This window comes from Aquimarina mycalae (assembly GCF_029906345.1).
Taxonomy (GTDB): domain Bacteria; phylum Bacteroidota; class Bacteroidia; order Flavobacteriales; family Flavobacteriaceae; genus Aquimarina.
Genome location: NZ_JARYGY010000006.1, coordinates 173,014 through 230,684, shown reverse-complemented (window position 1 = coordinate 230,684; position 57,671 = coordinate 173,014). Strand labels below are relative to the sequence as shown.

The following is a 57,671-nucleotide window of genomic DNA, read 5'->3' as shown; positions in this document are numbered from 1 at the left end:
GAGGATGAACCAAAACCATCTTATCAAAGAGCTCAAAAATCAAAACAATTATTCAGAGATTTATCTAAAGGATACATAGCTGGTGTAAGTTCGGGATTAGGTCATTATCTAGGAGTAGATCCTATCTGGTTAAGAATTGCATGGGTTCTTCTTACTGTATTCTCTAGCGGTGCTTTTGTTCTCATCTATATTGCATTTTGGATTTTTGTACCAGAAGCAAGGAGTACAGCTGATTTTCTTGCTATGAAAGGAGAGGCTGTCAATATTAGTAACATCGAAAAAAAAATCAAAGAAGGGTTTAACGATGTTGCGGATAAAGTAAAAGATGTAGATTACCAGAAATACAGTAATAAAGTAAAAAGCGGTTCTACAAGTTTTTTCGATGCATTAGGTGACGTATTATTAGTCGTACTGAAAGTTTTCGTAAAGTTCATTGGAGTACTATTAATTATTGTATCAGGAATCACATTAATCAGTCTGTTTATTAGCTTATTTACAGTAGGTACTTTCGGATTTATCGAGACACCTTTTACAGAATATATTGATGTAGTTAATCATCCTAATATACCATTATGGTTAGTTTCACTACTTACATTATTTGCTGTGGGTATTCCATTCTTCTTCTTATTCATTTTAGGATTAAAGATTGTAATCAATAACCTAAAATCAATAGGTACTCCAGCTAAACTAGCCTTACTAGCAGTATGGATTCTATCGGTTGTAGGACTTGCTATAGTAGGAATTCGTCAAGCTACGCAAGAAGCTTACGATGCAGAAGTTATAGAGGATGCAAGAAGTCTATACATTGATTCTAGTGATACGCTTAGCATAAAAATGGTAGGAAACAATAGATATATACGCAACTTATATCATAGGAATGATTTTAAAATAAAAAGAGATCAAAATGATAATAAGGTAATCGTAATTCAGGATATTGAAATATTCATTAAAGAGAATAGAGAAGATTCAATTCCTAAAATTACAATTAGAAAAAATGCAGAAGGTAGCAGTTATGATAATGCTAAAGAAAGAGCCGCAGCAATACAATATAATTATGATGTAAAAGGCAACTCTTTATTATTAGATGGATATGCAATCACTGATTATGTAAACAAATACAATGATCAGGAAATCGAAATCATAATTTCTATACCAGAAGGTATGACCGTTTTAGCCGATGATAATACATCAGGATATAACAACTCATGGAAATATGATGATTACCTTACCATTGATGGAAAAGAAGGAAAATATCTAAAATTAATAGATGGCAAACTTACTTGTGTCGATTGTCCAAAAGAAGAATGGCAACATAACGAATGGGAAAACGATGATGACAAAGACAAAGAAGGTTTAAAGATTAATATAAATGCTGATGATGAAGATGCTAATCTTAAAATTGATGAAGATGGAGTACAAATAAAAAGTGAAGAAGTAGATATAAAAATAGACGAGAACGGAATAAAAATCAAAACCGAAAATTAATTACAATCAACAAAACGAACAGTTTAATAAATTAAAACACTCATAATCATGACCACACTAGCTAAAATATTAGTAACATTATGCCTTTCTGCCTTATGTTGTTCTTGCAACATAGCCTTTGACGGAATCCGAGGAGAAGGAGAAGTAATCCGAAAAGAAAAAACTATTAACGAAAACTTCGAGACTATCAAATCAAGTCGAGGATTAGATGTAGTATTGACAAATAAAAAAGATAGAAAAGTAATTATTGAAGCAAATGAGAATCTGCATCAGCATATAGAAGTATATGTAGAAGGAGAAACACTCTATATTACTTCTGATAAAAACATTTATCAAGCTGATGAAAAAACAGTATATGTATCTTACGATAAATTAGGAAAAATATCAGCAACCAGCGGTGCCAGAGTTACATCTCAGGGAGCTGTAGTTCAGAAAGATCTTGCAATTAGCGCTACAAGTGGAGCAGATATAGAGCTTAAAGTAAAAGCTCAAACACTAACCACTTCAGTGACAAGCGGAGCTATTATGGATCTAACTGGAAAAGTTGATAATCATAGTGCGAGTGCAACTAGCGGAGCAAATATACGAGCAGACGATCTATTAAGTTTAGTCTCCAGCGCAAAAGCTACCAGTGGAGCATCTATTAGAATTCATGCTAAAGATCAATTTACTGGAAAAGCAACCAGTGGCGCGGATGTAGTATATTACGGAAATCCAGAAACTGTTTCTGAAACAGATAATTCTGGAGGAAACGTAAGAAGAAATTAATTTAAAAATACCCTAACCAATAAATTCAACCAACACCAACCACACCAACCAAAAAAAGAACCACCAGAAAAGCACCCATTGTTGACAGACAAGTTATTTAGATATTTATGCTTTTCAGGTGGTTTTCTTTATACTCACTTTTAAGATTATAGAAAAATGTTTACGCAAAAAATCTTAGACAACAAACTTCCTTTTATTGTTATTGTGACTTCTTTAGTTGGGCTTCACGTATTATGGGAATATTTTAATGGCGGAGTAACTACTCATCATCTATTAGCAAGAGAAGATTTACCAGGAATATCTAACCTGTGGGGACTACTCACTATTCCTTTGTTAAGTTGGATTTTAATTTCATTAAGCAGTTGGATACACAACAAAAACAAAGTTACTTATAGTATATCAAAAATTACTTATGGCTTTATAGGAAGCTTAATTTTTGGTATCCTAATGTCCCTGTTATGGGAGTTCGATTTAGAAAACATGCTGCAATATGCAATTTGGTTGCCTATACCGATTTCTCTGCTCTTACGTGTATACCTTCCTGGTAACCTGTTAGGCTTTATTTTAGGTCTTACTTATACTTTTGGAGGCGTTTTGCCAATAGGCATAGGTATTGTTCTAACTATATCATCATTATTAGTTTGGACTATTTTTAGACAAGGGATACCATTTATATTTCAAAAGATCATTCAAAAAAAATAATCAACCTGCTCATCTCAGGTAAATCAAAAAACGAAAATTATGTTAAAAACAATGCTAACCAAAGCCTTACTTCTTTTTATAATATTATTTCCTTCTGTAATACTAGCACAAACAGACTCTTCTCTTGAAAAAACAATTCTGGAATTAGACACCAAATTCTGGAAATCCTATAACACATGTGATATCAGTACGTTCAAAACGTTTTTTGTAGAAGATTTTGAATTTTATCACGATAAAGGAGGTCTAACTGCTGGACTTTCTAATATGATGTCTAGTGTAGAAAATGGGTTGTGCAAACCAGAAAATCCAAGAGTACGCCGAGAAGTTGTAACGGGCAGTGTCGAGGTATTCCCGCTTCATAATTATGGAGCTATCATTACTGGAGAGCACGTTTTTTATGTTACGGAAAAAGGCACAAAAGAAAGACTGGCTGAAATTGCGAAATTCACTCATGTCTGGCAACATAAAAATGAGCAATGGAAAATGACCAGAGTACTAAGCTACGATCATCAACCTGCTCCACAGCATACGGATAAAAAAGAAATCTCATTATCTCATAAGATTCTGGATCAATATACAGGAACGTATCAAGCACCACAAACAGGAACCGTTATTATTACCAAAAAAAACAAATCTTTAGAAATCAAAGCTGGTAAGATGCAAGCGATTGTATATCCGCAAACAGAAACCTTATTTTTTCACAAACAAAGCCCGCTTACATTTGAGTTTGTAAGAGATAATAATGAAATTATTTCTAAAATGATCGTTCGTGAAAACGGAAAGATTGCAGAAGAAGCAAAAAAAGTGAACTAAAAAATCACTGCTAAAAGAAATAAACTTCTAAAAATTAATCTATTAGTAGTAACAAGACACCATTTTTTACTTAACCGCCCTTTGCTTATGGTGAATAAGATAGCCTCTTTTTTAAGAGGCTATTCTTTTTTGGTATAACTTTTGAAAAAGTGAGTTTGTAACGATATTTCCAAAAACTAGTCTATTTATAGATAAATTTTATACTCAGATATACTTAAACCTAAAAAACATTGTTTAAAAAATAAAACCACACACAACATGAGAACACTTCTTATATTTCTATGTTCAACTTTTGTCTTAGGAAGCATATATGCTCAGAAAGAGAAAGTAAAAGGAAATAAAATTGTAATGACTGAAGAAAAAATCGTTGATGCGTTTCACACTATAGAATTATACGACAACTTCGAAGTTGCCATAGATGAGGATAGTGACCATATTATAAAAATCGAAGCAGATAGTAATCTCCAAAAGTTTATCGAAGTAGAAATACAGGATAGCATCCTAAAAATAAAAGCAACTAGGTTTTTTAGACGTGCTAAAGCATTAAATATAACTATCTCTTTCGCTTCAGAATTAAAAAAAATCGCTGCATATGATAAGATACAAGTTAAGTCTTTATCTCCAATTAAATCATCAGAATTAAGCATTGAGGCTAATGATAACTCAGAGGTGTTTTTATCTGTAGATACAGGTAAGACAACAGGTGTAGCTAACGGAAAAGCTACTCTTGAATTACATACTAACTCAGAAGAAGTTTTCTATCAGGTAAACGAAAGTTCAGAACTCAAAGGAATCATAACAGCCGATAGTTTAAAAATAGATTTATATCAGAAAGGATATGCAAAATTAGAAGGAGAAGTAAAATCAATGTTAGTTAGAGCAGATAGTGATACAGATTTTTACGGTGAAAAATTAGCTTCAAATATAACATCAATTATTGCTGAAGGCGCTAGTGATTGTTATATACTATCGAATGAAGAAGTTACTATTGAAGCTTCTGATAGAACCGAAATCTATATTCTAGGAGAACCCACCATTAATATGACAAAGTTTTCTAATGAAGCTACTCTATACAAGAAAAAAATAGATTATAGTCCTAGCAGGCTTAAATTGAATTAAAAACATAACAAGCATTTAAAATATTAGACCCGATGAGTTTTTGAAAACTCATCGGGTCTAAAAAATTTATTCCTATTTGCTATTATTTAAGCAGAAACTTCTTCACCAGTTTCTACAGTAGCAAGATATCTTTCTGCATCTAATGCCGCCATACAACCTGTTCCTGCAGCAGTTACAGCTTGTCTATATTCTTTATCCTGTACATCTCCTGATGCAAACACACCTGGAATATTGGTCTTAGTAGATTTACCTTCAGTAACAATATATCCAGTATCATCCATATCTATCTGACCTTTAAAAATATCTGTATTAGGCTTATGTCCTATTGCAATAAACAACCCCGTTATGGAGATTTCTGACTTCTCTTCAGTTTGATTATTTACCATACGTAGCCCTTCTACTACTTGATCTCCCAAAACCTCATCGACTTCAGTATTATATAATACTTTAAGATTAGGAGTATTATTTACACGATGTTGCATCGCTTTAGAAGCTCTCATATAATCTTTACGTACTAACATTGTTACACTCGAACAAATATTAGCTAAATAAGTAGCTTCTTCTGCTGCAGTATCTCCAGCACCAACAATCGCTACATCTTGACCTTTATAAAAGAATCCGTCACAAACTGCACAGGCAGAAACTCCACCTCCACGTAATTTTTGTTCACTAGGTAATCCTAAATATTTAGCAGTAGCTCCTGTAGAAATAATAACAGATTCTGCTTCAATTTGTTTAGAATTATCTACAGTAACCTTATGAATCCCTCCTACTTCTTTACTAAACTCTACAGAAGTAACCATTCCTATTCGAACTTCTGTCCCAAAACGTTCTGCTTGCTGTTGTAATTGTACCATCATTGTTGGACCATCTATTCCCTCAGGATATCCTGGAAAATTATCTACCTCAGTAGTAGTAGTCAACTGTCCTCCTGGTTCCATACCAGTGTACATAATCGGTTTAAGATCAGCTCTCGCTGCATATATCGCCGCAGTATATCCTGCAGGTCCCGAACCTATAATAAGGCATTTTATTCTTTCTATAGTATCTGACATAATCTTTTTCGTTATTAACTGATGTAAAAGTAGCAATTTGATGATAAACCTTACATTAAAGTTATTAAGAATTGTTATAGACTTATAGATATCCTAAATAAATGTTAGCATAGAATGAAAAAACACTAAATTTTGATCCAAGAATTATAATTTGGATTAGATACCCTACATTTATTCCAAAATTGAGAAAATGACACTTTTCGATACTTTAGACATTTTGGGGACCATTGCCTTTGCCATTTCTGGAGCATTGAGCGCAATGAATAGAAAATTTGATCTTTTTGGAATTTTTATAATTGCCTTTGTAACTTCAATTGGTGGCGGAACACTAAGAGATATTCTTATTGGTGCAACACCTGTTTCCTGGATGCAGAATACCTTAAATATGTATCTTATTGGAGGTGTTACTTGTCTATCAATTATCTTTAGAAATAAACTAGATTATCTAAAAAAGTCGGTTTTCTTATTTGATACTATAGGACTAGGAATTTTCACAATTATAGGAGTAGAAGCTGGAATACAAACAAAACTTGATCCTATTGTATCCATAGCATTAGGTACAATGACTGGGTGTTTTGGAGGAGTAATTCGTGATATCTTATGTAATGAGATTCCAGTAATTTTCAGGAAAGAAATATATGCTACAGCTTCAATTGCTGGCGGAATATGTTTTATGATCATGTATTCACTAAAAACACCAATAAATATTACTTATATTGTAACTACCTTGTTGATTATTATCATTAGATTATTAGTAGTAAAGTATAGAATCTCTTTACCATTATTTACCTTAAAAAACTAAGCAAATAATACCACCAACAATCCTTAAATTATTGTTTTTAAAATCTATTAACGCAACTCAAAACTATGAATACACATAACGATTTTAATGATCTAGAGTTCGAAAAACGATTTAAAGATTGTAGCCTTAATCCCTCTTTATTTACTCATGAAGCACACCTCCGATTAGCATGGATTTATATTACTAGTTATGATCTTGAAGTAGCCTGTGATATGATTACAAATCAGATTTTGGCATATGTGGTGTCGCTAGGAGAAACAGATAAATTTAATAAGACACTAACTGTTGCCGCAATCAAAATAGTAAATCATTTTATACAAAAATCAACATCAACCTCTTTTCAAAATTTTATAATCGAATTTCCAGAATTGAATTATAACTTCAAGCAATTAATAAATAGTCATTACAGCTTTGATATTTTTAATTCTGAAAAAGCTAAAAAAACATTCTTAGAACCTGATTTGTTGGTGTTTTCTTAGTCACATATCTACACTCTGATTCCATTTTTAAGAACTCCTGTAGCATATTCTTCATCATATTTTGAATTAAAACCTGCACTTCCTACTTTAATTAATTTTGAACGAGATGGATGTCCTAACCAACTTCTATGATTGCTAGAAGAACACTCAAAAAACAATGCATCATCTGCTTTAGAATCATAATGCCCTTGTCTAAATTCTTCCTTAAATTTTTCTTTTGCTTCTCTATCTCCAGGGTTTCTTTCTCCTCTAATAGAAGTATAATACTCATGTTTTTCTTTGGAAATATTTCCCCCATAATGATAATAATCGTTAAGATGCCAACCAATATTATTAATATGTTTATGACTTTGGGTATATCGCCCATTTGTGAAATATAAGGTAGGTTTATCAAAATTATCCCAACTCATAGTGTATCCGATATAGCTCCCTGCTTCTGTTTTACTAATTCCCATGGCTTTAAGGTTTTACAATTAATTTAAGACGTAATTTTCACAATACATGTGATCGTTTTAGAAAGAAATATCTAATCTCTAAAACCAATTAACACGAATAGAGAGCTTATAGACAAGGAGTTTTCTAATTTACTAAAAATCAATTAACTAAACCACATATGTTTAAAACATTATTCTTGAATTTTAATTCCTAAGTATTGATGATCAAAAAATAACTAATAAGCCGTTAATTTCTTTGGATATAGATACTTTTTAGGCTATGTTCGTATACTCAGAAAAAGAAGTTTACACAATGATTATAGAACCTAGAACTCGCGGCTTTATTTGCCTTACTGCTCATCCTAAAGGTTGTGAGCAAAATATACTAAATCAAATAGATTATGTAAAATCAAAAGGGGCTATTGATGGTCCTAAAAAAGTACTAGTTATTGGAGCTTCTACTGGCTTTGGTTTAGCATCAAGAATCACAAGTGCTTTTGGTGCAAATGCTTCTACCATTGGTGTATTTTTAGAAAAACCTCCTAAACCAAATAGACCTGCTTCTCCTGGTTGGTACAATAGTGCCGCTTTTGAAACCCAGGCGCATCAAGCTGGGTTATATGCCAAAAGTATTAATGGAGACGCTTTTTCTAAGGAAATTAAACAACAAACTATAGCACTGATCAAAAAAGATCTTGGACAAGTAGATTTAGTTATTTATAGTCTGGCATCTCCTGTTAGGGTACATCCAGAAACAGGAGTAAAACATAAATCTGTTTTAAAACCTATAGGGAATTCTTTTAGTAATAAAACAGTTGACTTTCATACAGGAAACATCTCTCAAGTATCTATTGAACCTGCTACAGAAGAAGATATAGAAAACACTGTAACTGTTATGGGTGGAGAAGATTGGAAATTCTGGATTGATGCTTTACAAAAAGAAGATTTACTAGCTCCTGAAGCTAAAACTGTAGCCTATTCTTATATTGGCCCTAAACTAACTGAACCTGTATACAGAAAAGGAACCATTGGTCGTGCCAAAGATCATTTAGAAGCTACGGCATTTAGTATTACTGATGCTCTTAAAAATATAAACGGAAAAGCCTATGTTTCTGTAAACAAAGCATTGGTTACTCAAGCTAGCTCTGCAATTCCTGTTATACCGCTATATATTTCTCTTTTATATAAAATAATGAAGGAAAATAATGTACACGAAGGTTGTATAGAACAAATGCAACGATTATTTGCCGATAGATTATATAGTAACGAAAAACTTGCAACCGATGATCAAGGTAGAATACGGGTTGATGATTGGGAAATGCGTGAAGATATTCAGGCTAAAATAAAGGAACTATGGGATAATGCCACTACAGAAACCTTAGGTACTATTGGTGATCTGGAAGGATATAGCAATGATTTCTTTAATTTATTTGGATTTAAAGTAGCTGGTGTAGATTATGATCAGGATGTAAATGAAGTGGTAGAGATTCCTGGATTGCAATCATTGTAGTATACAATCTGAAATTCTTAAATATAGAAAAATGAATTAAGAATTCGTTTTTCTATATTTAAGAGTTATCAAATTAATATATTAGTTCTGTATAGATAATAGTTAAGATGATAGTCCTAAACAAAGGTGAATATACTGGAGATATTATGCATAGTTCTTACGTGGATGGAAGTACTATAACCAATACCCTCTATGCAATTAACAAAAATAATCCTGAGTGGCACTATCATGAGAATCTTCATATCTGTTTTGTATTCGAAGGAGGAAAGGCAGAGACAAGACATCAAACTTCATATAGTAAAAAAGAAGGAAGTATTTTTTTTTATCATTCTGAAGAGAAACATCGATGGATTTCTCCTTTACCCATCTCAAAAAGTGCTAATATCGAAATTGAACGTTCTTTTCTTAAACAATACGATCTTACAGAAAAAGATATCAAAAAATCAATATTGACTAATGTGAATGCCAAAGCATTGATTCTAAAAATGCAAAAAGAATTACTACATAAAGATCAATTTAATTATTTACATCTTCAAACGTTGTTACTCGAATTGGTTTCATATCAAAAAGAAAAAGATTATTCTTACCATCCCAAATGGGTAATACAACTTAATCAATTACTTCATGATAACTGGAATGAGAACATATCTTTAAACGAAATTGGAATTCAGGTGGGAGCTCATCCTGTAACCATTTCAAAAAACTTCAGAAAGTACTTTTATTGCAATTTAGGAGAATACAGACGTAAGTTAAAAATTGAAAAAAGTATTGATTTAATTAAAAACACTGTACTTTCTCTTTCTGAGATTGCATTTTATTGCGGTTTTACAGATCAAAGTCATTTCATAAGAACCTTCAAACTACATACAGGTTTTTTACCTAAAGAGTATAGGAATTTTTAAGAAAGAGGCTAATTTCATTCTATTTTTGATGCTTGAGTACTACTATTTTTACGCCATCAAAACATGAGTTTTATGAAAATCAATCCTAAAAACGTAGCTACTAAATTTTTATTTACATTTCTTATAACGACCATAGTTTCTACAGTACCCAAAGAAGTATATGGCCAGCAAAACCCAGTAAAACCTGTACTCGCTTATGAACTAAATACTATTATAGATTCAATATCGAAAATAGTACCTAGGTATTATATTAAACCAGAAATAGCAAACCAAATTGTAACCCACATTCGTAACAAAAATAAAGAGGGTCATTATGCAACTATTACCAATCCACAAATTCTTTCAGATTCACTAAGTCAAGATCTAAGAGCGATTAATGGTGATTTACATATGAATATGATTTATAGATCTCCAAGAGAACTTACTACTAGTGATTCTCCTCCAATACAAGTAAATAAAACAGGGATTTGGACGAATTATGGTTTAAACGAAATGAAGGTTTTAGATGGTAATATTGGATACCTTAAAATTAAGCACTTTACACAGCATCAACATTTAGATAGCATAAGACCAGTAGTTACGAATGCTATAGAGTTTTTAAAAAACACAGATGCCATTATCATTGATGTCAGAAATAACGGAGGCGGTTTTGAGGATATGGTAGCATATTATATTAGTTATTTTTTTGACACTAAAGAACCGATACACCTTTCGGATTATAGATGTACATTACACAATCATACTTACGGAATTTCTACTGATCCAAACATTACAGGAACTAAACTACCTAACACCCAATTATACATACTGGTAAATGCTAATACTGGATCAGCTGCAGAGTCTTTTGCTTATATGCTTAAGCATTTGGATAGAGCCACAATAATCGGAGAAACAACTGCTGGAGCTGGTAATGGTGCATCACATCATGAAATAAATGATCGCTTTACCATACAAGTATCTAGCGAAGAAACGATTAACGCTATAACCAAAACTAGTTTTGAAAAAACAGGAGTTATCCCGCATATTTCAGCTACAAGTATAGAAGCTTTTTCTAAAGCATATAAATTGGCTTTAGAATATGCTAAAAAGAATAATAAAAGAAAAATACATCCTTCTAACTACGACCATTTAATCTCTTTTATATCCACTCCTAAAAGCAACAAAACCATTGATACTAGTGTGTATTCTAAATATCTTGGCATCTATAAAGCAGGTAATATACATATAACTATCACGATGGAAAATAATCTTTTATATGGGCAAATGAAATCAAAAGGAGGTAAAATGGAGTTAACGCTGCTTGAAAATCACACCTTTAAAGTTGGTGATATTAAGGAACGGATTCGTTTTGTTTTGGACAAGAATGAAAATGTAATACAACTTATAGGAATTGATTCTCCTATGAAACTTATAAAAGTTTCTAAATGATCAAAAAAAGAACAATAGAATATTATAATTTACTTGTTAAAAATTAATAATATTGTTGGTATATCTCTAATTTGAATTCAAATTTATATGCCTAGGTTTATTATAAGAAAACTAAACATCATTTTAATAACACTCTTAGTATTAAATTCCTGTGCTAGCAACAAATACCCAAGTAGTAAAATCATTGCGGTAACTTTCGATATAGAGTCTAAGGATGAATCAATGTGTGATCTGATTTTTCCAAACCCTGAAACCAATAAAGAGTTATTGGAATTAAAAAAAACGTACAAACTTAAAGAGTTAATCAGTACTGGAAATAGTGACATAGAAAAATCATTGATATTACTAAATTGGACCAACAGTCGATGGAAACATGATGGAAATAACAGACCAGAAAAGAATGATGTGATAAGCATCCTAAAAGAAGCAGAAAAAGGTGAGAAATTTAGATGTGTTGAATATGGCATTGTACTGTCTGCAGCTCTCAATTCAATAGGAATCCCTACAAGAACATTAGGGATTAAAACCAAAGATGTAGAAACAACAACATATGGAGCTGGTCATATTGTATCAGAAGCTTATATTCCAGAATTAAAGAAATGGGTATTTATGGATGGTCAAATTAATTATATCCCATTTTTGGATGGAGTTCCTCTAAATGCAGTAGAATATAAAAATGCAATTGTCAATCATAAAGAAAGAATTGAATTAAGAAATTTAAGTGGTACATTTGATACTACAGAAGCTCTTAAAAAAATAAATTGGGTTGCTAAGTATTTATTTTATTTTGATGTTCGATTTGATTCCTCAGAAAAAAGAGTGAACTGCAATAAAAAAAGTAGTTTAATGCTGGTTCCGATTAATGAAAAGAACCCTACTGTTTTTCAAGTTATTAATAAAATGGATCATCTAAGATACACTCATAATCTTAAGGATTTTTATCAGAAACCTACGATATTATAGGATCTAAAAAAGGATAAATTATGGAATTCAAAAATGAAAAAGAATCACCTACTTCCATTGATTTATTAAGCTTAAAAACTGTTATACGAACCAAAAATTACGATGCCTCAAAACATTTTTATACTCAAATACTTAAACTATCAATAGCAGAAGAATATAGTAGTGAGAACAGAGGTTGCATTCTTCGATTTGGGGATAAAAACAGTAATGCCTTTTTAGAAATATCAGAAATAAAAGAAGGTCATTATTATTTTCAACAATCCTTTAGTAGAAAAATCGAGAATGATAAAATAGATATTCAGATCAAAACAAATAATATAGCATATTGGTCCGAGCATCTACATAAGAAATGGAAAGCAAAGGGGCCTATTGATCGTCCTTGGGGATCTAAATATCTTTATGTAAGAGATCCTGATGAGTTACAAATTATCATCTATCAGGAAAAATAGACACTCAAGAATAAAAAACTGTTGCGTTATACTGTAAACCAAATTGCAATGAAACAACAAATTATCATTTTACTCATATTATTTCTTGGTATAAGTTCTTGCACTCAAAACAATGAATTTAATATTGCAGAAAAAGAGAAGTCTGTTCAAGAAATACAATTAATGTTAGAAAAATATCATTATGATATTTCTAAAAAAGGCTTGACTGCAGAGTTTAAGTATTTGGATAATTCTTCTGATTTTTTTTGGGTTCCACCTGGATATTCATCCGCATTATCTTATGATTCTGTAAAGACTATTTTACAAGCAAATGCAAAGGGCTTTACATCTATAAAGTTCCATTGGGATACTTTAAAGATTTATCCTTTAAGTAAAACTACAGCCAATTACTCAGGAATTGTAGGTGGTTATATGATTGACACCGCAGGAACTAGATCGGATATCTCTATTATAGAATCTGGAACATTTATTAAACGTAAAGATGGTTGGAAGTTCTTAAGCGGTCAATCAGCCATGTTAGACACAAAATCAAAGCAATGAAAAAACAACTAATAACAATACTACTATTTTGTCTCACAGTTATAGTAGTGCAAGGGCAAGAATCTAAAGAGAACTATCTAGACAAAGTACAAACTATGGATAACACTATAGAAACATTGTATAATGTGATTTCTGGTAAAAAAGGAGAAGAACGAAACTGGGAATTGTTCAAATTTTTATTTAAACCCGATGCCAAACTCATACCTTCTGGAAAAAACAAAAACGGTGTTTTTAATGTTAGATACATGTCTCCCGAAGAATACATTATGAGCTCAGGTGCGTGGTTAATCGAAAATGGTTTTTTTGAAAAGGAAATCAATAGAACCACAAATACATTTGGTAACATTACGCAGGTTTTTAGCACCTATGAATCTTTTAAAAGTGAAACAGATAACAAACCTTTTATGAGAGGTATTAATAGTATACAACTTCTTAACGATGGTAATAGATGGTGGGTTATAAATATCTATTGGACACAAGAAACCAAAGAAAATCCGATTCCCAAAGAATATATATCTAAAATGTAAGTTCTATAAATCTAACGTCTAATCATCATATAACCGTATGGATTTAACAACCTCATGTAAGCGCATTGCTATAAAAAATATACTACTAGCAATAGTAGTTACTCTTGGTACTGTCACAATTAGTTTCTCTCAAAATCAAAAAGAATTAGAAGAAACTATTCGGGATTCCATCAACATTGAATTTACCAAAAACTATAGTAATTGTTCTTCTTATACTAAAAACGGGATTACTAATTTTAATGGTAAAACAGAATTCTGGAAGATCTGTGAATTAAAAAATGGAAATAGAATTCTTCAAATAGAATCTCATTCAAAATCTACATATTTTCAAGAAATATATTTTGAAAAGAATGGAAAACTCATCTATGCTAAAGAAACTGAAAATTATGTTCCAATGAATAGTTTTGAGCAAATGCAATGGAACTGCGAGTTCTATATCAAAGATAATAATGTAATTACCTTTACATCGCTAGGGCGTGGAAAAACGGAAAATGAAGATTGGAATAAAAATACTATCATACGTACATATGCAACTAGAGTATCCGAGATAGAAAAGATCCAACAATAATGATTACATCTATATCTGTTTTACCAAAAAAACAGCAATAATCGGATTGATAAAAAAAGAAATCAATAGTATTTTTGAGCTATGGAAAATCATTATCATTTTGACACAATAAAAGAAGCTATCCGATATATCAATGCACATTATCAACAGCAACCCAATCTTGATGAAATTGCAGATAGCGTCAATCTCAGCAAGTTTCATTTTCAAAGAGTGTTTCAGCAATGGGCAGGAGTAAGCCCTAAGCATTTTTTACAATTCATCACTACACAGCACGCTAAAGAAAGTCTTTCTCTAGGAAGATCTACATTAGAAACCGCATACGATGTAGGACTCTCTGGCAATGGACGATTGCACGATCTTTTTATAAAAATAGAAGCTTGTACACCAGGTGAGTTTCAGAAAAGAGGAAAAGATGTTACAATACAGTATTATATCATCAATTCGCCTTTTGGAAAAGTATTAATCGCAGAAACTCATATCGGTATCTGTAAACTCATTTTTATCGATGATAAAAAAAATCCATTAGCATTATTGCAATCCGAATATCCAGAAGCAAATTTTGTGCATCAACTTGGGACATATGGTTCAGAAGTTATGGACTATTTTTCAAGTTGGAAAATCCCTACCCAACAAATTGTATTGGATCTAAAAGCAACTCCATTTCAATTGAGTGTTTGGAAAGCCTTACTATCAATACCATCTTCTCAATTATTAGCTTATAATGATGTTGCTTCCTTAATCAATAAGCCAAATGCTCAACGTGCTGTAGGTACAGCTATAGGAAAAAACCCTATTGCATATCTAATTCCCTGTCATAGGGTAATAAAACAAACTGGACATTTAGGAAATTATCGATGGGGCAGCGATAGAAAAACAGCAATCATAGGTTATGAAAGCGTGCAATTAAAGAATAAACAGATCGCATGATCTGTATAAAATGGTTTTAGGATAAAAAAATGCAACAAAACTAAAAGCCTCTAGTATTTATATATGCTTGGAGAATTTTATTTTAGAGTATCCAATACAATCATTACATACAATTTTCGTTATTTTGCAGACAAATATCAAATACTTGAAAAATACATTTTTCTATATAGTTTTTATCCTATTTTTTTCCAGCATTACATGTGCTCAAGAAGGTAAAAAAATAAAGGTTCAATCTGATCGTACTATCAAAAATGAAGAACTTTATCCAGGTGCTACTATTCTTGCTAAAGTAAATAAACAGGTTTATATTGAGCATGAAGGTATAGAAATCTGGTGTGATCAAGCGGTACATTATGGCGAAGATAAGTTTGTTAGAGCTTATGGAAATGTAAAAATGAAACAAGGTGACACCCTTACGATGACTAGTGCTTATGCAGAATATAATGGCAATAGCCAGTTTGCATATGCAAGAGAAAAAGTATTTTTAGAAACTCCATCAAACACCCTAACAACTGATACTTTATTTTTTGACCGTCTACGTCAGCAAGCCTATTATAGAAGTGGAGGAACGGTAAAAGATTCTTCCAACACATTGACCAGCAAAATTGGGAGGTATTTTATGGATAGAAAACAATATTCGTTTAATACACAAGTAAAAATTGTCAACCCAGAAAACACAGTGGATTCTGATCGATTAGATTATTACACTGATAATGGACATGCGTATCTTTATGGACCATCTACCGTAAAAGGAGAAGAAAGCACCTTATACTGCGAGCGTGGTTTCTATGATACTAAAGTAAAAACAGGATATGCCATCAAAAATGCGCTAATAGATTATGATAATCGCACCGTCTTTGGTGATAGTATCTTTTATAATAGTGCTATTCAATTTGCATCGGCTACAAACAACATCAAAGTATTAGATACTGCCAATAACTCTGTAATTACTGGGCATTATGCTGAAGTATTTAAAGATAAAGATTCTGTATTTATTACTAAAAGAGCACTAGCAGCAACCTTGCAAGAGAAAGACTCTGTTTATATCCATAGTGATACACTTATGGTTACAGGTAAACCTGATCGTAGAATCATGAATGGTTTTTATGATGTTCGGATTTATAAAAGTAACATGAGCGGTAAGAGTGATTCTATTAATGTTGATCAAACTACTGGATATACAAAAATGATAGGTAGACCCATAATTTGGTCACAAAGAAATCAAATGACTGGAGATACTATAAAAATTATCTCAAATACAGAAACCGAAAAACTAGATTCTCTTATTGTGTACCAAAATGCTTTTTTAGTACAAGAGGACACATTAAAAGCTGGGTACAATCAAGTAAAAGGTCAAACACTTTATGGCTTGTTTAAGGACAATGAAATTTATCAAGTAGATATAGATAAGAACACAGAAACGATATTTTATCAAAGAGAAAGTGAAGGAGAACTAAAACTTATAGGTATTAACAAAGTACTGTCCAGCTCAATTAAACTTTTACTTGAACAACAAGAAATTGTAGATGTATACTACTATCAAAATATAGACGGAACTCTATATCGTGAAATAGATTTACCAGAAAATGCTAGAGAACTATCAGGGTTTATTTGGCGTGGAGATGAACAAATACTAAGTAAAAAAGATCTTTTTAGAGGAGAAACACCTCCTAAATTAATCAAAATAAAAGGATTACCATTGCCTGTAGAAGATGATGATTTCTTTGATGAAGAAACTATTAAACGTCTCGAAGAAAATAAGGGCGAAGGTTCACGTCTATTAGAACAACAACTTAAAGACGCTGAACTCAAAGAAACCAATGAAGAATTGGATTCTATCCCTAAAACAAAACAGAAGATTCAGCCAAAGATTAAGACTAAAAAGAAAAAGGATACTACAGAAAATCAGAAAAAGCCTAAGAAAATTGCTTTTGTAGACCCAGATCTTAATCGTACTGCCAAACAAAGAGATAGTATTACTGTTACTACTTTAAAGAATAAAAAAACACAAGATAGTATCAGTAAAAATAAATGACATTAATACCTAGATAATACAATCTTGCGACCTTACGCAGTTATTAATGCATCATTTTTGAATATCAAATTATTAATTCTATAATAGTTTGACTTAAATTTACTTGCGTGAAAAAAGATTTCTACACATATCAGGCACAAACAACTCCACATCCATTAGCATTAGAAATATCTCATGCAGAAGGAAGTTATATCTATTCTACTAATAACAAAAAGTATCTTGACTTTGTAGCAGGAGTATCTGCTTGCAGCTTAGGACATAAACATCCAAGAGTGGTTCAGGCAATCAAAGAACAATTGGATAAATATCTTCATGTAATGGTTTATGGGGAGTATGTTCAAAAACCTGCTGTATCGCTTACAAAACTTTTAGCCTCACTCCTACCTGATCCTTTAGAAAAAACATATTTAACAAACTCAGGAACGGAAGCAATTGAAGGTTCCCTTAAATTAGCTCGTAGAGTAACAGGACGAAGTAACATTATTGCTGCAAAGCTAGCTTATCACGGAAACACAATGGGATCTATGAGTGTTATGGGATATGAAGAAAGAAAACAAGCTTTTAGACCACTAATTCCTGATATTTCTTTTATCACATTTAATAATAAAGAAGATTTACAGCAAATCACAGAAAAAACTGCGGCCGTAATCCTTGAAACCATACAAGGTGGCGCAGGGTTTATAATGCCTAAAGATGATTACCTAAAAAAAGTGCGCGAGCGATGCGATGAGGTGGGAGCGCTATTAATTTTAGATGAAATTCAACCAGGGTTTGGGCGTACAGGCAAATTATTTGGATTTCAAAATTATGATATTGTTCCTGATATTCTTGTTATGGGTAAAGGAATGGGTGGCGGAATGCCAATAGGAGCATTTACCGCATCTTCGGTAATGATGAATCAATTACAAGACCATCCTAAACTTGGTCACATAACTACTTTTGGAGGTAATCCAGTCATAGCTTCTGCCGCTTTGGCAACATTACAGGAAATCAACGAAAGTGACGTTATGGCAGAGACCTTACAAAAAGAAAAAATCTTTAGATCACTTCTTGTACACCCTTTAATAAAAGAAATAAGAGGTATCGGATTAATGTTAGCATGTATAACTCCTTCTACCGAAATTACTAATGAAATTATATTAGGTTGTCAAGATAGAGGATTAATCCTATTTTGGCTGCTTTTCGAACCCAAAGCTATACGTATTACACCACCTCTCACTATATCAGAAGAAGAAATCAAAGAAGGGTGTCAGATCATTATTGAGGTGTTAAATCAAGTCCAGAAAAGCGAAAAATTCACCTTGTAGTTATAGAAAATTGATTTAAATTTCTTATATTTAATAACATATCTTCTCACATTATTCATTCAATTACATTATAGTGGCTTATAAAATGACAAACGTTAAACCGTTAATTATTAATGGTACACATTTTGTTAATTAGTTTGTTAAAAACAATTGGTTTCTTAAGTTTTATGGTGCAATTTCATTTGTAATTTTAAATCAGAGGAAATCAATAATGCTAAAAAATAAATTAAGTAATGGTGTTTTGTACTACTCTTAACTGTTGGGGAAGACAAAAAAGGTTTTACAGTACACTTATGATTTATAAAGCGACTTTAATCAACGTGTATGAAATGAGCATAGCTAAGAATTTCAAAAATATAGAAATGATAGATATGCGAATTCCATCTGATATTTATTTAAAATAAACATGACTGGATGAAATTTAATCATGAAGAATTCGAAGAAAATAATCTCTCTATAACTCGTTACGAGTCTATGTTGAGATCTAATGATGTTAAATTTTTTGACTCTGATGAATTTGAATCTATTATTCATCATTATCTGGAAAACGGAAAAATTGCTAAGGCTAAAAAAGCAATTTCTTTAAGCCTTTCTCAGCATCCTTCTTCTGTAAATTTAAAACTATTACAAGTTGAGATTCTCGTTTTCGAAGACCGTTTGGATAAAGCTGATATACTATTAGCTCAGCTACATGCATTAGAACCTGAAAATGAAGAGATTTATATCCAAAAAGCAAACATTCTATCTAAGCAGAATGATCATATTAAAGCAATCGAGCTATTAAGCACGGCACTTCAGTATACTGCTGATGAAGCTGATGTTTACTCGCTTATTGGGATGGAATATCTCTTTATGGATGATTTTGAAAATGCTAAAACAAACTTTATGAGATGTCTTGAAGTCGATAATCAAGATTATTCGGCTTTATACAACATCATCTATTGTTTTGATTTCTTAGAGCAACACGAAGAAGCAATCTCTTACCTCAATATATTTTTAGATAAAAACCCATATTCTGAAGTTGCCTGGCACCAAGTAGGTAAACAATATTTTGATCTTAAAGATTACGAAAAAGCATTGGCTGCTTTTGATTTCGCAATTATAAGTGATGAATATTTTATTGGAGCATATTTAGAAAAAGGAAAAGTACTTGAGAAATTAAAGAGATATAACGAAGCAATAGAAAATTATAGAATTACCTTAGAATTAGATGATCCTACTTCTTTTGCGTTATTACGAATCGGAAAATGTTTTGAAAAATTAGGAAGTGATGATCTTGCAATTCAACATTATTCTAAAACCGTTCATGAAGACCCGTTATTAGATAAAGGTTGGATCGCAATTACAGATTTCTATATGAGAAAACGTAATTATCAGAAAGCATTATATTATACAAATAAAGCTATTAGTATCGATGCAGAAAATGTGCTATACTGGAAACGTTATGCTAAAATCAATAACAGGTTAGCCTTTTTTGAAGAAGCAGAACGTGGATATAGAAAAGCACTAGAGTTAGGTAATTACGAGTTAGAAACTTGGTTAAATCGTTCTGATATCCTAAAATTTATAGGAGAATCAGATGCTGCTATCCAAAATATGCATCAGGCAATAGAGTTTTATCCAGAAAATGCTGAAGTACAATATCGACTAGCTGGATTACATTATGAAAAACAAGAGTATAGTAAAGGAGAGTTTCATTTAAGAAAAGCACTCGAAATAGATGTAGAGTATACGATCGTTTTAGAAGAATTATTCAAAAAAGTATATAACCTTACCTTAGTACAAAACGTAATATCTCAATATAAAGCGTAAAATATATGTATTATGTGCTACATTCTCTTTTTAGCACATATTCTAAACATTTATAGAACTCTTTAAAAAAACAGCCGCTAAATCGAAAACTCAGGCAGCTGTTTTTGTGCTAATTTACTATGAATTACCCTGTACATTAATACAAAAAAATACATACATTTGTTTGTATAACAATTGCTAAACAAAATAGAATGCAACGAAGTCTTAAGGACTACATAGTTATCTCATTAAAAGGGATTGCTATGGGAGCGGCAGATGTCGTTCCAGGAGTTTCAGGAGGAACCATCGCCTTTATCTCTGGAATTTATGAAGAACTCATCTCTACAATTAACGCATTAGAGCTTAGTTTTTTTAAAATTTGGAAAAAAGAAGGATTTGTTACTGCCTGGAAAAAATACAATCTCTCCTTTTTATTAGTTCTTTTTCTAGGTATAGCGATAAGTATTCTTTCTTTGGCCAAATTGATTAAATGGCTTTTACATAATGAACCATTATTACTGTGGTCATTTTTCTTTGGACTAGTATTAGCAAGTATCTTATATATCGGTAAACAAATAACCTCTTGGAGTCCAAAAGTTTTTATTAGTATTATCTTAGCTGCGATTGTGTCCTATTTTGTTACAATAGCAGACCCTATTGCATCTCCAGAAAGTCTTTGGTATTTACTTTTTTGTGGATTTATTGCCATTATTGCCATGATTTTACCAGGAGTATCAGGAGCTTTTATTCTTTTGATTTTAGGAGCTTATCAAACCTTTATAGACATCTTAAATCAATTTAGAGAAGGATTAACATCCATGAACTTTGAAATGATTTGGCAAGCATTTTATAAAATACTTATTATAGCTGTTGGTGCAATCGCTGGACTTAAGTTATTTTCTAAAGTACTCAATTGGATGTTTAATAATCACAAGAACACCACTTTAGCTATACTAACAGGGTTTATGGTTGGGTCACTAAATAAACTTTGGCCCTGGAAAAAAGTACTCTCTTGGAGAACAAACTCTGAAGGCATAGAAGTTCCTTTTATTGAAAGAAGCATACTGCCCAATAATTTTGAAGGCGATCCAAGAATTCTGTGGGTTCTTGTTTTTATTGTAGTTGGCTTTTTATTAATCCTTATCTTAGAGCGTCTTGCTATTAAAAAAGAAGACTAATCTATGGCAGAAAACACTAGAACTTTTAGCGATAAATTCTTTTTAGTCATTAAAGGTTTGGCTATGGGAGCAGCAAATAAAGTTCCTGGTGTGTCTGGAGGAGTTGTAGCTTTTGTTGCCGGTTTTTATGAAGAATTCATCCATTCACTCCAGAAAATAAACCTTAAAGCCTTTAAACTTTTTATAAATTTTAGATTTAAAAGTTTTTGGAGATACATAAATGGTCGCTTTCTTGCTCTTTTAATCTTAGGAATGCTTATCAGCTATTTTAGTGTTTCTAAAATTCTTGACTACCTGATTATTCATTATGAATTATATGTTTGGGCTGCATTTTTTGGAATGATCATAGGATCTATCTATTATATTGTTAAAGATTTCGACGACTGGAGCAGGCGCAATATATGTTTTATTATTATTGGAACTATCGTAGGAATAAGTATTAGTTTGCTTGAACCTGCTAAAGAAAATGACAATCTGTTTTTTGTGTTTTTCTGTGGCATAGTTGGAGTTTCAGGAATGACCTTACCTGGATTATCTGGTTCTTTTATTTTAATACTGTTCGGGAACTATGTATTATTATTAGTAGATTCAGTGAATGCCTTATATGATACAATTGCCGATCTATTACAATGGGATTTTTCATTTATGGATAACACTCATAGAATACGATTACTTAAAGTACTTATTGTTTTTAGTCTCGGATCTATTACGGGTTTAGTTACACTATCTCATTTTTTAGGATACGTATTAAAACATTATAAAAACGCAACATTTGCTGCTATTATTGGTTTTATAACAGGGTCTCTAGGTGTGGTTTGGCCATGGAAACATAAAATGTTTAAAAAGGATGATGTAGGAGAAATTTTAATGGATGCACAAGGCAATCCGATTCTTGACAACTATGATCGTTATCTACCCGACTTAACAATAGCACCAACATACATAGCGCTCTTTTTTATTCTGGTTGGAATTGCAATCGTTTTATGGCTAGAATGGTATGGCGAGAGAACTTTAAAAACTTCTTCAAAATGAATATATATGGATTACTGGGTAAGGATATTGGGTATTCCTTTTCCAGAAACTACTTTTCTGACAAGTTTAAGAAAGAGAACTTAGATTATCAGTATCAAAACTTTGATCTTAAAAAAATAGAGGAACTAACAGACGTCATTAAAAATCCCAACATAAAAGGGATGAATGTAACAATACCGTATAAAGAAGAAGTTATTGCTTATCTCGATAACTTAGACCCTATAGCAAAAGAAATCGGAGCTGTCAACGTCGTTAAATTTGAAAGGAACGGAAATTTAAAAGGATATAATAGTGACCATTATGGGTTTTCAGAATCATTAAAACCCTTATTGAATGAGAACACTAAAAAGGCGTTAATTTTAGGAACTGGAGGAGCTTCAAAAGCAATAGCTTATTCCTTGAAAAAATTACACATAGATTACTCATTTGTTTCAAGAAATCCTGATTTTCAAGAACTAAGTTATCTGGACTTAGACGAAGATATTATTAGGGATTTTAAATTAATTATCAATTGCACTCCACTAGGCACACATCCCAATACAGACAGGCACCCGGATATCCCCTACGAATATCTTGGAGAAAACCATGTGTTATATGATTTGATCTACAATCCCGAAGAAACAACTTTCATGAAAAAAGGTAAGAAAAAAGGTGCTACAACCTCTAATGGACTAAATATGTTGATCCAACAAGCTGAAAAATCCTGGGAGATCTGGAATTCATAATATCCGCTTTTTTATCTTAAAATTACTAATCAGATTAGGCTTAACTAATTCCTAAAACCATCCATTTGCTTTGACTTTATATAAGATGTTAGTATCTTAGTCAATCGTTAAGCTCAGACAAACAAAAACATTTTATATAATGTCCACACACGATAACCTGCCTCAGGCAGATGGAAATGAAGAGAATAAGATAAAAGATTTAGAGGGAAATTCAGAAAAATCCAATTCCGAAACAATAGTATCGAATACTGAATCTCAAGATTCTCAAGACATTAAAGTTGAAGAAAACTCTAATATCGAAGAACCGAAGGAAAATAATCCTCAGGAAGAAGTAGTAACCACTGTAGAAGATTCTGATACTAAAGTAGAAGAAACGAGCGACAAAGTTACCTCTGAAGCTGATGATGAAATCCAAAATGAAATGGATGAAGCTGTAGCAAAAGATAGTGAAGACGAAAGCAAGTTAGAGCGACATGATATCGTAAAAAAAGATTATCATGCCATGAATAAGGATGAACTTATAGCTGAGTTACGTAATTTAATAAAAAATGAGAAAATACAGGCTATAAAGGAGCATGTTGAAGAGATTAAAAATGAGTTTAATGCTAAGTTTAACGAAGAAGCAGAACAAAAAAAGGATGAATTTTTAGCTGATGGTGGAAATATTATTGACTTCTACTATTCTACCCCTTTAAAAAAAGAATTCAATTCGGTTTATTTTGATTATAAAGAAAAACGAAACGCCTATTATCAAAATCTAAAAAAAGACCTTCAGGCGAATTTACAGAAGAGATTAGATTTAATTGATGAACTCAAAGGATTGCTTAATGTTGAAGAAAATATAAATTCAACATATAATCACTTTAAGGAGATCAAAGAGAAATGGCATAATGCGGGTCCTATTCCAAGAGATAAATACAATACAGTTTGGAATACCTATCACCACCATACTGAGAACTTTTATGACTTTCTACATTTAAACAGAGATTTTAGAGATCTAGATTTTAAACACAATCTCGAGCAAAAATTAAAAATTATTGAGCGTGCAACAGAATTAGCTCAAGAAACAGACGTAAATAGAGCATTTAGAGAGTTACAAATACTTCACAAAATGTGGAAAGAAGATTTGGGACCTGTTGCTAAAGAATATAGAGAACCTATTTGGGAAAAATTCAGTGCTTTAACAAAGCAAATTCATGAAAACCGCCAGCAGTATTTCAAAGATCAGGATAAAATTTATGAAAAAAACCTAGAGGTTAAACAAGATATTATTTCAAAAATAATTGAGGTAGGATCTGATCACCCTAAAAACCATAGTGGATGGCAACAAAAAATAAAAGAAATAGAAGCGCTTCGAGAGGCTTTTTTTAAAGCTGGAAAAGTCCCTTCTAATGTAAATGAGGAAACGTGGGGGCAGTTTAAAAGTGCAGTTAGAGACTTTAACCGAAATAAAAACGCATTCTATAAAAGCCTTAAAAAAGATCAGTTCGACAACTTGAATAAGAAAATGGAACTTATCAAAATAGCAGAAGACAATAAAGATAGTGATGACTTTTCTGTTACCACTCCGTTAATGAAAAAGATACAGGCGGATTGGAAAAAAATTGGCCATGTACCTCGCAAAGACAGTGACAGAATTTGGAAAAGATTTAAGGATGCTTGTAACTTTTATTTTGATCGTATTCACGCAGAAAAAAATGAAGCCAATAAAGAAGAAACGGCATCTTATGAGAAAAAACTAGCTCACATAGAAGCACTTAAAGAACTAAAACTATCTGGAGACCCTAAAAATGATCTTGACACTATCAAGGAAAATATCAGTACCTGGAAAACTATAGGAAGAGTTCCTTATAAAAAACGCAATATAGAGTCCGATTACAATAAAGTATTAGATGGATTGTTTGAACAACTTAATTTGAGCAGGCAAGAAACTGAAATGATCAAATATGAAAATAAACTTAGTTCACTTGCTAATCAATCTGATGACCGAGCATTAAGAAATGAGCAAAACTTTATTCGTAAAAAAATCGATGAAGCTAATAATGAAATACGTCAGTTAGAAAACAATTTGCAATTCTTTAAACATGCCAAAGATGACAATCCTCTGATAGTCGAAGTGCAAAAAAATATCGAAAAGCATAGAGAAAGTCTTCAAGTTTGGAAAAATAAATTACAAAAAATCAAACAACTCTAATCACACCTATGGATTGTGCTCTTTGTAGCTCAGTAACCGCAGAATTTTCGACAACACATAAACGAATATATCATCGTTGTTCTAATTGCAATGGTATCTTGTTACATCCTTCCTACTTCCTTTCTAACACAGAAGAAAAGAATAGATATCAAGCACATAATAATGACGTAACAGATACTGGATATCGAAATTTCGTTTCTCCCATAGTCGAATCAGTCCTAAAAAAATATACTAAAAAACATAAAGGATTAGATTTTGGGAGTGGCAGTGGTCCTGTCGTTACTCTAATGTTACAAGATCAAGGATATGACGTTCAACCCTATGACCCCTTTTTTGACCCTAACAAGCAGGCGTTGGAGAGAAAATATGATTACATCATTTGCTGTGAAGTTATGGAACACTTCTATAATCCAGCTAAAGAGTTCGGATTATTACATACTCTTCTAAATCCAAAAGGAAACTTATATTGCAAAACCAATCTGTATGAAGATTCCATAGATTTTAATTCCTGGTGGTATAAAAATGACTCAACTCACGTATTCTTCTACACAAAAGAAACATTACATTGGATTAAAAAACAATATCAATTCTCTGATGTTATTATAACTAAGGAACTAATAGTATTTAAAAAATAAGCTTTTAGTTTTTTCAATTAAAGGTTTATTTTTTCTTCATAAAAACTCAAAAACTAAATCTTATCAACACGAAAACGTTTGAGTAATCGGATTCCCAATAAAGTGCTTAATTATTACTTAAATTGCTGAATCAACATATTTATTATTAAAAAAATAGCATTGTAATAATAAATAATTTAATCCTCTTCTTATATGATAATATAAAATTCTAGATGCTTTTTAAAAAGCGAAATTTCACACAAGACACAAACACTAAAATTTATGAAAAACTCATTACCTAAATTCATAGGCATATTATGTCTATGGAGCATGCTACTAAATTCTTATATAGCAACCGCACAAACTGATTTCAGAGAAGAAACCATTTATTTCTTAATGACTACTCGTTTTTTTGATGGAGATCCAAATAATAATGCTCCTACAGAATGGTCCTCTTACAACCCTGACCCAACGATCAACCCTTCTATTACAGACCCTAACGATGTTACTTGGAGAGGCGATTTTAAAGGCTTAATACAAAAGTTAGATTATATTAAAGATTTAGGGTTTACGGCGATATGGATTACACCTATTGTACACAATCGAAGTCCTCTAGATTATCACGGATATCATGCGTGGGATTTTACTAAAGTAGATCCAAGATTAGAATCTCCAGGAGCTACATTTCAAGACTTAATTAATGAAATCCATGCCAGAGATATGAAAATCGTTTTGGATGTTGTTACAAACCATGCTGGCCGTTTTGGTATTAAAGATGTAGCCGAAATTAAATATAATACAGATCCTACCCAATCTTGGTTTGCACCTGATAATCCAAACTGGGAATATGATGGATTAACTCCAAATCCAGAAGATGGATTATTATGGAGTAGAGCAAATCTGGCTAAAATGCCTCCTCCTTACAATCAAGATTTATCGCAACATAATTTCCCAGGTAAAGAAAGTTATGTGGATACATCTGATCCTGATTGGTATCATCATTCTGGGAACGGTTTTGCTCAAGGGTTTGATGATGTAGAAAACTTACAGAACAGAGCCTTAGCAGGAGATACGCCAGACCTTAATACAGGAAGTCAAAAAGTCAGAGATTATTTAGTAAATGCCTATGCTCGTTATATTAATATGGGAGTAGACGCTTTTCGTTGGGATACTGTAAAACATATGAGTAGAGAAGATATCATTTATTTTTATGATGCGTTCAAAGCTATAAATCCTGATTTGTTCATTTTTGGAGAAGTTGCTCAAAAACGTCACGAATTACACCCTGTTGAAGAAACAAACCCTCATTATTATACTTGGAGAGGAGCTGTTAACAATTCAGCACCTTTAGACCTGGCTGTGATCGATTTTTTTGGTGAAGCCACTTTTCATGGAACCTTTGAAGAAGGGCAATCTTTTCCTACCGTAAAAGCAGCAGCTCGGTATGACAATCTATATAGTGACCCTTCTACCTTAGTGACTTGGTTAGACAATCACGATTTTGGCCCCAATAATGATTGGAATCGTCGATATGGTGGATCTGATGAGAATCTAGCTGCTTGTATGAATTTTATGTTTACTTGGCGAGGTATTCCAACCGTGTATTACGGTACCGAAATGAGGTTCAAAGCAGGTGAATTTAATGACATTCATAATGCTGCTGGAATTAGAGAATCTATTAATAATACAGGACGTGCTTATTACGGAAATGTAATGGATCAAGCACCGAATCATAAAATATATAAACATATTAAAAAACTAAATGCTATTCGAAAAGCAGTTCCAGCACTACAAAAAGGGAGTTGGACCTGGAAAGAAGCCCCAGGAAATGCAGTTTCTTACCGTAGAGTCCATGGAAATAGTGAGGTTGCTGTCGGATTAGCTAAAGATGGAAATGCTTCATTTAATATTTCGGGGATGTCCAACGGACTTTATCGCGATGCGGTAACTGGTAGAGAAGTTGTTGCTCAAAATGGAGTATTAAGTTTTACCGTTACTTCTGGATCAGCAGGAATATATGTATTAAATGGGCCTGGATTGATTGGTAGTTGTGGAGGTGGTTTTTTTGAGAATTGTGTAAATGGTCCTAGTAACCCCATAGTAGTTATAAGCCCAGATACTAATAATTCTGAAAATCCAATACAGGTTTCCTTGCAAGGAATCGGCGGAGCAGGAAATCCTTATGATATTTTTTATACAACCGATGGATCAAATCCTAATAGATCTAGCATTGCATACACAGGTCCTTTTACCATAACAACATCTACCACAATCAAAGCAATCACCTATGATAAGGATGGTACTGCATCTGACATTGTTACCAAAAATTATAGAATCGGTCCTATAGAAGGATTACACGTGTATTTTAAAAAGCCATCTTCCTGGTCTCAGGTAAATGTTCATTACTGGAACGAATCACCTGATGTATTACCTCCAAGTAATTGGCCAGGACCACAAATGAATCGTATCAATAATTCTGATTGGTATGAATATATTTTTGAAGGAGTACAAAGCACTAACTTATTATTCAATGATAATGGAGGCGCTAAAACAGATGATCTAACAAGAAATAAAGATGGATGGTATGAAGCTGGAACATGGTACGATACTGATCCAAGAAATACAGAAAACACACCTCCATTGGTTACAATGTCTCCAGAAGGCGGATCATTTATTGAGGGAGAAACAATTTCAGTTTCATTAAGTGCTACTGATAATACTCCTGAAGGATTAAAGATTTACTATACGCTCAACGGTGATCAACCAAATACATCTTCTATATTATACACCTCAGCAATATCTATAGATGCCGATACTACCGTTAAAGCTATCGCATATGATACCGAAGGATTATCATCTGAAATCATTAGCAATTCATTTACTTTTTCTGAGTCTTCTGGATCTATGACAATTTATTATAAAGGGACATTATCGAACCCTTCTATTTACTATTGGAATACAACTCCTATAGAAACTTCAACTGCTTGGCCAGGAAACAATATGACTGATATAGGTAATGGTTGGTTTTCATATACTTTTGACACCGTGAATTGCGCCAATTTAATTTTCAGTAATAATGGAGCTAATCAAACTGGAGATCTTCAACGATGTGGAGATGGATGGTATTATAATGGTGTTTGGTATGACAGTAATCCTGAGCAAAATCAAGATTTGACGGTTTATTTTAAATCAGATTCATTTACATCGCCTTCAATTTACTTCTGGAGTGTTACACCATCTGGAAACACAACCTCATGGCCAGGAGAATCCATGACTGCTGATATAGATGATTGGTATCGATATACTTTCTCCAACACATCCTGTGCTAATATGATTTTTAGTAATAATGGGACTTCACAAACATCTGATCTGAATAGATGTCAAAATGGATGGTATTACAATGGTGTTTGGTATGATCAAAATCCTGATAACCTTAGACTAAACAATACTATGGATGATAAGGTATTTGAAGATAAAATTGAAATATTCCCTAATCCACTGACAGCTAACTCAATGCTCCAATTGTCTATTCCGAAATCTAAAAGTCATCTTAGGATCGAAATTATAAATGTATATGGAGCATCCGAGACTATTATTAATCAACAAGTCGACAAAGGTGAACATCAATATCAGTTAGGAGAAAAATCATTAGCTAGTGGAATTTACTTCTGCAAAATCACGTTGAATGGAAAGTCTTTTACAAGAAAAATATTGAAACAATAACCCTAAATTAATTGACATATAATTACCCGTTAATACTTGATGTATTAACGGGTAATTTTTTGGGTTATGAAAAGGAATTATTTTAAAGTAATCTTCTACTAAAAAAAAGATCTATAACTACTATCTTAAAAAGTACATTTACAACCTTCATATTGATTTCTACGCTCTAAAGAAATCCAACCAAATTTTAAGATAGTTCAAAAAAAGCATTTAACAACTAATCAATTTCCATAACCCGGATTTTGCATTAAATTGGGGTTTGCATCTCGTTCTCTTTGTGGTATTGGCATTACTAAAAAATTATCGTCATAATTTAATGCTCCTACAGTACCTTGAAGACGTTTTATATCATGCAAGGCAAAACCTTCGAAAGCAAGCTCCCGTATACGCTCATTTATGATATCTTGTAAGGTGACAGAACCTAAAGCTACAGCATTAGATCTAGCTCTAAGCGCATTTATTTCAACCAAAGGATCTAACCCTATTGAGGTGCCTAATCTAAAATTGGCTTCTGCTCGTATCAAATGCATTTCTCCTATTCGTAGAAAGGGAATATTAGCAAATTGCGACTGCCATTTAGTTGTAGCTGTTCCACCTGTATTACTATATATAAACTGTCCTCTTTCATCGTTTGGATCATCAAAAACGGTAAAGAAAGATGCGTTAATAGAAACATCAGGATTTCCAGATCTACCACCAAAAGCTTGTCCTGCCCAAAACGTATTCATATCATTAGATCCTTCAGTTCCTCCAGCAGTTTCATTAGGATCCTGGCTGGTAATTTGCCAAGCAAAAACATCTTCTTGAGAATCTTGATCATTATTAAATGCTTCTGCATAGGTCGCAGTAAGTGAATGCCCACTGTTTTGTAATACATCATCTGCAGCGTCTCTCGCAGCTGCGTAATTACCTTGTTGCAAATATACTCTAGCCAAAAGTGCCTGAGCACCATATCGATCTGCAAAGATACCATTGGTATTGGGCAATAAATTATATGCATCACTAAGGTCTAGGATTACCTGAGCATACACTTCTTCTACCGTATTTCTTGAAGGTGATGTAATATCATCTGGATTCAATACAGCATCTAGCACTATGGGTGCTGCAAGTTGGGTATTTCCTCCACCAGCTGCATATGGCTGACCATACAATCTAGCAAGATCAAAATAAACCAATCCTCTTAAAAACTTAGCCTCACCTTCTACTCTATTTCTATCAGATTCTTCATCAAAGACATCTAAGCTGGCAAGTACTATATTGGATTGATTACTTACCTCATATGCGTTTAGCCAATAATCTCTAACAAAGGTATTATCTGGCACTAGTTGTTTCTCTATTAATTGAGCAGGTTGCTCAAACGTACCATTCCAAGAAAGGTCAGTGCTATTTGCTAAAAGTTCTGATGCTAGATTAATATCTCCTCCATACGACAATGTTTGCCCTGCTTCATCATAAATACCAGTTAATATATTCTGTACATTAGCTGCATTAGAAGTTGCAATTTCTGGTAACAAACTCTGTTCTGGCTCTAGTTCTAAGTTATCTTCACACCCAACAATCACAATAGTAATTATAAGGAATGATAGTAATATATATTTTAATGTTTTCATGATATAGCGTGTTTAAAAATCAATATTTACTCCCATTGTATAAGTTCTAGCAGGTGGCGCCGAATAAAAGGTTTCCCCTACTTGTATGTTAGAGTTTCCATTAAAATCTGCAGTAGATTCAGGATCATAACCATCATAATCAGTAAAAGTCAATAGATTGAACCCTGTAAAATAGATTCGTATTCGTTCCATATAAAACTTCTGGGTAATATCTTTTGGTATGGTATATCCAAGTGTTAAATTTCTTAATCTTATGAAATCAGATTCTTGTAAATACCTTGTTGAAGCTTGTTGTCCATTCGTACTGAATAATCTTGCTTGTGGAATATCTGTAATGTCTCCTGGCTGTTGCCATCTCCTTAGCTGATCTGTACTTTGGTTATCAAAAAACCTTGCATTACCTGATTGAAACCTTCCTCCGTTATTATAGATAGAAGCTCCCCATTCTCCCTGAAAAGTAAAAGAGAAATCGATTCCTTTATATGTAATATTATTGGTTAATCCTGCTATAAAATCAGGATATGGACTACCAGCAATTATTCTGCTGGCATCATTAAAGTTATTAGTTGTACTTCTATCAACAGTACCATCTACAGCTACAGTATTTCTAATAAATAATGCATCTCCATTAGCTGGATCGGCACCTGCAAATTCAACTAAATAAAATGATGAAACCGTTTCTCCTTCTCTTACTATATTTCTGCCAGCAATAATATCACCGCCAGGCAATTTGGTCACTTCATTATCAATAGTAGAAATATTCAATGACGTACTCCAGCTTCCATTTTGTGAAACAATATTTTTTGTATTAATAATAAACTCAAAACCTTTGTTTTTCATTTCCCCAACGTTTCTTGTTATATTAGGAAATCCAGAAGTTCCAGGAACAGGTTCATTTAATAAAAGATCATCTGTATCTTTTATATAGTAATCTATTTCTCCAGAAATTCTGTTATTTAAAAAACCATAATCTAATCCAAAGTCTACCTGAGTTGTTCTTTCCCATTTAAGGGATGGATTACCCAATTGAGTTGGCGATAATCCAGCTCTTTGATTGTATGGGGATCCTTGAAAAAGGCTTAAACTTGCAAAATTTCCGATTCCAGCGTTCCCAGTAACACCCCAACTTCCTCTTAGTTTAAGCAGCGATAAAACTTCTGAATTACTTAGAAATGACTCTTCAGAAACAATCCATCCAGCAGATGCTGCAGGAAACCAACCAAACCTGTTTTCTTCTCCAAATCTAGAAGAGCCATCATATCGTAAACTAGCTTTTAACAAATACTTGTTTGCGATGGATAAAGTAGCTCTTCCGAAGTATGAAAGAAAATTAAATCGAGTTCGACTTGATCCTCCAGCTGTAATCTCTGCAGCACTATTTAAGGTTTGCAAATCATCCGACGGGAAACCTTGACCTTGAAGAAATTGTAATCTTCTAGTACTATCTTCATAACTCATCCCAACTGTCCCTTCTACATCAAAGGTGTTATTAAAAATCTGGTTATAGGTAAAGTAATTATTCAGATTATATTTTTCGGTCTGAACAGCATTTGCTGTTCCGAACCCACCTACAGAAGCTGATTCTGTAAGACTTCCTGAAAAACGTTCTGCAACCTGAGATAAAAAATCGTATCCTATTTCAGATCTAAAACTAAGTTCTGGTAGTATTTTATATTCTGCATATGCGTTTGCTAAAATCCTCCATACATTTGTTTTAAAATTACCATTAAACTCCTCTGTCAGGAAATTGTAGTATTCTGTGGTTTGATTATTAGGTGTAACTCCATCTTCCAAATATGCAGGTGACAATGGTACTTGTGCAATAGCCTGTAGCGGTGTGGCAAAAGCATTATCATTAGATATCCTGTCAATGATCGATTTAGAAACACTGGTATTTGTACCTAGTCTAAATTTATCCGACAATGTATGATCAATATTAGTTCTAAAAGAATACCTCTCTAATTCATTTCCTCTTACAATACCGTCAGTATTGTTATATGCCATTGATATAAAAAACCTAGTTTTTTCACTTCCTCCAGAAGCAGATACTCCAAAATCCTGTACAGAACCATCTACTAATGCAAGTTCTTGCCAATCCGTATCAACTTCACCATTTCTCCAGTCAAGGCCATTTGCATAAAAATCAAATTGTCCTTCTATAAAACCTAATGAGAAACCATTATTTAATGCAGATTCTGTAAGCAACTCTACATATTGCGCTGTATTTAACCAATCTCGGGTATTGGTAGCGCTACTAATTCCGTATGATGAATTAAGAGATATTTTGGTTTTTCCTTGTTTTCCTTGTTTCGTAGTAATAATGATTACTCCATTCGTTCCTCTTGCTCCATAAATCGCTGCAGAAGACGCATCCTTAAGAATATCTATTGATTCTATATCATTAGGATTTAATGCTATTAAAGGGTTTATAGGTGAATTATTGATTGATTCATCTGCATTCGTAATAGGAATACCATCTACAACATATAATGGTTCCTGAGAGGATGATATAGTGGATATCCCTCTTACCCTAACCTTAACGCCTCCCTCTACTTTACCATTTAACTGTGTAACCTGAACACCAGCTGCTTTTCCTGTCAGTGTACTTTGTAAACTTGGCGTTGGTATTTCGTTAATTTCCTCTGAAGAAATCGAGGCTATGTTTGCAGTAATTGTTCGTCTGGATTGCGTACCAAATCCTACAACTACAACTTCTTCTAGTGCACTTACATCTTCTTCCAGAATTACATTAATTACGTCCTGATTCGTATAACTTATTTCTTGGGTGATAAACCCAATGTACGAATACATTATAATTTCTCCATTTGCTGCTTCTATGGAATATTTACCATCAAAGTCACTTTGTGTTCCCCTATTTGTGTCTTTGATAATAATATTTACTCCTGGCAATGGTACACCGTTGCCGTCAGTAACAGCTCCGGAGACAGTTCTTTGTTGGGCCAATGCGATACTTGATATAAAAAAAGTAAGTACCAGCAATTTGTAGTGATGTACTTTCATAAACAAAAATTTTCAAGATTTATACTCCAATTATTTGCTAGATCAAAAAAAGGAAGGCAAGAGTATATTGAAGGCTAACCCAATAATTATATCACCAAATTAGAATACACTACACGAGTATTTTACGGTAATCTCTTGCCCATACTTTTAATAATTGCTTTATAAAGAAAGACAATGAAGTAGTATGAACAGGTAACCCTTATCAAGGTTTACCATTACCGAATAAGCTTTACTTTTTTCCGAAGGAAACTTACCTTTATCTTTTAAGGATGGGGAATTATGCTACAAATGATTTTACATATTCAGATGGAGTAATCTGATTGTATTTCTTGAAAGATTTATTAAAAGTTACTTTATTATTAAAACCTACTTCGTAAGCAACATCAATTATATTGAAATTCTTGTGTTTCTCACCTTTTAGTAACTCTTTTGCTTCTTCAATTCTAAACTTATTGATCAATTCAAAAAAGTTTAGGTTAAAATGCTCATTAATAATTTGAGAAGTATTATGTCTTGTAGTATCTAAGGATTCGGCCAATTTCTGAAGCGTAATATCGTTTTGCTTGTAAATTTTTTCTTGATCCAGAAGGTATAGTAATTTTTCTTTTAGTTCCAGAGACAAACTTTCTGTTAGCCCAGATTTTCTATACTTATTGGTTTCTGGTTTAATCCTATTTTTAATTAATCTTAAATTCCCAAAAACGCTGGGCCTCACAAATGCTGTATAACTCACATACAGTACTAACAATGCCATAGATGTCACTTGAGAATAAAAAAGAAAGCCGCTAAAAACATGCTTAATAATTAGCACTGAATAGATGCCATAACTAACAATATACACGGAACAAACAATGACAATATTTCTCTGCCATATATATACTTCTCTAGAAAGATATTTGTTGTTTTTAATATATTGAATAAATATTTTAATCACTAAAGTACCATACACTATTAAAGAAATCAGCTTAGAAATAGATATCAAAATCATATGTGGCCTTTCTCCATGTAAAGTTATATACAACTTCTGCTCTGCCGATAATGCGTAAATTGGAAATAACAAAATCAACAACAAAAATGATGGTACTAAATGCCATATGTCTGAAAGCCTAAATTTTCGTTTTATGGTTACTCTCTTAAAGTAGAAATAAAAAAGCGGTCCATATAAAAATGAAAACATTGTAGACATGTATAACACATGAGGTTGGTAATATTCATAATTAGAAAAATAAAGACCTATATGAATAATAAATACAGAGTGTATTAGCACAAAAACACTTATTAAAAGATTAGAAACCCTATCTGAATGTTCTCTAAAATTTAAAACCACCGCTATAAAAAAACCAATAAATGCTACATAAAAACAAAAAATTGACCACAACCCAACCTTTTTTAGATATTTATCTTCTAAAAATTGAAAGGATTCTGAGTTTTTGATTTGATTAAAATAATTATGATTAACAAAAGACACATCCAAACTTGCAATTACATATTTCTCTATATACTGACTGGCAAGTTCTGGTTCATCTACATTAGCATATGTGAATGCTAATTCCCTAAATACAATTATTGAGTCTTTAGTTTTTTTTTCTAAAGCTTTTTGATAGTTTCCAATTGCTATATTGAATAGATTGTTATTATAATGTTTTCTGGCAGAAAGAATAAGGCTATCAGAAGTCACACCCTTACTTTCGATACTATTTATTTTATCAGATATACTATATACAGGTGATGAAATAAATAAAAAAAGAAGGATACCAAATATTGGAATCGTAACATTTTTTTTTTGAGTTAGCCGCATAATTATTTTGAAATAATTACTAACTCTAATTTACGACATCTTTTTCATAAAAATTTCCCAAAAGAGGTTATTCCGATAATATCTTACCCAAAAACTCAATGAATTCAAGGGTTTTTAATAATAATTAAGAAAAAGCAAGTTATGGTATTATCTCCTCTTTAGTAATAAAAAACAGTAACTTGAATGCATTGCTTACAAAATACACTCAATAAAAAGTTATAATTTTTTGGCTTCTTCCCAAAATACATCCATTTCTGCTAACGTCATATCTTTTAGACTTTTACTTTTTTCTTTTGCCTTTTGCTCTAAATACTGAAAGCGTTTTATGAATTTTTTATTGGTACGCTCTAATGCATCTTCTGGATTCACTTTTAAGAAACGAGCATAATTAATCATAGAGAATAATACATCCCCAAATTCAGATTCGATTTTATCTTGGTTCTGTTCGTCAATTTCGTGTTGTAATTCTGCTAATTCTTCCTGAAGTTTTTCAAACACCTGATGTGGTTCTTCCCAATCGAATCCTACTCCTGCAACCTTATCCTGTATTCTACTTGCTTTTACCAAAGCTGGAAGAGATTTTGGCACTCCTTCCAGAACACTTTTTTTACCTTCTTTTAATTTTAAATTTTCCCAATTTCTCTTTACTTCTTCTTCATCTGTAACCTTTACATCTCCATAAATATGAGGGTGACGATTGATTAATTTTTCCGAGATTTCATTAGCCACATCCGCGATATCAAAATCACGAGTTTCACTTCCTATTTTAGCATAAAACACAATATGTAATAGCAGATCACCCAGTTCTTTCTTAATCTCATCTAAATCATTATCCAGAATTGCATCTCCAAGCTCATAAGTTTCTTCAATGGTAAGATGTCTTAACGACTGTAATGTTTGTTTTTTATCCCAAGGACATTGTTCCCGCAATTCATCCATTATCGTAAGTAATCTATCAAAAGCTTTAAGCTGATCTTTTCTGGAATACATAGTTGCAATTTTTATTTCAAAAGTAAGAATATTAAACCCATCATATACTTATGCAATAAAAGTATTTATTAATCAAAAAAAACTATAGATTTGATTTTTTGTTAAAGACAAACCTATATCATATATGTTTAAGAAAAAGATTCTTTTTGCTTGTATACCTGCAGATGGACATTTCAATCCAATGGCTGGTTTAGCGGTATATCTTAAGAAAAAAGGACATGATGTGAGATGGTACACTGGTAATGGATATAAAGATAAACTGGAACAGATGGGAATTCCATATATCCCTTTTGAAAAAGCAAAAGAATTAAAAATTGAAGCATTAGATCAGGCTTATCCAGAACGTAAAAAACTAAAAGGTGTATCTCACATAAAGTTTGACATTATTAATCTATTTATAAATAGAATGAAAGATTATTATGAAGATGTACAACAATTATATCAATCCTTTCCATTTGATTTATTAGTATTTGATAACACTTTTCCTGGAACTATTATAAAAGATAAATTAAAAGTGCCTGTAGTAAGTATTGGTGTAGTACCATTAGCGCTTTCGGCTCCAGATATTCCTCAGTATGGATTAGGTCATCAACCCGCATCTACCTTTCTTGGTAAAAGAAAGCAAAACTTTATCAAGTTAATGGCTGAAAAACTAATATTTAGGGAAACCAAAGAAGCATATAACACTTTGTTAGCTTCTTTAGAGTTACCAAATGAAGATCTTAATATTTTTGATATAGCTCCTATAAAAGCATCTATATTTTTACAAAATGGAATTCCAGAAATTGATTATCCTAGATATAAAACTCCAGAATCTATCAAATTTGTTGGAGCATTAAATCCTTGGAGCAACACCAAAACAAACAAGGATAAGGATTGGAAAAACATTTTAGACACCTCAAAAAAAACAATACTAGTATCGCAAGGAACAGTAGAAAAAAACAATAAAAAATTAATTATCCCAACATTAGAAGCTTTTAAAGATGCTAATTATAACATTTTAGTGGCTACTGCATATAACCAAACTGAATATTTACGCACACTCTATCCACAAGATCATATTTATATTGAAGATTTTATATCTTTTGATACGGTTATGCCTTTAGTGGATATTTTTATCACCAACGGAGGTTACGGAAGTTGTATGATGAGCATTAAACATGGTGTTCCTATGATCACAGCTGGAATCAATGAGGGCAAAAACGAGATTTGTGCTAGAATTGATTATAACAACTTGGGAATCGATTTAAAAACAGAAAGGCCAAGAGTAATTTCTATTCAGAATGCAGTTACAGAAATTCTTCAAAATAGTATCTATTATTCTAATATTGAAAGCGCACAAAAAAGCCTTAATTCATATGACACCTTACAACTTTGCGAACAGTATATTATGAGTGTAATAACTCCTTAAATTCTAATATTACAAAACAGCTTTGTTCATTTTCATCTTTGTAGTTAGAAAACCAGAAGTCAAATCTTGCATTATCTTTGCAACTGGTTTAATCTCATGAATCAATCCAGATACCTGACCAATTTCTAATTCGCCTTCTATCAGATCACCTTCGAACATTCCACGTTTTGCTCTTGCACGTCCTAACAAGGTTTTAAGTTCTTCTGTTGACGCTCCTTTAGCATATAATTCTGCCACATCCTGGTAAAACTTATTTTTAAGCATTCGTACTGGTGCTAGTTCTTTTAGCGTAAGATGTGTATCTCCTTCTTTTGCTTCTACAACCATGTTTTTAAAATCCTCATGAGAAGAAGCTTCTTCACTTGCTACAAACCTACTACCGATCTGAACTCCATCTGCTCCTAGAGCCATAACTGCAAACATTGAAGATCCTGTTGCTATACCACCAGCGGCAATTAATGGGATGCTAATTTTCTCTTTAACCATAGGTATTAAGGTTAATGTTGTAGTTTCATCTCTTCCGTTATGTCCGCCAGCTTCAAACCCTTCTGCAACGACTGCATCTACTCCTGCATCTTGTGCTTTTAAAGCAAACTTTAAGCTACTTACAACATGTACTACTGTGATTCCTTTTTCTTTGAGAAAAGAAGTATATGTTTTAGGATTTCCAGCAGATGTAAATACAATTTTCACACCTTCTTCGATAATAATTTCTATAATCTCTTGAAGATTTGGGTATAGCATAGGAACATTTACTCCAAAAGGTTTATCTGTAGCTTTTTTACATTTCTGAATATGAGCTCTTAACACATCTGGATACATAGATCCTGCTCCTATGAGTCCTAATCCACCAGCATTACTAACTGCACTGGCTAGTTTCCAGCCACTTGCCCATATCATTCCACCTTGTATGATAGGATATTCTATATTAAAAAGTTCTTTTACTTTATTCATTTGTATTTTGATATCTTCAATGTATGACGTGAAGTGTCTGAAATTAATTCTATTAGATATAAACCAGTTGATAAATCACTAAGTGAGATATAATTCACATTCTCTAAAGTTTCAGCTTTCACCATTTTTCCTTCTGCTGTAAAAATCCGAATTTTAAGTGATTTTTCAATAGGTGAATCAAAAAATAATTTATCCTTTGTTGGGTTAGGATATACTCTAAAATCTTCGGTTACTATATCGCTTACCGATAAGCTCTCCAAAATAGTTTTGAAATTAGGAATTCCATATCCTAACTGGATTGTTGGATTATTATATAATGATGAAGATTCTCTAACTAATTGCATAATCTCCGCATTGGTCATAGAAGGAAAAGCCTGCCATAAACAAGCTACCGCACCTGCCATAATAGGAGAACTAAAAGAGGTACCACTGTTAGTGGACACCACATTATTAGATAAAATAACTGCCGATCCAAGACCTTTTGCAACCACATCTGGTTTTACCCTGTTATCTTCAGTAGGTCCTCTAGAACTAAATGATGCATAATTTCCAGTACCATTAACAGCTCCAACGGTTAATGTTCCTGGAGCATCTCCTGGAGCTGTAATTATTCCCCAACTACTATTGCCAGAATTACCAGCAGAAGTTACCAATAACATTCCTTTCTCAAAAGCTATATTAGCGCCTCGGGAAATAAAAGTAGTTTGTCCGTCCATATCAGATGTTTGGTATTGATATGCGGGATTATCAAAACCCACAGAATACCCTAATGAAGTATTAATTACATCAACTCCTAAACTATCTGCTCTTTCTGCAGCTTCTACCCAAAGTGCTTCTTCTTTTGGCCCTTCGGTGCCTGCATCTTCTGTGATAAACAAATAGTACTTTGCATCAGGAGCAGTACCAACAAACTGTCCATCAATAAACCCTGCAATATCACTAAATGTTTGAGTTCCATGAGAGCTTCCAGAAAAAGCAAACTCGTTATCATCTCTTCTTACAAAATCATATCCATCTAGCAATCTACCTTCATCTCTAATGCGCTTAAACCCATCTATAGTATTTACTCCAGGAAAACCAGAATCCATCACAGCAATAGTCATACCCGTTCCTGTATAATCTTGTTCATGAAGATATTCAGCATGTAACTGTTGAATTTGCTGAGTAGCATTACCATAATTAAATATGGTTTTTACTTCGAATTTATCAAATACCGTTGGAGAAACATCTTCTGTTACAATAATAGAATTCTTAGTATCCAAAGAATTATCAGCATAATCAATACGATTAACAAAGCTTAGACCTAGTAAATTGTTAATATTTGACTGTGTTCCTCTTACAAATACACAGTTAAACCATTTAGATTTTGCTAGTACAGTTATACCGACCGAATTTTTAAGCTGAGTTATGTAATTTTCATTAACAGGCACATCTTTCTCATCAATAACAACATTATGAAGATTTTTGCGATCAATAGCATCTTGTGTAAGAATCGATAATGGATTAGCTATAGCATTTGCAACATTTTCTTTATCCGTTAAATACACCCAAGCATCTTCAGTCTGAGCGATTCCCATTTGCATGGTGCAAAAAATCAATAAGACAATTATTTTCTTCATATCACAAGTAGTTTGGTAGCTTTTACAAGTTACGAAATTACTCCTGATCCTACCAATTCATCTTCAATGTACCAGGCCACAAACTGACCTTCTGTAATTGCACTTTGATTATTTTCGAAAACAATATACATTCCAGCATCCACTTTATACAATCTTGCCTTATCTAATGGTTGTCTATATCTAATTCTTGCCATCACATCCAATTCTTCATCTACTTTAAGTATCAGATCTTCTCGTACCCAATGCAATTCTTCATTACTAATAAAAAGTGCTTTTCGATATAATCCAGGATGACTCTTTCCTTGTCCAGTATAAATCACATTGGTATCCACATCTGTTTCGATAACAAAAAGTGGTTCTGGTGTACCTCCTACAGCTAAACCTTTTCTTTGTCCCTTTGTATAATAATGGGCTCCCTGATGTTGCCCCACTACTTTACCATCATTGACATTATAGGTGTACTTTGTAGAAAGAAATTCTAGTTCCTCTTTTTTGGAATTAAAATCAGGTATTATTTTATGATATATCTCTTCTGAAGAAGAGATTTCTATAATATCCCCTCGTTTTGGTTCTAATTTTTGTTGAAGAAACTCTGGTAATCTAACTTTACCAATAAAACACAATCCTTGAGAATCTTTTTTATCCGCAGTAATTAAATCTTGTTCTTTAGCTATTTCTCTAACTTCTGGCTTTAATAATTCACCAACTGGAAACAATGTTTTTGATAATTGTTCTTGAGATAATTGGCATAAAAAATAAGATTGATCTTTATTAGAATCTTTTCCTGCTAAAAGACGATGTACTTCTTTACCATTTTGAGTAATCGTATCTTTTCGGCAATAATGTCCTGTAGCTACATAATCAGCTCCAAGGGATAATGCTATTTTTAAAAAAACATCAAATTTTATCTCTCGATTGCATAGAACGTCTGGATTTGGAGTTCTTCCTCTTTCATATTCATTGAACATATAATCCACAATACGTTCTTTATATTCCTCACTTAGATCAACGGTCTGAAAAGGGATTCCTAATTTTTCTGCAACTAATAAGGCATCATTACTATCATCTAACCATGGACACTCATCCGAGATTGTTACAGAATCATCGTGCCAATTTTTCATAAAAAGACCTATTACCTCATATCCCTGTTCTTTTAAGAGATAAGCTGCAACACTAGAATCCACACCTCCTGACAAACCTACAATAACTCTTTTCATTGGTACTACTTTATATAATTTCTCTCATAAAATTAACACAAGAGAAAAGGACATAATTTCAGTTTTATATTATCTGCAAAAATAATAAATAAAAAAAGCAATGCTAGAGCATTGCTTCAAGGTTTTTTCTATATATGGATTCTAAAAATTGATACTACAGTCCTCTCTTTTGAACAGGGAACAATTTTTGCTCAGATAATGCTCCATTTTCATAATAATTCCAGATACCATTTTTACGATCTCTTTTATAATTACCTTCTATTCTTACTTTACCTTTTGCATCATAGTACTTAGTCGGACCGTGTAATTGATCATTTTCATAAGTAAATTCTTTAATGATTATTCCATCTTCTGAATATACCACACGTTTACCTTCTTTTTTATCATTGATATATGTAGTTTTTTCGGTTAACTGACCATTTTCAAAATATGTGAGTTGTTCGCCATGAAGTTTTCCCGATTGGTATTCTTCGGTCATCATTATCTTAGGAGATTCCTTATGATAATATGTCCATACCCCAACTCTCTCTTTACCGATCATCCCTCCTTCACTAATCACCTTACGTTTATTAGTAAAGTATGTTACTTTTATGGTGTCATTTCCCTTAGAAAACACCTTAATTGCTGTTGGAGATTTCCCACTATTTGGCTTATAAAATTTAAACTCCCCTACTTCTTTTCCATGATCAAAAGTACCTTCATACCTTAGTTGATTACTATTCTCATATTTTTTTTGCCACTTACCATGTCGTTTCCCTTCAGAATCAAAAGCATTGAATTTCTGAGCAATCCCCATAGTAGTAATACAAACAAAGGCAAAAAATAAAAATCTATTTAACATAGCTTCATTAAATTTAGGTAATACGATAATCCAAAAAGTATACCAACATCTTATAAATTTATAATCTAAAGAAAACTTGTAATCTTTTTTTATCCAAATAATCCTACAAAAAAAACACTAAAACTTCCAAAAAAAAGGCTTACATCTATTAAAACCTTATCTTATTAACTTTTGTTTAACAAATTATTGGAAATATATAAAATCTATATAACGTTAGGGTACCTGAACAAATTATAACTTTTAAAACTCAAAAACATGAAAATTATTTCAAAAATCAGCCAAGCTGTGATAATTGCAGCATTGGTATTAGGTGTTTCATCTTGTGGTGATGACGATGATGGGAACATTATTATTCCAACCACTAACATTGTTGAGACAGCTACTGCTGATACGGATTTATCTTTACTGGTAACGGCTCTTGCTGCTGCTGATGGAGATTTGGTTTCTGTACTTAATGGAACAGGACCTTTTACAGTACTTGCTCCTACTGACACTGCTCTACAAGCTTATCTAGATGCAAATGGGTTTGCCGACATTGCTGCGGTTCCTACTGATGTATTACAACAACTTTTATTAAATCATGTAATTCCTGGAGAAGTAACTTCAGCAATACTTACTACTAATGGATCTGGATATACAGAGACTTCTTCTACGGCTGGTCCTGATGGAGCAATCATTAGTATGTACTATAACACTACGGATGGTGTAGTCTTTAACGGAGGTGCAAAAGTAACTGAAGAAGATGTTAGAGCATCTAATGGGATTATTCACAAGATTAATGCTGTTATTGGTTTACCTGATGTAACAACTTTTGCTACAGTTGATCCTAATTTTTCTAGACTTGCAGAAGCTCTTACTGCTCATAGTTTTACTTATGTAACAACTTTACAAGAAGATGGCCCTTTTACAGTATTTGCTCCAGATAATGCAGCTTTTGACACGCTGCTTGCAACTGACAATACATGGAATGTACCTGGTGATATTCCTGAAATTACTTTAGGAACTGCCTTAAATCTTCACGTAATTCCTGATGTTAACGTAAGAGAAGCTGATTTAGCAGATGGTGAGGTTAGTACACTTAGTGGAAAGGTAGATATAGATGCTACTGCAAAAACTGTTACTGATGGTTCCGACCCTGCTAATGTATGTAACATCGTTGTAACAAATATTCAAGCAACTAATGGAGTAATTCATTCTATAGATAAGGTTTTATTATTGCCTAGGTTATCTATTGGAAATTAACTTTTAAAAAATAATGAAAAGGCCGTTTTTTCTAAAAAAACGGCCTTTTTTATGTATAGAATTCTAATATTTTATTTTTTAGCTTTTTGTTGTTCAGCTTGCTCCATTAGTTCTTTCATTCTCTTTTGAAACTTACCTTGTTTTTTAGGTTTTTTCTTATTCTCCTGAATCTTAGCATGAATTTTATCTTCATCTATAATAACATTTTTAATAACTAACATAATCCCAATTGTAATTAGGTTAGAGATAAAATAATACAGTGATAATCCACTTGCATAGTTATTAAAGAATACCAACATCATTAACGGTGATAAATACATAATAAACTTCATATTAGGCATTCCAGGTTGCTGTGTTTGCATGGTTTGACCTGTAGTCATCATCATATAAATAAATATTGCAATAGAAGCCAAAATAGGGAACAAACTAATATGATCACCATAAAAAGGGATTTCAAAAGGTAACTGCGCTATCGTATCATAACTTGATAAATCATCTGCCCACAAAAAGCTCTTTTGTCTAAGATCAAATGCACTTGGGAAGAAATTAAATAACGCGTAAAACACAGGAATTTGCATCAAAGCTGGTAAACAACCACTCATAGGACTCGCTCCAGCTTTACTATATAAAGCCATCGTTTCCTGTTGCTTTTTCATAGCGTTATCTTTATACTTCTCAGTAATTTCAGCTATTTCGGGCTTTAATATTTTCATCTTAGCCTGAGACACATACGATTTATAAGTTACAGGTGATAATACAATTCTTACTACAACCGTCATCACTACAATAGCTATCCCATAAGGAAGGAAACCACTTAAGAAACCAAAAAATGGAATAAATATATATCTATTAATAAATCCAAATATCCCCCATCCTAATGGTACTATTTCATCAAGATTTCGGTCATAATTACTTAAAATTTTATAATCTGTCGGACCATAATACCAATCCATATTATAGCTTAACTCTCCACCTTGAAGCTCTAATGGCACAGAAGCAGAGAACTCTTTGGTTACCTTGATATCTTTATCATCCAAATCACTTGTGTTTGCAACATTCTTAGAAGCAAGGGTAGCGGTTTTGAATGGAGTATCTGTTAGTAAAATAGACGTAAAGAAATGTTGTTTAAATCCAATCCAACTAACTTGCTCTTCCTGATCTTCATCAAACTCACCTTGTCCAGTAAAATCATCTTTACCTCCTTCATATTCATAATGAATATCAGTATAACGGTTTTCATATGAAGCACTTTTAGCTTGTCTGATTACCTGTAATTTCCAATCTAAATTGACATCTTGACTGCTGTTAATTACCTGTTGTAATCCTTGTGTACGAATAGTAAAGTCTAGCATGTAGTCATTAGGCTTTAATTCGTAACGATATTCTAAGAATTTAGACTCTGAAACTTTAAGTTTCATCGATAACACGGTATTATCACCATTCTTAGTTACCGTAGGTTCAAAAAACAAATCCTTAGTATTTAGAATTCTATTGTCCGTAGTACCAAAATTAAGATTAAAAGAAGCATTTTTTCCATCTTTAATCAGATACAATGGAACAGAGTCATATGTTTTGAAGTTTTTAAGCAAAGCCTCTTCAATATAACCACCTCTATTATTAATTTTTAAGCTTAAAACTTCATTTTCTATTGTAGTAACATTATCTTTTGCAGAAGGAAGACTCGCTGCATATGCAAATGCTCCTAATTGTGATTTTGCAGCTACTAAAGCAAGAGAATCTTGTGGATTAGCTACTATAGCCTCACTTTCTTTTACAAAATCGGTAGTTTTGTTTTCGTCAGCTTTCTGTTCTGCTTCAGCTTGTTCTTGTTTTGCTTTTTGTGCTTCAATTTCTTCAGGCGTAGGTTGGTTTACATAAAACATCCACGCAAAAATCCCAAATATCAGTATGAATCCAATTACTGTATTAAGGTCAAATTTCTTTTCTTCCATTGATATGTGTATAAAGACACCTTTTCTTATTATTCAGAAAGGTTTCCTAAAATTATATTACTTTTTTTATTGTCAATTATCTAGCCAGTTACGATCCTTGTGCCACTTTGGCATCTTTCTTACAATTAGAATATTCTACTGCTGCTTTTATAAAAGCTACAAAAAGTGGATGAGGATTAGCGACCGTACTCTTATATTCAGGATGATATTGTACTCCTACAAACCAAGGATGGTCTGGAATTTCTACAATTTCTACTAAACCAGTTTTAGGATTAATCCCTGTTGTTCTAAGTCCAGATTTTTCTAATTGTTCCTTATACTGATCATTGTATTCATAACGATGACGATGACGCTCAGCAATTAAAGTTTTCCCATAAGCTTCGGATACCTTGCTTCCATTCACTAACTCACAATCCCAGGCACCTAATCTCATAGTACCACCCATATCAGTAATATTCTTTTGCTCTTCCATTAAGCTTATAACTGGGTTGGCAGTATTCTCATCTACCTCAACAGAACAAGCATCTTTTAAGTTTAAAACATTACGTGAGTATTCTATTACTGCCATTTGCATTCCTAAACAAATACCAAAAAACGGTAATTCATTTTCTCTTGCATATTGAACTGCTTTTATCTTACCTTCGATACCTCGTTCTCCAAATCCAGGTGCAACTAATATTCCATCTAAGTGTGCTATTTTGTTTGCAATAGTTTTATCATCGATAAACTCAGAATGAATACTCTCTATATTTACTTTTACTTCATTTTCTGCACCTGCATGAATAAAAGCTTCAAGAATTGATTTATAAGAATCTTGCAGCTCTACATATTTACCTATTAATCCAATCGTAACTTCGCATTTTGGATTTTTAAGACGTTCTAAAAAATTGTTCCACTTATCTAAATCAGGAACATTGTCATCTCTTAGTACTAGTTGTTTAAGTACTACAGCATCAAGACCTTCTTCTAACATCAAATTGGGCACATCATATATGGTTGATGCATCTATAGATTGAATAACTGCTTCTTGTTTTACATTACAGAACAGTGCTAATTTCCTTCTTAAATCATCGGATAACTCGTGCTCAGTTCTGCATACCAAAATATCAGCCTTAATACCACTTTCCATCAAAGTTTTCACACTATGCTGTGTAGGCTTCGTTTTTAACTCGCCAGCAGCAGAAAGATATGGTATAAGTGTAAGATGAATTACCAAAGCATTGGTATCTCCTAACTCCCATTTTAATTGACGAACGGCTTCGATATAAGGTAAAGATTCTATATCACCGACCGTTCCACCAATCTCGGTGATTACAATATCATAGTCTCCACTTTTTCCTAAAATCTGGATTCTCTCCTTAATTTCGTTAGTAATATGTGGTACTACCTGAACCGTTTTCCCAAGAAATTCTCCACGACGTTCTTTTTCAATGACACTTTGGTAAATTCTACCTGTAGTTACATTATTGGCTTGGGATGTTGGTGTATTCAAAAAGCGTTCATAATGCCCCAAATCAAGATCCGTTTCTGCTCCATCATCGGTCACATAACATTCTCCGTGCTCATAAGGATTTAAGGTCCCAGGATCTACATTAATATATGGATCCAGTTTCTGAATCGTAACTCTATATCCTCTTGCCTGTAGCAATTTTGCCAAAGAAGCTGCTATAATTCCTTTTCCTAATGAAGAAGATACGCCTCCAGTTACAAAAACATATTTGGTATTAGCCATATAAACTTAACTATTTGTTCGGTTGTGTTTAAATTTTGCGCAAAAATACAAAGAAGAACCAAACAGTACATTGAAAATCTGGCAATATTTGTATAACTTATTCATAATTCGTTAAGAGTCTAAAAACCTGAAAATGAATTGATAAAACGTTTCATAAAAAAATCCCATCTCAAATAGACAGGATTTTTAAATATTATAAAATGTATTTTTTACTCTTCTTCTTCTGAAGCTACTTCTTCTGGTTCTTCAAAATCGGTAATTCCTTTAGCTTGTAAAATATTATACCACTGTATTACCTTTTTCATATCACTTACATAGACTCTATCTTCATCATAATCTGGTAATACTTCACTAAAGTACGCTTCTAATTTATTTTTAGATTCTTTGTGATTAATTGCTTGTCCACCCTCTTCTTTCTCCTGAATCTTTCTAAAAATGTCTCTTAACGGAACTTCTTCTGTAAAAGTATATATTGCAATCTCACTAAGAATACTAACATTGTGTCTTATGCTTACAGATAGTTTTTTTCCATCGGCCAATGCTTCTGCAACGAAACCACTACGTGTTTGCGCTTTCAATTCATAAAGACCTGGTTTTCCAGAGATTGATAATATTTTGTCTAAACTCATATATTTTGTTTTCAAAGTTGGCAAATATCAGTAGTTCCTTTTAAAAAATCAAACATTGACCAACATAAATTATGTTCTATGTATATTGAATAATACGTCTGTATTTATTAACGTCCTTTTTTAGCTTGCGGAAATCTCATTCTATATTCCTGATTGATTTTTCCTTTAGAAATATTTGTAAGCTTACCTTTAATCAAACGTTTTTTAAGGCTGGATAGTTTATCAGTAAATAAAATTCCTTCGATATGATCATATTCATGCTGAATAACTCTTGCCGCTAATCCACTATAGGTTTCGGTATGTTCTACAAAGTTTTCATCAAAATAATGGATTTTAATAGTTTCCTTTCTAAATACATCTTCTCTAACCTCTGGTATACTAAGACACCCTTCACAAAACGCCCATTCTTCTCCAGTTTCTTCCAGAATTGTTGCATTTATAAAGGTTTTTTTGAATCCTTTTAGCAACTCTCTTTCTTCTTCAGAAAGTTCTTCATCATCTGCAAAAGGTGCAGCATCTACTAAAAACAATCGTATAGGAAGCCCTATTTGAGGAGCTGCTAATCCAACTCCATGAGCATTATACATGGTTTCGAACATATTTTCTAGTAGTTCTGACAGCTTAGGATAATCACTACTTATTTCCTTTGCTTTTTTCTTCAATACTGGGTCGCCGTATGCTACAATGGGTAAAATCATATAATCGATATTCTCAGTTCTTTTTTATTCATTATACAGTATTACCTATAAATTATAAAGATAATCCTGAAGTATTATTGTTGCGCTAATTTGATCAACTAATGCTTTATCTCTTCGTTTCTTTTTTGATATACCACTTGCAATCATTGTATCAAATGCCATTTTAGATGTAAATCGCTCATCTATCCTTTTTACAGGAATATCTGGTAATAATTTTGCTAGCTTTTCTAAAAAAGGTTGAATCAATTTTTCACTTTCAGAAGCTTCTCCGTGTAATCGTTTCGGTTCTCCTACCACAAACAATTCTACTTCTTCTTTAGCTACATACTCTTGTAACCAATTCAACAAATCTTTAGTATCAACTGTTGTTAATCCAGAAGCAATGATCTTAGATTCGTCTGTAACCGCAATCCCACATCGTTTTCCTCCATAATCTATTGCTAAAATCCTTGCCATAATTTATTTTGTGCAAAAGTATGATATTATTATAAAATAGTACCAATTATTAAGAGTATCCTAAAATATTCATTGTATACATATTTTTCGACTTAAGCTGTTATCTTTACCAAAATTTTTTGATAAATGAACCAACTGAAAGAAACCATAGAAAAAGCTTGGGACAATAGAGAGCTTTTAAAAGAATCAAGTACTCAAGATGCGATCAGAAAAGTTGTAGACTTGTTAGACGCTGGGGAACTTCGTGTAGCTGAGCCTATAGATGGAGGATGGCAGGTAAACGAATGGGTAAAAAAAGGGGTTGTACTCTATTTCCCGATCCAGAAAATGGAAACTCTCGAAGCAGGTATTTTTGAATACCACGACAAAATCCCTCTAAAAAAAGGATATGAGGCCAAAGGAATTCGTGTGGTTCCTAACGCGGTAGCTCGTCATGGAGCTTACATATCTCCTGGAACTATTTTAATGCCAAGTTATGTAAACATTGGTGCTCACGTTGATGAGGGTACAATGGTAGATACATGGGCAACTGTGGGAAGCTGTGCGCAAATTGGTAAAAATGTCCACCTTAGTGGTGGTGTAGGAATTGGTGGTGTTTTAGAACCATTACAAGCCGCTCCAGTAATTATAGAAGATAATGCATTTATAGGATCTAGATGTATTGTAGTTGAAGGTGTTCGTGTAGAAACCGAAGCTGTACTTGGTGCCAATGTTGTATTAACTGCATCTACTAAAATTATAGATGTTACTGGAGATACTCCTGTAGAACGTAAAGGAGTTGTACCTGCAAGATCTGTTGTAATTCCTGGTAGTTACACTAAGAAGTTTGCTGCTGGCGAATACAATGTTCCCTGCGCATTAATCATCGGTAAACGTAAAGAAAGTACGAATAAAAAAACTTCGCTTAACGATGCACTTAGAGAGCACGATGTAGCTGTTTAATTACAAATAAAATATGTATACTTGTGAGCTTGTCTTTTTTTTAGGCAAGCTCATTCTTTTAATCAATAGGTTCGCAAATGAAAATATTAGTCATTCAACAAAAAATGATCGGTGATGTACTTACTAGTACTATTATTTGTGAGGCACTTAGGAAAAAACATCCCGATGCAACTATTGATTATCTGGTTAATTCTAATACGAAACCTGTCATTCTAGAAAACCCTTTTTTTGATCAGGTCATAGAGTTTAAAAATGAATACCGCGATCACAAAAAGAAGTTTTATTCTTTTTTAAAGGAAATAAAAAAATCCAAATATGATCTGGTCATTGATGCATACGGAAAACTAGAAAGTAACCTCATATCCTATTTTTCAAAAGCGCCAAAAAAAGTATCCTTTTATAAATGGTATACTCAGTTTCTATATTCTGAAGTCATTTATAGAAAAGCAGAACCCATTACTAATGCTTCGATTGCTATCGAAAATAGATTAAGGCTAGTGTATTCAGAAAGTGAAATGGTTTCTAACATTATCAATCCTAAAATATTTTTGACAGAAGCAGAAACAAATGCATCAAAAGCATATTTAGAATCGCATAAGATTACTTCAGAAAAGCCACTCGTAATGATTGGTGTTTTGGGTAGCGAAATGAGAAAAACGCTTCCTTTTGAATATATGGCAAAGGTTATTGATGAAATTGTTTTCACAACTAAAGCGAATATTTTATTCAATTATATTCCTAATCAAGAAGCTGACGCCAAATCGATATATGAATTAACAAATACAAATACGAAAAAACATATTCATTTTAATGTATTCGGAAAAAGTTTACGTGAGTTTATTGCAATTCTTTTTCATTGTGATATGCTTATAGGAAATGAAGGTGGCGCGGTGAATATGGCAAAGGCACTAGACAAACCCACATTTACTATTTTTTCACCATGGATTATCAAAAAAGATTGGAATATGTTCGAAGATGGTAGTATCCATGATTCTGTTCATCTATATGATTTCAAACCTGAATTATACGGTAACAAAACTCCAAAAGAGATGAAAGATTCGGCATTAGAATTATACAAAAGTTTTTCTTCAGAGTTGATTATACCTAAGCTTTCGTCTTATTTAAAGAATGTAAAACTTTAATCTTTTTCTATTCCAAAAGGAGTTCTTATTACTGTATCACGTTTCGTAACCTTTCTAATCGCTTTATTTTTTGTAATCATTTCTGGTTGCACATATCCTCTTTCATGATACAGATGTATGCATATGGCACTATACCTAATCTGTTTTGCTTTAATCCCCAAATTAAATAATCGTTCTCCTATTTCTCTGTCCTCGCCTCCATATTGCATACGTTCATCAAAGCCATTTACTAACAAAATATCCTTTTTCCACCCAGAAACATTCATCCCATCCCAAGTAGCTTTAGTCGGTGTAACAGCATTAAGAAAACGCTCTTTAACACCTTTTGACGTTAACTTATTCAATTTAAAAGAGGATTTTAATCCTTGTTCTATTAGCCAATTAGCTTCAAAACAAGATTGACTTTTTATATGTTTTTCTGAAATTAGCTCTGAAATATTTTTCGGAAGTTTAAAATATCCTCCAGACAAAAACCAACCAACTTCTCTTAATCGTAGATGTGTTTCTACAAAGTCATTTCTTGGGATACAATCTCCATCTGTAAATAATAAATATTTAGCATTGGCAACCTTAATTGCTTTATTAAGTATTACCGTTTTTCGAAATCCTTGGTCTTCATGCCAAATATGAGTTAATCGAAATTTGGCTATTTTAGAAAATGTTGAGATTATTTTTTTAGTCTCTTCATTTGATCCATCATCAGCAATAATCACCTCAAAGTTATTGATACTCTGACACTCATAACCTACAAGCACCTTATATAACCATGCTGGTTGATTATAGGTACTAATGATTACTGATATCTCTGGTGACTGCATTGCCGCAAAAATAGTTATTTTTGCACGATACCTTAAAAATTAAAACATCAATCAATCACAAAATACCCTAATGATAAAACTATCTGCTGTTATTATTACGTATAATGAAGAAAAAAAAATTGAGAAATGTCTTTCTTCATTAATTGGCGTAGTAGATGAAATCGTGGTGGTAGATTCATATTCTACAGATCGTACTGAAGAGATTTGTAAACAATTTGATGTTAAATTCGTACAACAAAAATTCTTAGGGTATATAGAACAAAAAAACTTTGCTATTACGCAAACGACATATGATCACATTATATCCTTAGATGGTGATGAAGCCCTTTCTTGTGAGCTTCAAAACTCATTAGTTAAGCTAAAATCTAATTGGCAATATGACGGTTATTATATGAATCGATATAATAATTTTTGTGGTCAATGGATCAAATATTCGGATTGGTATCCCGACAAAAAATTAAGAGCATTTATAAAAGGAAAAGGAGAATGGCAAGGCATTAACCCTCACGACTCCTTCAAATTGCATACTCCTAATGCTTCTTCGCATTTAAAAGGCGACATCTTACATTGGAATTATGCTACTTATCAGGAGTTTAATCTTAAAACGGATAAGTTTTCTACTATATCTGCTCAAGCCTATTATGAATTAGGTAAAAAAGCACCTATCTGGAAAATCCTCCTCAATCCAACTTGGGCATTTTTTAAAGCTTATTTTCTAAGGTTTGGATTTTTAGATGGTTTCAATGGTTTTGTAATCAGTGTACAGACCGCTAATATTACCTTTCTTAAATACTCTAAACTCAGAGAGTTGATTAAAAAGGAAGGATAAAAACATTATAATAAAGTTATTCTCTGTATTTCTTTTTCCAGAAAAAGATCTTTCGTTTCAATTTGCGCTTACCATGATAGCGATTCTGGAACTCTTGTGTATATTGCCACATCAATTTAAAGATCTCAGCTTCTTTTTCGCCAGTGCATTTTGCATATTCATTACTCATCACTTTAATCATGGATTCATGAATGGTTAAACGCGCAAAGTTTTTAATTCTTGTTTCAAAATTCATATCACCAAACTCCATTCGATTCAAATCAACAAGATAAAAATCGTATCCATTTGCAGTTCTCTTAATCAAAGTATTTCCTGGAGAATGATCAAGAAAATTTATACCATGTTTGTGTAATTCATAAGTAAATCTTGTAAAAGCTCTAAGTATTTCTTCATGATCAGAAATACTAAAATCCGTAGTTAATTCTCGATATGTAAGATCACACTCAATCAATTCACTTACATAATAACTCTTTTTAAACAAAAAAGGAGTTGTTTGTATCTCATATGCAATAGGAAAAGGGGTTTTAATTCCAGCTTCCAATAATTTATTTGCATACATATAAGAACGTTCTGCCTTAGATTTCCTAAAAAAACGATATGCTATCTGATTAATTACATTAGGAATTCTAAATGATTTTATAGTAGCTTTTTTATCCTCCAGAGGAGCTATTTTAATCACATTACGCTCTGCATCACCTAATATCTCAGTATACACTTCAAAATTATCAATAGCCTTCTTTATATCAGAAGCTAACAACTTCTTAGAATCATGTACTACAAATCTGTTTGGCATAATGTTTTAAAAAATAATGAGCAAAGGTAGTTATTTAAGATTTTTAAAAGGAAAGCTGTTCTATAAAATTCTTTTAACAGAAATCCGTTACTTTGCAACATAAATAATTTAAAAATGGCGAAGTACCCTACTTGTTCTTTGGTTACACCAACCTATAATTGGCCTGAAGCTTTAGAGTTATTACTTTTAAGCATAAAAAATCAAACCTATCTTCCTAATGAAGTAATTGTAGCTGATGATGGCTCGAGAGAAGATACCGCCAATTTGATCAAAAGAATACAACAAGATTTTCCCGTACCATTACATCATGTCTGGCACGAAGACAACAAAAATCAGAAGCCAGCCATCATGAATAAAGCCATAGCTAGTGCTAAATATGATTATATCGTAGAGATCGATGGTGATATTATTATGCATAAAGATTTTGTAAAAGATCATCTTTCTTTGGCAGAAAAGGGCGTTTTTTTATACGGTAGTAGAGTAAATATACAAGAAGATTATTTGGACACTCTGTTTAAGAAAAAACAAACACACTTTAATTTCTTTTCTAAAGGCATCAAAAAAAGAGGTCGAACCTTGCGAATTCCTTTTCTTGCCAATAGATACAAAACAGAAGATAAACGTTCTTCTAAACTAAGAGGTTGTAATATGTCTTTTTGGAGAGAAGATTTCCTAAAGGTTAATGGATTTAATGAATCCTTAACGGGTTGGGGAATTGATGATAGTGAAATGATTCAACGTCTATTAAATATAGGAATTAAAGGAAAAAGACTGAAATTTAAAGGGATAGTATATCATATCTATCATAAGGAACAAGATAAAAGTCATATCCATGTAAACGAAATCATCGAGAAAGAAACCACAGAAAAGAAAATTACTTATATCGAAAAAGGAGTTGATCAATATCTAAAAAAGTAAGTATGTTCGATATTTCGGTTATTATTATCAATTACAATTCTGAAACATATACAGTAAACTGTATTAAATCATTATTAACCCATACTTCTACACAACTATCCTGTCAATATATTGTAGTGGATAACGGATCTGAAAAAGAGAGTTATAAAGTAGTTAATGAGTATATTGAATCTATAAAAAACACTACTTCGATTGAGTTAATCAGAAGTAATATTAATACTGGGTTTGGCAGTGGAAATATGATTGGTGTACAAAAAGCAACAGGAAAATATTTAGCTTTTGTAAATAATGACACTATTCTCGAAAGTGATTGCCTTGCTTCTTTGAAAAACTTTATGGACAAAAACCATGATGTAGGAGTATCTGGTCCACAAGCTTTTACCGAGGATAAAAAAATCTTACCGACTATAGATCATTTTGCGTCCTTGAGTAGAGAGATTTTTGGCAGGAAAATTCTTGAAAAATTAAACCCTAAAAAATATCCAAAGCGCAAAAAACTCTATACAAAACCGCAACAAGGGCAATTTATAGCAGGTAGTTTTATGTTTTTTAGAGCAGAGGATTTTAATGCTGTAGGAGGTTTTGATACTAATATTTTTTTATACTATGAAGAAACAGATATCTGTAAACGTTTAGCAAAAATCAACAAATCTGCATACCTGGTTCCTGATGCTACTTTTATTCATTATCATGGAGCAAGTACTGAAAAATCTGTTGCAATAAAAACAGAATTAAAAATCTCTCTTCTGTATATTATTAAGAAACATTACGGTATTATTCCTTTTTATATCTTATTAACATACTTACAGATACGATACTTTTTTAGCAGTACTGTAAAACCAAAATATTGGCCGTTATTTTATACACTTTTTCTTCAAGCTCCTTTGACAAAGTCTTTAAAACATAAACAAAAAATTAAACCAATTGTATGAAAGTATTGATTGCAGATAACTCTGGAATTATTCCTGCTATTAATTATGGAGGAGTAGAAAGAGTTATATGGGGGTTAGGCAAAGAGCTACACGCATTGGGTCATGAAGTTGTATATCTGGTTAGTGCAGGTTCTAGTTGCGATTTTGCAGAAGTATTAATTTTCAACCAGAATGAAGATCTAAATACACAAATCCCTGATGATGTAGATATAGTACATATAAGTCATACACCTTTATACAACATAAAAAAACCATGTATCATAACCATGCATACCAATCCTCCTAAAGAGGAAACATTAGATATAAATACAGTTTTCATATCTAGAAATCATGCAAGTCGTTATGGATCATCCGTGTATGTATACAATGGTCTGGATTGGAATGATTACCCTACTCCTATTTTGGATCAAGAAAGGAGATATCTCCATTTTCTAGGTAAAGCAGCTTGGAAAGTTAAAAATGTATTTGGTGCAGCTAAAATAGCACTAGATTCTGGAAATAAATTACATGTCTTAGGTGGTAAAAAATGGAATTTCCGAAATATAAAAAGAGGTTTACGATATGTTCTTAGCCCAAGAATCATTTTTAGAGGCATGGTAAACAACAAGGTGAAAATGGAAATCATTAAACACTCTAAAGGCCTTGTTTTTCCTGTAAAATGGCATGAACCTTTTGGATTAGCTATTATTGAAAGTTTATATGCTGGATGTGCAGTTTTTGGGACCAAAACTGGTGCTTTAGAAGAGTTGATTACTCCAGAAGTCGGTTATACAGATAACAATAGCGTTAACATTGCTAAAGCAATCAAAGAATTTGACTATAACCCTAGACGCTGTCATGAATATGCGGTGCAACATTTCAATGCTAAAGTGATGACTGAATCCTATATTGAGCTATATAAACAAGTTCTTAAAGGTGAAAATCTCAATACTGAAGCACCAAAATACATAGATCAAGAAAATATAATTCCAAAATTTAACTAATGGAAGATCAACGAATAGAAATAGAAAAAACCATAGATACTTTAAAAAAAGGAGGTCTAATACTTTACCCTACC

51 protein-coding genes (2 of these 51 only partly in view) are annotated in these 57,671 nt (G+C 32.5%); 34 read left to right on the top strand and 17 right to left on the bottom strand.

Annotated features, from left to right (window positions below; translation table 11 throughout):
• The 5 genes from QBK95_RS15540 to QBK95_RS15520 all read left to right on the top strand — a co-directional run.
• Positions 1-1,485 carry the 3' portion of a PspC domain-containing protein gene (locus QBK95_RS15540; RefSeq protein ID WP_280935441.1) on the top strand. The gene continues 276 nt to the left of window position 1, outside the view, so only the last 1,485 of its 1,761 coding nucleotides appear in the window; its start codon lies off the left edge, out of view; the stop codon is at positions 1,483-1,485.
• A gap of 48 nt (positions 1,486-1,533) precedes the next feature.
• The gene (locus QBK95_RS15535) at positions 1,534-2,253 is read left to right on the top strand and encodes a head GIN domain-containing protein (RefSeq protein ID WP_280935439.1); all 720 of its coding nucleotides are present in this window, start codon (positions 1,534-1,536) and stop codon (positions 2,251-2,253) included.
• 156 nt (positions 2,254-2,409) lie between these two features.
• On the top strand, positions 2,410-2,955 hold the full coding sequence (locus QBK95_RS15530) for a hypothetical protein (protein ID WP_280935436.1): 546 nt from the start codon (positions 2,410-2,412) through the stop codon (positions 2,953-2,955).
• Positions 2,956-2,994: 39 nt separating this feature from the next.
• Positions 2,995-3,768, top strand: coding sequence for a nuclear transport factor 2 family protein (locus QBK95_RS15525; RefSeq protein ID WP_280935435.1), 774 nt, complete (start codon positions 2,995-2,997; stop codon positions 3,766-3,768).
• A 258-nt stretch (positions 3,769-4,026) separates the two neighbouring features.
• Entirely contained in the window at positions 4,027-4,887 is an 861-nt protein-coding gene (locus QBK95_RS15520) for a GIN domain-containing protein (protein ID WP_280935433.1), read from the top strand.
• Between the two features lie 86 nt (positions 4,888-4,973).
• Here the strand turns inward: QBK95_RS15520 and trxB are convergent, their stop codons facing one another.
• On the bottom strand, positions 4,974-5,942 hold the full coding sequence (gene trxB / locus QBK95_RS15515) for a thioredoxin-disulfide reductase (protein WP_280935431.1): 969 nt from the start codon (positions 5,940-5,942) through the stop codon (positions 4,974-4,976).
• A gap of 190 nt (positions 5,943-6,132) precedes the next feature.
• On the opposite strand from trxB, the gene QBK95_RS15510 reads away from it, so the two are divergent.
• Both QBK95_RS15510 and QBK95_RS15505 read left to right on the top strand, forming a co-directional pair.
• Positions 6,133-6,744, top strand: coding sequence for a trimeric intracellular cation channel family protein (locus QBK95_RS15510; protein WP_280935430.1), 612 nt, complete (start codon positions 6,133-6,135; stop codon positions 6,742-6,744).
• A gap of 65 nt (positions 6,745-6,809) precedes the next feature.
• The gene (locus tag QBK95_RS15505; protein WP_280935428.1) at positions 6,810-7,223 is read left to right on the top strand and encodes a hypothetical protein; all 414 of its coding nucleotides are present in this window, start codon (positions 6,810-6,812) and stop codon (positions 7,221-7,223) included.
• A gap of 8 nt (positions 7,224-7,231) precedes the next feature.
• On the opposite strand, the gene QBK95_RS15500 is transcribed toward QBK95_RS15505, so the two are convergent.
• Positions 7,232-7,678, bottom strand: coding sequence for a hypothetical protein (locus tag QBK95_RS15500; protein WP_280935426.1), 447 nt, complete (start codon positions 7,676-7,678; stop codon positions 7,232-7,234).
• 292 nt (positions 7,679-7,970) lie between these two features.
• Between QBK95_RS15500 and fabV the strand changes: the two genes are divergently transcribed.
• From fabV to QBK95_RS15410, 18 genes are all read left to right on the top strand, one after another.
• Positions 7,971-9,167, top strand: a complete 1,197-nt coding sequence (gene fabV, locus QBK95_RS15495; protein ID WP_280935424.1) for an enoyl-ACP reductase FabV — start codon at positions 7,971-7,973, stop codon at positions 9,165-9,167.
• 107 nt (positions 9,168-9,274) lie between these two features.
• A complete protein-coding gene (locus tag QBK95_RS15490) occupies positions 9,275-10,069 on the top strand; it encodes an AraC family transcriptional regulator (RefSeq protein WP_280935423.1) in 795 nt (264 codons plus the stop codon).
• A gap of 72 nt (positions 10,070-10,141) precedes the next feature.
• Positions 10,142-11,497 (top strand): S41 family peptidase, encoded by a 1,356-nt coding sequence (locus QBK95_RS15485; protein ID WP_280935421.1) that lies wholly within the window; start codon positions 10,142-10,144, stop codon positions 11,495-11,497.
• A gap of 87 nt (positions 11,498-11,584) precedes the next feature.
• The gene (locus QBK95_RS15480; protein ID WP_280935419.1) at positions 11,585-12,460 is read left to right on the top strand and encodes a transglutaminase-like domain-containing protein; all 876 of its coding nucleotides are present in this window, start codon (positions 11,585-11,587) and stop codon (positions 12,458-12,460) included.
• A gap of 20 nt (positions 12,461-12,480) precedes the next feature.
• Positions 12,481-12,909, top strand: a complete 429-nt coding sequence (locus QBK95_RS15475; RefSeq protein WP_280935417.1) for a VOC family protein — start codon at positions 12,481-12,483, stop codon at positions 12,907-12,909.
• Positions 12,910-12,957: 48 nt separating this feature from the next.
• Positions 12,958-13,449, top strand: a complete 492-nt coding sequence (locus QBK95_RS15470; RefSeq protein ID WP_280935412.1) for a hypothetical protein — start codon at positions 12,958-12,960, stop codon at positions 13,447-13,449.
• Positions 13,446-13,976 carry a hypothetical protein gene (locus QBK95_RS15465; protein ID WP_280935410.1) on the top strand — a complete coding sequence of 177 codons (531 nt, stop codon included), beginning with the start codon at positions 13,446-13,448 and terminating at the stop codon, positions 13,974-13,976. Before QBK95_RS15470 ends, QBK95_RS15465 begins: the two co-directional genes overlap by 4 nt.
• Positions 13,977-14,013: 37 nt before the next feature.
• Positions 14,014-14,544 carry a hypothetical protein gene (locus QBK95_RS15460; RefSeq protein WP_280935408.1) on the top strand — a complete coding sequence of 177 codons (531 nt, stop codon included), beginning with the start codon at positions 14,014-14,016 and terminating at the stop codon, positions 14,542-14,544.
• A gap of 81 nt (positions 14,545-14,625) precedes the next feature.
• Entirely contained in the window at positions 14,626-15,471 is an 846-nt protein-coding gene (locus QBK95_RS15455; protein ID WP_280935406.1) for a methylated-DNA--[protein]-cysteine S-methyltransferase, read from the top strand.
• 145 nt (positions 15,472-15,616) lie between these two features.
• Positions 15,617-17,506 carry an OstA-like protein gene (locus QBK95_RS15450; RefSeq protein WP_280935405.1) on the top strand — a complete coding sequence of 630 codons (1,890 nt, stop codon included), beginning with the start codon at positions 15,617-15,619 and terminating at the stop codon, positions 17,504-17,506.
• Between the two features lie 107 nt (positions 17,507-17,613).
• Positions 17,614-18,813 carry an aspartate aminotransferase family protein gene (locus QBK95_RS15445; RefSeq protein ID WP_280935402.1) on the top strand — a complete coding sequence of 400 codons (1,200 nt, stop codon included), beginning with the start codon at positions 17,614-17,616 and terminating at the stop codon, positions 18,811-18,813.
• 414 nt (positions 18,814-19,227) lie between these two features.
• On the top strand, positions 19,228-20,625 hold the full coding sequence (locus QBK95_RS15440) for a tetratricopeptide repeat protein (protein ID WP_280935400.1): 1,398 nt from the start codon (positions 19,228-19,230) through the stop codon (positions 20,623-20,625).
• Positions 20,626-20,816: 191 nt separating this feature from the next.
• Complete coding sequence (locus tag QBK95_RS15435) at positions 20,817-21,782, top strand: DUF368 domain-containing protein (RefSeq protein ID WP_280935398.1); 966 nt, start codon at positions 20,817-20,819, stop codon at positions 21,780-21,782.
• Positions 21,783-21,785: 3 nt separating this feature from the next.
• Positions 21,786-22,814, top strand: coding sequence for a DUF368 domain-containing protein (locus tag QBK95_RS15430; RefSeq protein ID WP_280935396.1), 1,029 nt, complete (start codon positions 21,786-21,788; stop codon positions 22,812-22,814).
• Positions 22,811-23,539, top strand: coding sequence for a shikimate dehydrogenase family protein (locus QBK95_RS15425; protein WP_280935394.1), 729 nt, complete (start codon positions 22,811-22,813; stop codon positions 23,537-23,539). The genes QBK95_RS15430 and QBK95_RS15425 overlap by 4 nt, the downstream gene beginning before the upstream one ends.
• Before the next feature lie 139 nt (positions 23,540-23,678).
• On the top strand, positions 23,679-25,733 hold the full coding sequence (locus QBK95_RS15420) for a DUF349 domain-containing protein (protein WP_280935393.1): 2,055 nt from the start codon (positions 23,679-23,681) through the stop codon (positions 25,731-25,733).
• 8 nt (positions 25,734-25,741) lie between these two features.
• Entirely contained in the window at positions 25,742-26,368 is a 627-nt protein-coding gene (locus QBK95_RS15415; RefSeq protein WP_280935391.1) for a class I SAM-dependent methyltransferase, read from the top strand.
• Between the two features lie 261 nt (positions 26,369-26,629).
• Positions 26,630-30,070 carry a starch-binding protein gene (locus tag QBK95_RS15410; RefSeq protein ID WP_280935389.1) on the top strand — a complete coding sequence of 1,147 codons (3,441 nt, stop codon included), beginning with the start codon at positions 26,630-26,632 and terminating at the stop codon, positions 30,068-30,070.
• A 221-nt stretch (positions 30,071-30,291) separates the two neighbouring features.
• On the opposite strand, the gene QBK95_RS15405 is transcribed toward QBK95_RS15410, so the two are convergent.
• The 4 genes from QBK95_RS15405 to mazG form a co-directional block, all read right to left on the bottom strand.
• Positions 30,292-31,680, bottom strand: a complete 1,389-nt coding sequence (locus tag QBK95_RS15405; protein WP_280935387.1) for a RagB/SusD family nutrient uptake outer membrane protein — start codon at positions 31,678-31,680, stop codon at positions 30,292-30,294.
• 12 nt (positions 31,681-31,692) lie between these two features.
• Complete coding sequence (locus tag QBK95_RS15400; protein ID WP_280935385.1) at positions 31,693-34,701, bottom strand: SusC/RagA family TonB-linked outer membrane protein; 3,009 nt, start codon at positions 34,699-34,701, stop codon at positions 31,693-31,695.
• A gap of 277 nt (positions 34,702-34,978) precedes the next feature.
• On the bottom strand, positions 34,979-36,499 hold the full coding sequence (locus QBK95_RS15395) for a helix-turn-helix domain-containing protein (protein ID WP_280935383.1): 1,521 nt from the start codon (positions 36,497-36,499) through the stop codon (positions 34,979-34,981).
• Between the two features lie 216 nt (positions 36,500-36,715).
• Positions 36,716-37,489: a nucleoside triphosphate pyrophosphohydrolase gene (gene mazG, locus QBK95_RS15390; RefSeq protein WP_280935381.1), complete on the bottom strand. Its 774-nt coding sequence runs from the start codon at positions 37,487-37,489 to the stop codon at positions 36,716-36,718.
• A gap of 124 nt (positions 37,490-37,613) precedes the next feature.
• On the opposite strand from mazG, the gene QBK95_RS15385 reads away from it, so the two are divergent.
• Positions 37,614-38,900, top strand: coding sequence for a glycosyltransferase (locus QBK95_RS15385; RefSeq protein ID WP_280935379.1), 1,287 nt, complete (start codon positions 37,614-37,616; stop codon positions 38,898-38,900).
• Between the two features lie 9 nt (positions 38,901-38,909).
• Here the strand turns inward: QBK95_RS15385 and QBK95_RS15380 are convergent, their stop codons facing one another.
• The 4 genes from QBK95_RS15380 to QBK95_RS15365 all read right to left on the bottom strand — a co-directional run bounded on the left by QBK95_RS15380 (position 38,910) and on the right by QBK95_RS15365 (position 43,531).
• The gene (locus QBK95_RS15380; RefSeq protein WP_280935377.1) at positions 38,910-39,854 is read right to left on the bottom strand and encodes an NAD(P)H-dependent flavin oxidoreductase; all 945 of its coding nucleotides are present in this window, start codon (positions 39,852-39,854) and stop codon (positions 38,910-38,912) included.
• Complete coding sequence (locus QBK95_RS15375; protein WP_280935373.1) at positions 39,851-41,473, bottom strand: S8 family serine peptidase; 1,623 nt, start codon at positions 41,471-41,473, stop codon at positions 39,851-39,853. Before QBK95_RS15375 ends, QBK95_RS15380 begins: the two co-directional genes overlap by 4 nt.
• A 29-nt stretch (positions 41,474-41,502) precedes the next feature.
• The gene (mnmA, locus tag QBK95_RS15370) at positions 41,503-42,690 is read right to left on the bottom strand and encodes a tRNA 2-thiouridine(34) synthase MnmA (RefSeq protein ID WP_280935372.1); all 1,188 of its coding nucleotides are present in this window, start codon (positions 42,688-42,690) and stop codon (positions 41,503-41,505) included.
• 154 nt (positions 42,691-42,844) lie between these two features.
• Positions 42,845-43,531, bottom strand: coding sequence for a toxin-antitoxin system YwqK family antitoxin (locus tag QBK95_RS15365; RefSeq protein WP_280935370.1), 687 nt, complete (start codon positions 43,529-43,531; stop codon positions 42,845-42,847).
• Between the two features lie 255 nt (positions 43,532-43,786).
• Here QBK95_RS15365 and QBK95_RS15360 point away from each other — a divergent pair, with 255 nt between their 5' ends.
• Positions 43,787-44,773: a fasciclin domain-containing protein gene (locus QBK95_RS15360; protein WP_280935368.1), complete on the top strand. Its 987-nt coding sequence runs from the start codon at positions 43,787-43,789 to the stop codon at positions 44,771-44,773.
• Positions 44,774-44,844: 71 nt separating this feature from the next.
• Here QBK95_RS15360 and yidC read toward each other — a convergent pair whose 3' ends face one another.
• The 5 genes from yidC to ruvX all read right to left on the bottom strand — a co-directional run bounded on the left by yidC (position 44,845) and on the right by ruvX (position 50,240).
• Positions 44,845-46,725, bottom strand: a complete 1,881-nt coding sequence (gene yidC / locus QBK95_RS15355; protein ID WP_280935366.1) for a membrane protein insertase YidC — start codon at positions 46,723-46,725, stop codon at positions 44,845-44,847.
• A gap of 88 nt (positions 46,726-46,813) precedes the next feature.
• Entirely contained in the window at positions 46,814-48,457 is a 1,644-nt protein-coding gene (pyrG, locus tag QBK95_RS15350; protein ID WP_280935364.1) for a CTP synthase, read from the bottom strand.
• Positions 48,458-48,666: 209 nt separating this feature from the next.
• Positions 48,667-49,086, bottom strand: coding sequence for a DUF5606 family protein (locus tag QBK95_RS15345; protein ID WP_280935362.1), 420 nt, complete (start codon positions 49,084-49,086; stop codon positions 48,667-48,669).
• Positions 49,087-49,193: 107 nt separating this feature from the next.
• Positions 49,194-49,784 (bottom strand): peptide deformylase, encoded by a 591-nt coding sequence (def, locus tag QBK95_RS15340; RefSeq protein WP_280935360.1) that lies wholly within the window; start codon positions 49,782-49,784, stop codon positions 49,194-49,196.
• 45 nt (positions 49,785-49,829) lie between these two features.
• A complete protein-coding gene (gene ruvX, locus QBK95_RS15335) occupies positions 49,830-50,240 on the bottom strand; it encodes a Holliday junction resolvase RuvX (protein ID WP_280935359.1) in 411 nt (136 codons plus the stop codon).
• 126 nt (positions 50,241-50,366) lie between these two features.
• On the opposite strand from ruvX, the gene QBK95_RS15330 reads away from it, so the two are divergent.
• Entirely contained in the window at positions 50,367-51,182 is an 816-nt protein-coding gene (locus tag QBK95_RS15330) for a 2,3,4,5-tetrahydropyridine-2,6-dicarboxylate N-succinyltransferase (protein WP_280935357.1), read from the top strand.
• Between the two features lie 77 nt (positions 51,183-51,259).
• On the top strand, positions 51,260-52,324 hold the full coding sequence (locus QBK95_RS15325; protein ID WP_280935353.1) for a glycosyltransferase family 9 protein: 1,065 nt from the start codon (positions 51,260-51,262) through the stop codon (positions 52,322-52,324).
• On the opposite strand, the gene QBK95_RS15320 is transcribed toward QBK95_RS15325, so the two are convergent.
• Positions 52,321-53,142: a glycosyltransferase family 2 protein gene (locus tag QBK95_RS15320; RefSeq protein ID WP_280935352.1), complete on the bottom strand. Its 822-nt coding sequence runs from the start codon at positions 53,140-53,142 to the stop codon at positions 52,321-52,323. The genes QBK95_RS15325 and QBK95_RS15320 overlap by 4 nt on opposite strands.
• A gap of 70 nt (positions 53,143-53,212) precedes the next feature.
• Between QBK95_RS15320 and QBK95_RS15315 the strand changes: the two genes are divergently transcribed.
• A complete protein-coding gene (locus tag QBK95_RS15315; protein ID WP_280935350.1) occupies positions 53,213-53,971 on the top strand; it encodes a glycosyltransferase family 2 protein in 759 nt (252 codons plus the stop codon).
• 16 nt (positions 53,972-53,987) lie between these two features.
• Here the strand turns inward: QBK95_RS15315 and QBK95_RS15310 are convergent, their stop codons facing one another.
• Complete coding sequence (locus QBK95_RS15310; RefSeq protein WP_280935348.1) at positions 53,988-54,764, bottom strand: lipopolysaccharide kinase InaA family protein; 777 nt, start codon at positions 54,762-54,764, stop codon at positions 53,988-53,990.
• Positions 54,765-54,878: 114 nt separating this feature from the next.
• Between QBK95_RS15310 and QBK95_RS15305 the strand changes: the two genes are divergently transcribed.
• The 4 genes in view from QBK95_RS15305 to QBK95_RS15290 are tightly spaced (at most 2 nt apart) and all read left to right on the top strand, a layout consistent with a single transcriptional unit that may run on beyond the window.
• Positions 54,879-55,682, top strand: coding sequence for a glycosyltransferase family 2 protein (locus QBK95_RS15305; RefSeq protein ID WP_280935346.1), 804 nt, complete (start codon positions 54,879-54,881; stop codon positions 55,680-55,682).
• Between the two features lie 2 nt (positions 55,683-55,684).
• Positions 55,685-56,614 (top strand): glycosyltransferase family 2 protein, encoded by a 930-nt coding sequence (locus QBK95_RS15300; RefSeq protein WP_280935344.1) that lies wholly within the window; start codon positions 55,685-55,687, stop codon positions 56,612-56,614.
• Positions 56,611-57,597, top strand: a complete 987-nt coding sequence (locus QBK95_RS15295; protein ID WP_280935342.1) for a glycosyltransferase — start codon at positions 56,611-56,613, stop codon at positions 57,595-57,597. The genes QBK95_RS15300 and QBK95_RS15295 overlap by 4 nt, the downstream gene beginning before the upstream one ends.
• Positions 57,597-57,671, top strand: partial view of an L-threonylcarbamoyladenylate synthase gene (locus tag QBK95_RS15290; RefSeq protein ID WP_280935340.1) — the 5' portion only. Its footprint extends 495 nt past the window's final position; 75 of the gene's 570 nt are visible here — the first part of the coding sequence; its start codon is at positions 57,597-57,599; its stop codon lies off the right edge, out of view. The genes QBK95_RS15295 and QBK95_RS15290 overlap by 1 nt, the downstream gene beginning before the upstream one ends.

Coding starts and splice junctions, on each gene's coding strand:
- QBK95_RS15535 (WP_280935439.1), top strand. CDS start 1,534: ATGACCACACTAGCTAAAATATTAGTAACATTATGCCTTTCTGCCTTA.
- QBK95_RS15530 (WP_280935436.1), top strand. CDS start 2,410: ATGTTTACGCAAAAAATCTTAGACAACAAACTTCCTTTTATTGTTATT.
- QBK95_RS15525 (WP_280935435.1), top strand. CDS start 2,995: ATGTTAAAAACAATGCTAACCAAAGCCTTACTTCTTTTTATAATATTA.
- QBK95_RS15520 (WP_280935433.1), top strand. CDS start 4,027: ATGAGAACACTTCTTATATTTCTATGTTCAACTTTTGTCTTAGGAAGC.
- trxB (WP_280935431.1), bottom strand. CDS start 5,942: ATGTCAGATACTATAGAAAGAATAAAATGCCTTATTATAGGTTCGGGA.
- QBK95_RS15510 (WP_280935430.1), top strand. CDS start 6,133: ATGACACTTTTCGATACTTTAGACATTTTGGGGACCATTGCCTTTGCC.
- QBK95_RS15505 (WP_280935428.1), top strand. CDS start 6,810: ATGAATACACATAACGATTTTAATGATCTAGAGTTCGAAAAACGATTT.
- QBK95_RS15500 (WP_280935426.1), bottom strand. CDS start 7,678: ATGGGAATTAGTAAAACAGAAGCAGGGAGCTATATCGGATACACTATG.
- fabV (WP_280935424.1), top strand. CDS start 7,971: ATGATTATAGAACCTAGAACTCGCGGCTTTATTTGCCTTACTGCTCAT.
- QBK95_RS15490 (WP_280935423.1), top strand. CDS start 9,275: ATGATAGTCCTAAACAAAGGTGAATATACTGGAGATATTATGCATAGT.
- QBK95_RS15485 (WP_280935421.1), top strand. CDS start 10,142: ATGAAAATCAATCCTAAAAACGTAGCTACTAAATTTTTATTTACATTT.
- QBK95_RS15480 (WP_280935419.1), top strand. CDS start 11,585: ATGCCTAGGTTTATTATAAGAAAACTAAACATCATTTTAATAACACTC.
- QBK95_RS15475 (WP_280935417.1), top strand. CDS start 12,481: ATGGAATTCAAAAATGAAAAAGAATCACCTACTTCCATTGATTTATTA.
- QBK95_RS15470 (WP_280935412.1), top strand. CDS start 12,958: ATGAAACAACAAATTATCATTTTACTCATATTATTTCTTGGTATAAGT.
- QBK95_RS15465 (WP_280935410.1), top strand. CDS start 13,446: ATGAAAAAACAACTAATAACAATACTACTATTTTGTCTCACAGTTATA.
- QBK95_RS15460 (WP_280935408.1), top strand. CDS start 14,014: ATGGATTTAACAACCTCATGTAAGCGCATTGCTATAAAAAATATACTA.
- QBK95_RS15455 (WP_280935406.1), top strand. CDS start 14,626: ATGGAAAATCATTATCATTTTGACACAATAAAAGAAGCTATCCGATAT.
- QBK95_RS15440 (WP_280935400.1), top strand. CDS start 19,228: ATGAAATTTAATCATGAAGAATTCGAAGAAAATAATCTCTCTATAACT.
- QBK95_RS15435 (WP_280935398.1), top strand. CDS start 20,817: ATGCAACGAAGTCTTAAGGACTACATAGTTATCTCATTAAAAGGGATT.
- QBK95_RS15430 (WP_280935396.1), top strand. CDS start 21,786: ATGGCAGAAAACACTAGAACTTTTAGCGATAAATTCTTTTTAGTCATT.
- QBK95_RS15425 (WP_280935394.1), top strand. CDS start 22,811: ATGAATATATATGGATTACTGGGTAAGGATATTGGGTATTCCTTTTCC.
- QBK95_RS15420 (WP_280935393.1), top strand. CDS start 23,679: ATGTCCACACACGATAACCTGCCTCAGGCAGATGGAAATGAAGAGAAT.
- QBK95_RS15415 (WP_280935391.1), top strand. CDS start 25,742: ATGGATTGTGCTCTTTGTAGCTCAGTAACCGCAGAATTTTCGACAACA.
- QBK95_RS15410 (WP_280935389.1), top strand. CDS start 26,630: ATGAAAAACTCATTACCTAAATTCATAGGCATATTATGTCTATGGAGC.
- QBK95_RS15405 (WP_280935387.1), bottom strand. CDS start 31,680: ATGAAAACATTAAAATATATATTACTATCATTCCTTATAATTACTATT.
- QBK95_RS15400 (WP_280935385.1), bottom strand. CDS start 34,701: ATGAAAGTACATCACTACAAATTGCTGGTACTTACTTTTTTTATATCA.
- QBK95_RS15395 (WP_280935383.1), bottom strand. CDS start 36,499: ATGCGGCTAACTCAAAAAAAAAATGTTACGATTCCAATATTTGGTATC.
- mazG (WP_280935381.1), bottom strand. CDS start 37,489: ATGTATTCCAGAAAAGATCAGCTTAAAGCTTTTGATAGATTACTTACG.
- QBK95_RS15385 (WP_280935379.1), top strand. CDS start 37,614: ATGTTTAAGAAAAAGATTCTTTTTGCTTGTATACCTGCAGATGGACAT.
- QBK95_RS15380 (WP_280935377.1), bottom strand. CDS start 39,854: ATGAATAAAGTAAAAGAACTTTTTAATATAGAATATCCTATCATACAA.
- QBK95_RS15375 (WP_280935373.1), bottom strand. CDS start 41,473: ATGAAGAAAATAATTGTCTTATTGATTTTTTGCACCATGCAAATGGGA.
- mnmA (WP_280935372.1), bottom strand. CDS start 42,690: ATGAAAAGAGTTATTGTAGGTTTGTCAGGAGGTGTGGATTCTAGTGTT.
- QBK95_RS15365 (WP_280935370.1), bottom strand. CDS start 43,531: ATGTTAAATAGATTTTTATTTTTTGCCTTTGTTTGTATTACTACTATG.
- QBK95_RS15360 (WP_280935368.1), top strand. CDS start 43,787: ATGAAAATTATTTCAAAAATCAGCCAAGCTGTGATAATTGCAGCATTG.
- yidC (WP_280935366.1), bottom strand. CDS start 46,725: ATGGAAGAAAAGAAATTTGACCTTAATACAGTAATTGGATTCATACTG.
- pyrG (WP_280935364.1), bottom strand. CDS start 48,457: ATGGCTAATACCAAATATGTTTTTGTAACTGGAGGCGTATCTTCTTCA.
- QBK95_RS15345 (WP_280935362.1), bottom strand. CDS start 49,086: ATGAGTTTAGACAAAATATTATCAATCTCTGGAAAACCAGGTCTTTAT.
- def (WP_280935360.1), bottom strand. CDS start 49,784: ATGATTTTACCCATTGTAGCATACGGCGACCCAGTATTGAAGAAAAAA.
- ruvX (WP_280935359.1), bottom strand. CDS start 50,240: ATGGCAAGGATTTTAGCAATAGATTATGGAGGAAAACGATGTGGGATT.
- QBK95_RS15330 (WP_280935357.1), top strand. CDS start 50,367: ATGAACCAACTGAAAGAAACCATAGAAAAAGCTTGGGACAATAGAGAG.
- QBK95_RS15325 (WP_280935353.1), top strand. CDS start 51,260: ATGAAAATATTAGTCATTCAACAAAAAATGATCGGTGATGTACTTACT.
- QBK95_RS15320 (WP_280935352.1), bottom strand. CDS start 53,142: ATGCAGTCACCAGAGATATCAGTAATCATTAGTACCTATAATCAACCA.
- QBK95_RS15315 (WP_280935350.1), top strand. CDS start 53,213: ATGATAAAACTATCTGCTGTTATTATTACGTATAATGAAGAAAAAAAA.
- QBK95_RS15310 (WP_280935348.1), bottom strand. CDS start 54,764: ATGCCAAACAGATTTGTAGTACATGATTCTAAGAAGTTGTTAGCTTCT.
- QBK95_RS15305 (WP_280935346.1), top strand. CDS start 54,879: ATGGCGAAGTACCCTACTTGTTCTTTGGTTACACCAACCTATAATTGG.
- QBK95_RS15300 (WP_280935344.1), top strand. CDS start 55,685: ATGTTCGATATTTCGGTTATTATTATCAATTACAATTCTGAAACATAT.
- QBK95_RS15295 (WP_280935342.1), top strand. CDS start 56,611: ATGAAAGTATTGATTGCAGATAACTCTGGAATTATTCCTGCTATTAAT.